The organism is Collinsella sp. AM38-1BH (genome assembly GCF_003467545.1).
In the GTDB taxonomy this organism is placed as follows: Bacteria; Actinomycetota; Coriobacteriia; order Coriobacteriales; family Coriobacteriaceae; genus Collinsella.
This window is the reverse complement of sequence record NZ_QSHC01000001.1, coordinates 115344-173014: the sequence shown is the minus strand read 5'-3', so window position 1 is coordinate 173014 and position 57671 is coordinate 115344. Positions and strand designations below refer to the sequence as shown.

Annotated in this window: 57 protein-coding genes (2 of these 57 cut by a window edge); 46 read left to right on the top strand and 11 right to left on the bottom strand. The window is 60.2% G+C overall.

Going from position 1 to position 57671, the window contains the following annotated elements:
- Positions 1-1634 carry the 3' portion of a type I restriction endonuclease subunit R gene (locus tag DW870_RS00685; protein WP_117769405.1) on the top strand. The gene continues 1459 nt to the left of window position 1, outside the view, so 1634 of the gene's 3093 nt are visible here — the last part of the coding sequence; its start codon lies off the left edge, out of view; it ends in the stop codon at positions 1632-1634.
- 39 nt (positions 1635-1673) lie between these two features.
- Entirely contained in the window at positions 1674-3791 is a 2118-nt protein-coding gene (locus tag DW870_RS00680; protein WP_117769407.1) for a DUF262 domain-containing protein, read from the top strand.
- A 73-nt stretch (positions 3792-3864) separates the two neighbouring features.
- Here the strand turns inward: DW870_RS00680 and DW870_RS00675 are convergent, their stop codons facing one another.
- The 3 genes from DW870_RS00675 to DW870_RS00665 all read right to left on the bottom strand — a co-directional run bounded on the left by DW870_RS00675 (position 3865) and on the right by DW870_RS00665 (position 6062).
- Positions 3865-4146, bottom strand: coding sequence for a hypothetical protein (locus DW870_RS00675; RefSeq protein WP_147332627.1), 282 nt, complete (start codon positions 4144-4146; stop codon positions 3865-3867).
- Between the two features lie 149 nt (positions 4147-4295).
- Complete coding sequence (locus DW870_RS09345; protein WP_117769409.1) at positions 4296-5285, bottom strand: hypothetical protein; 990 nt, start codon at positions 5283-5285, stop codon at positions 4296-4298.
- Between the two features lie 123 nt (positions 5286-5408).
- Entirely contained in the window at positions 5409-6062 is a 654-nt protein-coding gene (locus tag DW870_RS00665) for a transcriptional regulator (protein ID WP_022094290.1), read from the bottom strand.
- 277 nt (positions 6063-6339) lie between these two features.
- Between DW870_RS00665 and dpaL the strand changes: the two genes are divergently transcribed.
- The 5 genes from dpaL to hydA all read left to right on the top strand — a co-directional run bounded on the left by dpaL (position 6340) and on the right by hydA (position 12560).
- On the top strand, positions 6340-7554 hold the full coding sequence (dpaL, locus tag DW870_RS00660) for a diaminopropionate ammonia-lyase (RefSeq protein WP_117769413.1): 1215 nt from the start codon (positions 6340-6342) through the stop codon (positions 7552-7554).
- Between the two features lie 74 nt (positions 7555-7628).
- A complete protein-coding gene (locus tag DW870_RS00655) occupies positions 7629-9014 on the top strand; it encodes a YgeY family selenium metabolism-linked hydrolase (protein ID WP_117769415.1) in 1386 nt (461 codons plus the stop codon).
- Between the two features lie 201 nt (positions 9015-9215).
- Positions 9216-10418: a knotted carbamoyltransferase YgeW gene (gene ygeW / locus DW870_RS00650; protein ID WP_055287465.1), complete on the top strand. Its 1203-nt coding sequence runs from the start codon at positions 9216-9218 to the stop codon at positions 10416-10418.
- A 150-nt stretch (positions 10419-10568) separates the two neighbouring features.
- On the top strand, positions 10569-11183 hold the full coding sequence (locus tag DW870_RS00645) for a nucleotidyltransferase family protein (protein WP_117769417.1): 615 nt from the start codon (positions 10569-10571) through the stop codon (positions 11181-11183).
- Positions 11184-11192: 9 nt separating this feature from the next.
- Entirely contained in the window at positions 11193-12560 is a 1368-nt protein-coding gene (hydA, locus tag DW870_RS00640) for a dihydropyrimidinase (RefSeq protein ID WP_117769419.1), read from the top strand.
- 119 nt (positions 12561-12679) lie between these two features.
- On the opposite strand, the gene yqeC is transcribed toward hydA, so the two are convergent.
- Complete coding sequence (yqeC, locus tag DW870_RS00635; protein ID WP_117769421.1) at positions 12680-13414, bottom strand: selenium cofactor biosynthesis protein YqeC; 735 nt, start codon at positions 13412-13414, stop codon at positions 12680-12682.
- A 102-nt stretch (positions 13415-13516) separates the two neighbouring features.
- On the opposite strand from yqeC, the gene yqeB reads away from it, so the two are divergent.
- The 23 genes from yqeB to DW870_RS00520 all read left to right on the top strand — a co-directional run bounded on the left by yqeB (position 13517) and on the right by DW870_RS00520 (position 28089).
- Positions 13517-14311, top strand: coding sequence for a selenium-dependent molybdenum cofactor biosynthesis protein YqeB (gene yqeB, locus DW870_RS00630; protein WP_117769423.1), 795 nt, complete (start codon positions 13517-13519; stop codon positions 14309-14311).
- A 9-nt stretch (positions 14312-14320) separates the two neighbouring features.
- The gene (locus tag DW870_RS00625) at positions 14321-15364 is read left to right on the top strand and encodes an XdhC family protein (protein ID WP_117769425.1); all 1044 of its coding nucleotides are present in this window, start codon (positions 14321-14323) and stop codon (positions 15362-15364) included.
- A gap of 311 nt (positions 15365-15675) precedes the next feature.
- Positions 15676-16233: a 50S ribosomal protein L5 gene (gene rplE, locus DW870_RS00620; RefSeq protein ID WP_006235260.1), complete on the top strand. Its 558-nt coding sequence runs from the start codon at positions 15676-15678 to the stop codon at positions 16231-16233.
- Between the two features lie 79 nt (positions 16234-16312).
- Complete coding sequence (locus DW870_RS00615; RefSeq protein ID WP_022094280.1) at positions 16313-16498, top strand: type Z 30S ribosomal protein S14; 186 nt, start codon at positions 16313-16315, stop codon at positions 16496-16498.
- 119 nt (positions 16499-16617) lie between these two features.
- On the top strand, positions 16618-17016 hold the full coding sequence (gene rpsH, locus DW870_RS00610; RefSeq protein WP_006235262.1) for a 30S ribosomal protein S8: 399 nt from the start codon (positions 16618-16620) through the stop codon (positions 17014-17016).
- A 33-nt stretch (positions 17017-17049) separates the two neighbouring features.
- Positions 17050-17586, top strand: coding sequence for a 50S ribosomal protein L6 (gene rplF, locus DW870_RS00605; protein ID WP_006235263.1), 537 nt, complete (start codon positions 17050-17052; stop codon positions 17584-17586).
- A 75-nt stretch (positions 17587-17661) separates the two neighbouring features.
- Positions 17662-18030, top strand: a complete 369-nt coding sequence (rplR, locus tag DW870_RS00600) for a 50S ribosomal protein L18 (RefSeq protein WP_006235264.1) — start codon at positions 17662-17664, stop codon at positions 18028-18030.
- 14 nt (positions 18031-18044) lie between these two features.
- Positions 18045-18569 (top strand): 30S ribosomal protein S5, encoded by a 525-nt coding sequence (gene rpsE, locus DW870_RS00595; protein WP_022094279.1) that lies wholly within the window; start codon positions 18045-18047, stop codon positions 18567-18569.
- 2 nt (positions 18570-18571) lie between these two features.
- Entirely contained in the window at positions 18572-18754 is a 183-nt protein-coding gene (gene rpmD, locus DW870_RS00590; RefSeq protein ID WP_006235266.1) for a 50S ribosomal protein L30, read from the top strand.
- A gap of 3 nt (positions 18755-18757) precedes the next feature.
- Positions 18758-19207, top strand: a complete 450-nt coding sequence (gene rplO, locus DW870_RS00585) for a 50S ribosomal protein L15 (protein WP_006235267.1) — start codon at positions 18758-18760, stop codon at positions 19205-19207.
- Positions 19201-20487 (top strand): preprotein translocase subunit SecY, encoded by a 1287-nt coding sequence (secY, locus tag DW870_RS00580; protein WP_035137447.1) that lies wholly within the window; start codon positions 19201-19203, stop codon positions 20485-20487. Before rplO ends, secY begins: the two co-directional genes overlap by 7 nt.
- Before the next feature lie 18 nt (positions 20488-20505).
- Positions 20506-21132, top strand: coding sequence for an adenylate kinase (locus tag DW870_RS00575; RefSeq protein ID WP_117876608.1), 627 nt, complete (start codon positions 20506-20508; stop codon positions 21130-21132).
- The gene (gene map, locus DW870_RS00570; protein ID WP_006235270.1) at positions 21129-21917 is read left to right on the top strand and encodes a type I methionyl aminopeptidase; all 789 of its coding nucleotides are present in this window, start codon (positions 21129-21131) and stop codon (positions 21915-21917) included. The genes DW870_RS00575 and map overlap by 4 nt, the downstream gene beginning before the upstream one ends.
- A gap of 104 nt (positions 21918-22021) precedes the next feature.
- Positions 22022-22240: a translation initiation factor IF-1 gene (infA, locus tag DW870_RS00565; RefSeq protein WP_035137443.1), complete on the top strand. Its 219-nt coding sequence runs from the start codon at positions 22022-22024 to the stop codon at positions 22238-22240.
- A 150-nt stretch (positions 22241-22390) separates the two neighbouring features.
- Complete coding sequence (gene rpmJ / locus DW870_RS00560; RefSeq protein ID WP_006363204.1) at positions 22391-22504, top strand: 50S ribosomal protein L36; 114 nt, start codon at positions 22391-22393, stop codon at positions 22502-22504.
- A gap of 14 nt (positions 22505-22518) precedes the next feature.
- Positions 22519-22893 (top strand): 30S ribosomal protein S13, encoded by a 375-nt coding sequence (gene rpsM / locus DW870_RS00555; RefSeq protein WP_022094275.1) that lies wholly within the window; start codon positions 22519-22521, stop codon positions 22891-22893.
- Between the two features lie 14 nt (positions 22894-22907).
- Complete coding sequence (rpsK, locus tag DW870_RS00550; RefSeq protein WP_006235274.1) at positions 22908-23312, top strand: 30S ribosomal protein S11; 405 nt, start codon at positions 22908-22910, stop codon at positions 23310-23312.
- A gap of 19 nt (positions 23313-23331) precedes the next feature.
- Entirely contained in the window at positions 23332-23928 is a 597-nt protein-coding gene (gene rpsD / locus DW870_RS00545) for a 30S ribosomal protein S4 (protein ID WP_006235275.1), read from the top strand.
- A gap of 32 nt (positions 23929-23960) precedes the next feature.
- Positions 23961-24902 (top strand): DNA-directed RNA polymerase subunit alpha, encoded by a 942-nt coding sequence (locus tag DW870_RS00540; RefSeq protein WP_117876606.1) that lies wholly within the window; start codon positions 23961-23963, stop codon positions 24900-24902.
- Positions 24903-24932: 30 nt separating this feature from the next.
- Positions 24933-25400 (top strand): 50S ribosomal protein L17, encoded by a 468-nt coding sequence (gene rplQ, locus DW870_RS00535; RefSeq protein ID WP_055287451.1) that lies wholly within the window; start codon positions 24933-24935, stop codon positions 25398-25400.
- A 92-nt stretch (positions 25401-25492) separates the two neighbouring features.
- Positions 25493-26317, top strand: a complete 825-nt coding sequence (gene truA / locus DW870_RS00530; protein WP_117769427.1) for a tRNA pseudouridine(38-40) synthase TruA — start codon at positions 25493-25495, stop codon at positions 26315-26317.
- Positions 26318-26520: 203 nt separating this feature from the next.
- A complete protein-coding gene (locus DW870_RS00525) occupies positions 26521-27519 on the top strand; it encodes a glycosyltransferase (protein ID WP_147332628.1) in 999 nt (332 codons plus the stop codon).
- Between the two features lie 132 nt (positions 27520-27651).
- Positions 27652-28089 carry an arginine repressor gene (locus DW870_RS00520; protein WP_006235280.1) on the top strand — a complete coding sequence of 146 codons (438 nt, stop codon included), beginning with the start codon at positions 27652-27654 and terminating at the stop codon, positions 28087-28089.
- A gap of 187 nt (positions 28090-28276) precedes the next feature.
- Here DW870_RS00520 and DW870_RS00515 read toward each other — a convergent pair whose 3' ends face one another.
- Complete coding sequence (locus tag DW870_RS00515) at positions 28277-30493, bottom strand: transglycosylase domain-containing protein (RefSeq protein WP_117876604.1); 2217 nt, start codon at positions 30491-30493, stop codon at positions 28277-28279.
- Between the two features lie 162 nt (positions 30494-30655).
- Between DW870_RS00515 and DW870_RS00510 the strand changes: the two genes are divergently transcribed.
- From DW870_RS00510 to DW870_RS00495, 4 genes are all read left to right on the top strand, one after another.
- A complete protein-coding gene (locus DW870_RS00510) occupies positions 30656-32614 on the top strand; it encodes a U32 family peptidase (RefSeq protein WP_158556875.1) in 1959 nt (652 codons plus the stop codon).
- 96 nt (positions 32615-32710) lie between these two features.
- On the top strand, positions 32711-33922 hold the full coding sequence (gene tyrS, locus DW870_RS00505) for a tyrosine--tRNA ligase (RefSeq protein ID WP_117769435.1): 1212 nt from the start codon (positions 32711-32713) through the stop codon (positions 33920-33922).
- Positions 33923-34306: 384 nt separating this feature from the next.
- Positions 34307-36127: an adenine deaminase gene (locus DW870_RS00500; RefSeq protein ID WP_117769437.1), complete on the top strand. Its 1821-nt coding sequence runs from the start codon at positions 34307-34309 to the stop codon at positions 36125-36127.
- A gap of 198 nt (positions 36128-36325) precedes the next feature.
- Positions 36326-37120 carry a Cof-type HAD-IIB family hydrolase gene (locus DW870_RS00495; protein WP_117769439.1) on the top strand — a complete coding sequence of 265 codons (795 nt, stop codon included), beginning with the start codon at positions 36326-36328 and terminating at the stop codon, positions 37118-37120.
- A gap of 119 nt (positions 37121-37239) precedes the next feature.
- Here the strand turns inward: DW870_RS00495 and DW870_RS00490 are convergent, their stop codons facing one another.
- From DW870_RS00490 to DW870_RS00465, 6 genes are all read right to left on the bottom strand, one after another.
- Positions 37240-38082 carry a Cof-type HAD-IIB family hydrolase gene (locus DW870_RS00490; protein WP_117769441.1) on the bottom strand — a complete coding sequence of 281 codons (843 nt, stop codon included), beginning with the start codon at positions 38080-38082 and terminating at the stop codon, positions 37240-37242.
- Positions 38083-38168: 86 nt separating this feature from the next.
- Positions 38169-39587, bottom strand: a complete 1419-nt coding sequence (locus tag DW870_RS00485) for a citrate synthase (RefSeq protein ID WP_117769443.1) — start codon at positions 39585-39587, stop codon at positions 38169-38171.
- Positions 39588-39664: 77 nt separating this feature from the next.
- The gene (locus DW870_RS00480; protein ID WP_006235289.1) at positions 39665-39952 is read right to left on the bottom strand and encodes an ACT domain-containing protein; all 288 of its coding nucleotides are present in this window, start codon (positions 39950-39952) and stop codon (positions 39665-39667) included.
- A gap of 396 nt (positions 39953-40348) precedes the next feature.
- Complete coding sequence (locus DW870_RS00475) at positions 40349-41056, bottom strand: site-specific integrase (protein WP_255413485.1); 708 nt, start codon at positions 41054-41056, stop codon at positions 40349-40351.
- 18 nt (positions 41057-41074) lie between these two features.
- Entirely contained in the window at positions 41075-41326 is a 252-nt protein-coding gene (locus DW870_RS00470) for a helix-turn-helix transcriptional regulator (RefSeq protein ID WP_006235292.1), read from the bottom strand.
- Positions 41327-41335: 9 nt separating this feature from the next.
- On the bottom strand, positions 41336-41848 hold the full coding sequence (locus DW870_RS00465) for a DUF2975 domain-containing protein (RefSeq protein ID WP_006235293.1): 513 nt from the start codon (positions 41846-41848) through the stop codon (positions 41336-41338).
- Positions 41849-41983: 135 nt separating this feature from the next.
- Here DW870_RS00465 and DW870_RS00460 point away from each other — a divergent pair, with 135 nt between their 5' ends.
- The 12 genes from DW870_RS00460 to ftsX all read left to right on the top strand — a co-directional run.
- Positions 41984-44215: a hypothetical protein gene (locus DW870_RS00460; RefSeq protein ID WP_117769447.1), complete on the top strand. Its 2232-nt coding sequence runs from the start codon at positions 41984-41986 to the stop codon at positions 44213-44215.
- Entirely contained in the window at positions 44212-44952 is a 741-nt protein-coding gene (locus tag DW870_RS00455; protein ID WP_117769450.1) for an ATP-binding cassette domain-containing protein, read from the top strand. Before DW870_RS00460 ends, DW870_RS00455 begins: the two co-directional genes overlap by 4 nt.
- 279 nt (positions 44953-45231) lie before the next feature.
- On the top strand, positions 45232-46920 hold the full coding sequence (locus tag DW870_RS00450; RefSeq protein WP_158565174.1) for an ATP-binding cassette domain-containing protein: 1689 nt from the start codon (positions 45232-45234) through the stop codon (positions 46918-46920).
- 1 nt (position 46921) lies between these two features.
- On the top strand, positions 46922-47266 hold the full coding sequence (locus DW870_RS00445) for a hypothetical protein (RefSeq protein WP_006235302.1): 345 nt from the start codon (positions 46922-46924) through the stop codon (positions 47264-47266).
- Positions 47267-47633: 367 nt separating this feature from the next.
- Entirely contained in the window at positions 47634-48059 is a 426-nt protein-coding gene (gene rpmE / locus DW870_RS00440) for a 50S ribosomal protein L31 (RefSeq protein WP_006235303.1), read from the top strand.
- A 339-nt stretch (positions 48060-48398) separates the two neighbouring features.
- Positions 48399-51206, top strand: coding sequence for a preprotein translocase subunit SecA (gene secA / locus DW870_RS00435; RefSeq protein ID WP_117769454.1), 2808 nt, complete (start codon positions 48399-48401; stop codon positions 51204-51206).
- Positions 51206-52354 (top strand): peptide chain release factor 2, encoded by a 1149-nt coding sequence (prfB, locus tag DW870_RS00430; protein ID WP_117769456.1) that lies wholly within the window; start codon positions 51206-51208, stop codon positions 52352-52354. The genes secA and prfB overlap by 1 nt, the downstream gene beginning before the upstream one ends.
- A 165-nt stretch (positions 52355-52519) precedes the next feature.
- Positions 52520-53410, top strand: coding sequence for a YitT family protein (locus tag DW870_RS00425; protein ID WP_006235307.1), 891 nt, complete (start codon positions 52520-52522; stop codon positions 53408-53410).
- 207 nt (positions 53411-53617) lie between these two features.
- Positions 53618-54448: a transketolase gene (locus tag DW870_RS00420; RefSeq protein ID WP_117769458.1), complete on the top strand. Its 831-nt coding sequence runs from the start codon at positions 53618-53620 to the stop codon at positions 54446-54448.
- Position 54449: 1 nt separating this feature from the next.
- Entirely contained in the window at positions 54450-55391 is a 942-nt protein-coding gene (locus DW870_RS00415; protein WP_117769460.1) for a transketolase family protein, read from the top strand.
- A 504-nt stretch (positions 55392-55895) separates the two neighbouring features.
- Positions 55896-57116, top strand: a complete 1221-nt coding sequence (gene ftsE, locus DW870_RS00410; RefSeq protein ID WP_022094244.1) for a cell division ATP-binding protein FtsE — start codon at positions 55896-55898, stop codon at positions 57114-57116.
- Positions 57103-57671 carry the 5' portion of a permease-like cell division protein FtsX gene (gene ftsX / locus DW870_RS00405; RefSeq protein ID WP_117769462.1) on the top strand. 352 nt of this gene lie beyond the right edge of the window, so only the first 569 of its 921 coding nucleotides appear in the window; its start codon is at positions 57103-57105; its stop codon lies beyond the right edge, outside the window. Before ftsE ends, ftsX begins: the two co-directional genes overlap by 14 nt.

Genomic DNA, 57671 nt, shown 5'->3' with positions numbered 1-57671 from the left:
CCGACGAGCTCGCGAGCCACGGCCGTCACAAGAACCTGACCTTCGTTGCCTTTACCGCCACGCCAAAGGAACAGACGCTCGAGATCTTCGGCGATGAGTGGCCTGACGGGTCCTTCCACCCGTTCCACGTCTACTCGATGCGCCAGGCGATAGAGGAGGGCTTCATTATGGACCCCCTCGCCAACTACGTGAGTTATTCGGAGGCCGTCGAGCTCGCACGCACGGTCCCCGACAATCCCGACGTACCGAGCAGCCCCACGCTCAAGCTGCTCCGCAAGTATAAGGAGCTGCACCCCTATGCCCTCGGCCAGAAAGCCGAGATCATCGTGGAGACATTCCGCAATGTGACACGCACCAAAATCCGCGGCAAGGGCAAGATGATGGTGGTCACGGCCTCGCGCCTCGCGACGGTTCGCTACTACCACGAGATCAAGCGCTACATGCAGAAGAAGGGCTACGATGATATCGAGGTGCTGGTGGCGTTCTCGGGCGCCATTAGCGACCCGGCTGACGGCCCCGACGGTCCCGAGTACACCGAGCCGGTCATCAACGTCGGCCACGATGGACAACGCGTCGCCGAGAGCCAAACGAAGGCCGAGTTCCACAACTATGGGGACGTGCTTGTTGTTGCCGAGAAGTACCAGACGGGCTTTGACGAGCCGCTGCTGCACACGCTGGTGGTGGACAAGAAGCTCAAGGACGTGAAGGCCGTCCAGACGCTCTGCCGCGTCAACCGCATCCACCCGGACAAGGAGGACACCTACATCCTCGACTTCGTGAACAAGCCCGAGGACATCCAGAAGGCTTTCGAACGCTTCTACACCGAGACGTCGCTTTCCGAGCAGATTAACACCGACCTCCTCTATCAGGTGCAGACCGATATTCGCGGTTACGGGCTCTATGACGAGTCTGACATTGAGGCCGCTGCCGAGATAGTCTTCACCGATGGCAAGGGTAAATCGCAGAGCAACGTGCAGGGTAAGCTCGCGGCCGTTTTGAAGCCGGCGGTCGCGCGTTATAACGAGTTGAACGACGATGAACGCTATCAGGTTCGTCGCAAGGTGCGTAGCTTCTGCAAGTGGTACACCTACATCACCCAGATCGTGCGCATGTTTGACCGAGACCTGCATAAGGAATACGTGTATTTAAGCTATCTGCGCCACCTCCTCAAGGTCGAGAAGATCCCCGTCGAGGCTGTGGACGACAAGGTCGAGATGCGCTTCTACAAGCTCAAGCAGGAGTTCGAGGGCAGCATTTCGCTTGAGCCTGGCGGCGGCGTGCTCGATCCCGGTGGCGCGGCCAAGACCGTGACGCCCGATAAGAAGCGCGACCCGCTGCAGGTGCTCGTGGATAAGTTCAACGAGCAGTGGGCTGGCAACTTCACCGAGGGAGATCGTGTGGTTATCGACACGCTGTGGAAGCGTATCGCCGAAAACCCGCAGGTCGCCGACACCATCCGTCGCGACGGCAGACAGGTCTTCGAATCAAGCCTGCTGCCCAAGGTGTTCGATGAGGAGGCTCGCCGCGCCTATGTGGAGAACACGGACTCCTTTACCAGCCTCTTTGAGGACAGTGAGAAGTATCGCGCCATGATGAGCGCCATCGGGCAGCTGCTGGTTGAGAAATTCAAGTAGGATTCCTGAGATTGATGTTGGAAAAAGGGGCAACCGCAAATGAAAGCAACCGAGGCAAATCTACTCGACCTTATGGGCGTGGCGAAGATGCAGTTTGTCATTCCCGTGTACCAGCGAGTTTACTCGTGGAGTGTAAAAGAGTGCGAGGTGCTTTGGGATGACGTCATGCGAGCGGGTCGTGATGGCGTATCGCACTTCGTGGGGTCAATGCTTTATATCCCCGAGTCCGAGAGCTCTGCCACGAGCATTTCGCGCGTGCTTCTGATTGACGGACAGCAGCGCATGACGACGTTTTCGTTGATGATTGCAGCTTTGGCTGACTATTTGGAGAGCAACCCCGACAAGGCTGGCTTCCTTGGCGACCTCAAAATCTCGGCGCTGAGGAAAAATTACCTCTTTAACGATGACGACTACAACGGTCTGGCACGCTACAAGCTGGTGCTCTCGCAGGACGATAAAGAGACGCTGTTCTCCATCGTGTCTGGGGCTCCCGTGCCAGATGAAAAATCGGATCGGATTGTCGAGAACCATGCGTTCTTCCGCGAGAAGATGCGTGGTAAATCATTTGACCCGGCAAGGCTTTGGGCGGGGCTAAACCGCGTGCAGGTCATCGACACTAAGCTCACCGCTGGCGTTGATAATGCCCAGCTCATATTTGAGTCCATGAACTCCAAGGGCAAGCCGCTCACGCCCATTGACCTCATCCGTAACTACGTTCTAATGTCGCTTCCCAACGACGAACAGACCAAGCTTTATGAGGGTTATTGGCATCCACTCGAGTGCTTGTTCGGAAAAGGCGGCGAGGACGAGTTCAATGCATTTATCTGGTACTGGCTGTGGCTTAAAGTTCCCAATAGGATGCCGAAGGAGAACGAGGCCTACTACGAGTTTAAGCGCTATTTCGCCGACGACTACGATGGTGACACCGAGGGCCTGCTTAAGGAGCTGCGCGGGTATGCACATAGATACGCCAGTCTGTTCCTTGGTAAGGAGAAGGACGACGGACTGCGCCGAGTGTTCGGCAGAATCGTAAGCCTCGACGTGAAGCAGATAAGGCCCCTCTTAATGTTGCTTTATTCGGTTTACGAGGGGAATGGACTAGACCGCAATGCGTTTTTACGTATCTGCGAGACTATCGAGTCGTTTCTGTTCAGGCGAGCGGTTTGCGGCAGACTTACCACGGGCCTAAATAATTTCTTTGCCGGCATGTATCGCAATCTCGAGCAGCAGGACGATATCGAGGAGTACGTTACGGCGATGCTCCTTATCCACAGCAGCGGTATGACCGCATACTTTCCGACAGACGAGCATTTTGTCGAGGAGTTTAAGGCGCGTGACTGCTACAACCGCTTCTCTAAAAAGCGCTATTACCTGGAACGCATGGAGAACTGGCACCACCCGAAGGAGTCCATCTCAGCCGACGATTACCAGATCGAGCACATCATGCCCCAGACGATTGATGATGAGCACGGCTGGAAGGAATCGCTTGGTGAGAACTGGGAAGACGTCCACGACAGGCTGTGCAACAACTTGGGAAATCTTACGCTGACGGGCTACAACCAGGAGTACTCAAACCGGTCGTTCTCGGACAAGCTCAATCTGCCTGACGTCGGATTTAAGTGCAGCCCGCTCTACCTAAACAAATCGATTGTCTCGCATGAAAAATGGGGTGAGGAAGAGATTGGGCAGCGCGCGGACGAGCTGGCGAAAGAAGCGTGCGAGATATGGAAGTATCCCGACCTTCCGGCAGACGTCGTCGACAAGTACCGTCCTTCTCGTGGGGAGCCTGACGAGGCTCCTGTCTGGACTCTGCATGAGAACCACCCCACCTTTGCCGAAGGTGGGCTCAACCAGAAGCTTTTCGATGAGGTGCGCGAGTCCGTTCTGAGTGGTAACCCTTCGTGGGAGTCCTACATAGCCAAGTACTATGTAGGCTTCAGGTCGGGCAAGCGAAAACTGCATGCCGTGTTAGAAGGTAGGACCAGCAACGGTGGCTGGATTGCCGTCGGCCTGGCAAAGAGCGTGGATGACCTAATTGATCCAGAGGACATGTGCCAGGACAAACGTACGCAGGGTGGATTTGGCCCAGGCCTACCGACCTATGTTGCTCTTCGTAATGCCGATGACATTCCCGCGGTGCTCGATCTTATAAAGTAGTGCTAGGTTAAAGGCCGGGAATCTAATTCCCGGCCCTTGCCATCTCGGAATTGCCGATGGCTTATCTGCCCACCTACACCCCCGCAATCCCGCGCGCCGCGCTCAGCAGCTCGTACTCCCTCTGGCTCCACTGGTGCAGCTCGGCCGCGTGCACGGCGTCGCGACACAGGTCCAGGAACACCTCGGCGCCCTCGCAGAAGCACTCGCGGGCAAAGGCGCCGGATCCGTCCGCAACGCACGCACCGTCGGCAAAAAGCTTCCAGCTGGACGGCTCGCGCGAGCCGTCTCCGAGCAGCTTGATCTGCAGAACATGTGGGCCGCCAGCGGCACATGGCCCTTCTTCCAACGCCTGCACCGTAAAGCGCATCTGGAGGGACAGAGTATAAAATCCGGAAAAGTGTCGAAATAGGCACCTTAAAACTTCGGAAAAGTGTAGCTGGATGACAAAACAGCACTAAGAAGCTGGTGCTGGATGCGGGATCCTGTGGCCGCCTTCAGCCCTCGCTACTCGTCGTCCCCGTCGTTGGGGTCGCCCTTGAGGGTGTTGATGTCCAGGTACTGGTTATCGTCCTCTTTTTGCTGGGTCTCCGACTCCGCTTGGGTGGGGCCGCGGAACAGCTGGAATCCCTCAAATGCAATGACACCGAGCAGGGCAATGATAATGGCGATAAAGGCAACCTTGACTGCCTGCGGAAATTCCGAGAAACGCAGTGCCTTTTCCTCGGCGTAATAATCGGCGAAGCGCTCTTCGCCCGTGCTTTTGGTATACGCCGGCGCGGACGCGGCCTCCGGGTCATATTCCGGTGCGGGCGTGGCAGCGTACGGATCGTTGGGATAATCGCTCGACGCGGTGCCATAGTCCTCGGTCTCGATGCGACTGTTGCCAGCATAGCCATCGGAATAATCGGAATATGCCGTACCGCCCTCATAGTCTGCGGCGCTCGTGTTGGCGGCAAAAAGCGGGTTAACTGGAACGTCGAGCGCCGGCATGCCGGTAGAGGTCTCATCCAGATCGGTTGCAGCCCAGGAATCGTAGGCAACCTGATGGGCAACGGGCTCATCGAGCCTTGCGACCGGAGGCTTGCGTGCCGCAGGAACAGGCAACTGCTGGGCGCTGTACATAACAGTGCTGTCGGCCGATTTGCCCTGCGTCGCTGCTGCGAGAAATGCCGCCGTCTCGGATGGGTCACTTGCGGGGCGGGGAGCGGGCGTGGGCGCCGAAGTGGGTGCGGGTGTAGGCGCGGGCGTCGAAACAGCCGACTGCGCAGGAGTCGGCGCAGATGCGGTCTTAGGCGCAAGTGCGGGATTGGGGCTTGACGGGCGAGCCGCGCCGCCGCCCATGAGTTCGTCGGCGGTCCACGGGCGATCATCCATCACATCGTCAAGGCTCAGCGAAAACAGGTCGTCTTCACCCTCATCGAACATGCGGTGCACATGTCCACCAATTGCCGGAATCAATCCGCGACCGGTGCATGATGCCTTGCTCAACGCCATTCTGTTCCATCCTTTCGAAATACTAATGACATCGATTATATGGAACTTCCCAAGTGGCTCGGTCTTGGATTCGTGCTTTCCAGAACTCGCGCCCAAAAGGGGAGGGGCAATCCAGGCGAGCGCCTACTTGTCGCCGGCCGCCGCCTTGGCCTCATTGAGGTAGCTATAAAAACTGTACTTGGAGATGCCAAAGAACTCGCAGGCGCGCTCGCTCGACTTGGAAATGAGGAAGGCGCCGCGACGGTCGAGGTAGCCAATGGCACGAATGCGCTCGTCTTTGGTCATGAGTGCCGCGGGCTTGCCCACAAACTGCTCGCACTCGTGCAGCAGGTCCTCGAGCAGGTCGCCGATGTTCTTGGTAATGGGCTCGGGCTCGGTATAGCCCGTGCCGCCGGTGCCGGTAAAGGCGTCGAGCGAACGCTCAAAAGCCTTCATGAGCGTAATGTCAAAGTTAATGCCCAAAATGCCGACGGGCTTGCCTTCGTCGTTGCGGATAAAGATCGTCGACGATTTGAGCAGCTTGCCATCGGTGGTTTTGGTGAGGTATGGCTCGCGGTCGTGCACGTCGGTGGTGCCCTCGTGCATGGACTCAAACACGATATGGCTGGGGCCGTCACCCAGTTTGCGCCCGCTGACGTGGCCGTTTTCGATCACTACGATGGAGTGGTCCACGTCCTCGGTTTCCAGATCGTGGACGACGACTTCGCAGTTGGGGCCAAATTGGAGCGCCAGGCCGTGTGCTAGGCGCTTGTAAAACTCAATCTGTGCGGGGGTCATGGGTGCCTTCCTAAAAATTAGTTTGGGCACACTTTGCCATAAACCACACTTGACCGCAAACAAATCCATCAACAAGGCAATTCATGACCGTTCGGCGGCGAAAAAGTACCGATTACGGCAACAAACAATTCGTTAGGTACGCCAATCAAAAAGTGTGATAGAACATTACTAACAAACTTTTTGTTTGGCATCCACATAAAAGTTCAGCCGTGTGAATGGGATCGGGCTGAAACGCGTATGCGGGGGCCGGCAAGAGAGGACTTAAGGAGTTCACCGTATGGCCGATAAGATCCAGTGGGCGGGCAACACGATGCCCAAGAGCGATGACAAGCACTTGGGAATCATGAGCCTCGACCACGTGAAGAAGGCCCGTGCCTTCCACCAGTCGTTCCCTCAATATACCGTCACTCCGCTTGCCCGTCTGGACGGTCAGGCTGCGCGCCTGGGCCTGTCCAACCTGTGCGTTAAGGACGAGAGCTATCGCTTTGGCCTCAACGCCTTTAAGGTTCTGGGCGGCTCGTTTGCCATGGCCAACTACATTGCCGATGAGACCGGCAAGGACGTTGCCGACTGCACCTTCGATTACCTGACTTCCGATCAGCTTGCCAAGGACTTTGGCCAGGCCACCTTCTTTACCGCCACCGACGGCAACCATGGCCGCGGCGTGGCATGGGCTGCCAACAAGCTGGGTCAGAAGGCCGTCGTGCACATGCCCAAGGGTTCCACCAAGCCCCGCTTCGACAACATCGCCGCTGAGGGCGCCACGGTGACCATCGAAGAGGTCAACTACGACGAGTGCGTGCGCATGGCCGCCGCCGAGGCCGACGCCTGCGAGCGCGGCGTCATCGTTCAGGACACCGCCTGGGAGGGCTACGAGAAGATCCCGTCTTGGATTATGGAGGGCTACGGCACCATGGCTTCCGAGGCTGCCGAGCAGCTGCGCGAGATGGCCATCAACCGCCCGACGCACGTCTTTGTCCAGGCCGGTGTAGGCTCGCTCGCCGGCGCCGTGGTGGGCTACTTCACCAACCTGTATCCCGATAACCCGCCCACCTTCGTCGTGGTTGAGTGCGCGCCTGCCGCCTGCCTGTACAAGGGCGCTGCCGCCGGCGACGGTGACCCGCGCATCGTGGACGGCGACATGCCCTCCATCATGGCCGGTCTGTGCTGCGGTGAGCCCAACATCCTGGGCTGGGATATCCTGCGCAACCACGCCACCGCCTTCGTGTCCTGCCCCGACTGGGTCACCGCTCGCGGCATGCGCACCCTGGGCGCTCCCGAGAAGGGCGACCCGCGCGTCATCTCCGGCGAGTCCGGCGCTGTGACCACCGGTCTGGTCGAGACTCTCATGCTCGATCCCGAGTACGCCGAGCTCAAGGAACTCATCGGCCTGGACAAGACGAGCTCCGTGCTCTGCTTCTCCACCGAGGGCGATACGGATCCCGACCAGTATCGCCGCATTGTTTGGGAAGGCGAATATCCCACTTGCTAATCGTTGGGGCGGAGTAAATAGGTATCGCTCCGCCACCTCAAAGGTAGATTCCTTCGTTTGAAAGGTTATGAACAATGGCTAAAGAACTCGATTTCGACGCTATCAAGGCTGCTGCTGAGTCTCATCGTGCTGATATGACTCGCTTCCTGCGCGCTATGATCTCCCATCCCTCTGAGTCCTGCGAGGAGGGTGAGGTTGTTGCTTGCATCAAGGCCGAGATGGAGAACCTTGGCTATGACGAGGTCAAGGTCGACGGCCTGGGCAACGTTATGGGCTTTATGGGCGAGGGCGACAAGATCATCGCCATCGACTCCCACATCGACACCGTCGGCATCGGCAACATCGAGAACTGGGATGCCGATCCCTACGAGGGCTACGAGACCGATGAGATCATCTACGGCCGCGGCGGCTCCGACCAGGAGGGCGGCATGGCTTCTGCTACCTACGCTGCCAAGATGATGAAGGACATGGGCCTCATCCCCGAGGGCTACAAGATCATGGTCGTCGGCACCGTCCAGGAAGAGGACTGCGACGGCATGTGCTGGCAGTACATCTACAACAAGGACGGCATTAAGCCCGAGTTCGTCATTTCCACCGAGCCCACCGACGGCGGCATCTACCGCGGTCACCGCGGCCGCATGGAGATCCGCGTCGACGTTCACGGCACCTCCTGCCACGGCTCCGCTCCCGACCGCGGCGACAACGCCATCTACAAGATGGCCGACATCATCGCCGACGTCCGCGCCCTCAACAACAACGGCTGCGACGAGTCGACCGACATCAAGGGTCTCGTCAAGATGCTCGACCCCAAGTACAATCCCGAGCACTTCGAGGATGCCCGCTTCCTGGGCCGCGGCACCTGCACCGTCAGCCAGATCTTCTACACCAGCCCCAGCCGTTGCGCCGTGGCCGACTCCTGCGCCATCTCCATCGACCGTCGCATGACCGCCGGTGAAACCTGGGAGTCCTGCCTGGACGAGATCCGCAACCTGCCGGCTGCCAAGAAGTACGGCGACGACGTGAAGGTCTCCATGTACATGTACGACCGTCCGTCCTGGACCGGCGAGGTCTACGAGACCGAGGCTTACTTCCCCACGTGGATCAACAAGGAGACCGCTCCGCACGTCAAGGCTCTCGTCGACGCCCACAAGGCCATGTTCGGTGACGAGCGCATCGGCTGCGAGCCCAGCATGGACAAGCGCACCGGTCGCCCGCTGTGCGACAAGTGGACCTTTTCCACGAACTGCGTTTCCATCCAGGGCCGCTACGGCATCCCCTGCGTGGGCTTTGGCCCGGGTGCCGAGTCTCAGGCTCACGCTCCCAACGAGGTCACCTACAAGGACGACCTGGTCACCGCTGCTGCCATGTACGTGGCTGCCCTGAACCTCTACGATCCGAGCAAGGCCGATGGCGACGCCACCGTGTTCCGCGCCGGTCTGACCAACAACAAGATTGATTAGTCCCATTCCTCGATTTTGTTGAGCCGGGGGCTGCTCGTGTCCCCGGCACCCCCTGTTGACTTGGGGCCCGCGGTCGTTATCTCCCATGCTTCCTCAACGGTGGCGGGTCCTCGTCATGGTGCTCTGCATGTTCTAGCCACACGCGCATGCCGGAGCACATCTACTCATTGCGATCGTTTCATCTTTAGAAAGGACATTTCCATGGACGCTAAGTTTACCGAGCTCGTCGAGCAGCTGAACGGCCTCGATTTTAAGGGTATGTACGGCAGCGACTTCCTGCACACCTGGGACAAGACTACCGATGAGCTCAAGGCTCTCTACATCGTCGCCGACGCCCTGCGCGAGCTGCGCGAGAACAACGTCTCGTCCAAGATCTTCGACTCGGGTCTGGCCGTCTCCCTGTTCCGCGACAACTCCACCCGTACGCGCTTCTCCTTCTCTAAGGCCGCCAACCTGCTCGGCCTTGAGCTGCAGGACCTGGACGAGAAGAAGTCCCAGATCGCTCACGGCGAGACCGTCCGCGAGACCGCTACCATGATCTCCTTCATGGCCGACGTCATCGGCATCCGCGACGACATGTACATCGGCAAGGGCGACGCCTACATGGCCGAGGTCTCCGAGTCTGTCCAGCAGGCTTACGAGGACGGCGTTCTGGATCACCGTCCCACGCTCATCTCCCTGCAGTCCGATTCCGACCACCCCACGCAGTCCTCTGCCGACATGCTTTACCTCATCAACGAGTTTGGCGGCCTTGAGAACCTCAAGGGCAAGAAGGTTGCCGTCACCTGGGCTTATTCGCCCTCTTACGGCAAGCCGCTGTCCTGCCCGCAGTCGCTGATCAGCCTGCTGCCCCGCTTTGGCATGGACGTCACCCTGGCCCACCCCGAGGGCTACGACCTCATGCCCGAGGTCGTCGAGCGCGCCAAGGGCTATGCCGCCGAGTCCGGCACTACCTTTAAGCAGGTCAACACCATGGCCGAGGCCTTCGAGGGCGCCGACATCGTGATCCCCAAGAGCTGGGCTCCGTTTGCCGCCATGGAGAAGCGCACCAACCTGTACGCCGAGGGCGACGACGCCGGCATCGCCGCGCTCGAGAAGGAGCTGCTCGCCCAGAACGCCACCCATCAGGACTGGTGCTCTACGACCGAGCTCATGGAGAAGACTGCCAACGGCCAGGACACCATCTTTATGCACCCGCTGCCCGCCGACATCTCCGGTGTCTCTTGCGAGCACGGCGAGGTTAACGCCGACGTCTTCGACATGCACCGCGTGGGCATGTACAAGGAGGCCAGCTACAAGCCGTACGCCATCGCTGCCATGATGTTCCTGCAGAAGGTTGCCGATCCCGCCGCTACCCTCAAGGCCCTCGACGAGCGTAACACCGCCCGTTGGCTCCAGGCCTAAAGCCGGGCTGAGGTAAGCCATGTAAAGGGGGCGCTCTGCCAACCGGCGGGGTGCCCCCTTTTTGCATCGTGGGCGTGCGGGATAAGCGCTTTCGATGTGGATGCCCGCGGCGCGAGTTATGGGTACGATGGTTTCAGGGGAGGTATCACCATGAAACTTGGATGCGTCATTATGGCTTCGGGCGAGGGCAAGCGGTTTGGCTCTAACAAGATGCTTGCCGATATCTATGGCGAGCCGCTGATTGCCCGGACCATCGATTCGGTTCCCCGGGGCTTTGACGTCGTGGTTTCGACGCGTTGGCCCGAGGTCGCCCAGATTTGCGAGGACAAGCATTGCCCGTGCGTGCTGCACGATGGCGAGCTGCGCAGCGAAAGCGTCCGTGCGGGCCTTTCATGGGGAGTCGAACGCAACTGGAAAGGTTGCCTCTTTTTGCCGGGCGACCAGCCGCTCGTGAGTTCGGGTTCTTTTGAGGCTATGGTTCGTGCGTTTGACGAGTGTGGCCGCAAGCATCCGGTGCGTCTTGCGTGCAACGGTGAGCCTTCGAGCCCGATGCTCTTTCCGGCGGAACTGTTCGATGCACTCATGTGTCTTGAGGGCAAGGACGGCGGCGGTTCGATCCTCAAGGACCGTACCGACGTGGTGCTGGTCGAGGCGCGTGCATACGAGCTGTGGGACGTCGATACCGCCAAGGGACAGCAACGCATAACGGAGCATATCGCCGCCTGCTCGTATTTTGATCGCGTGGCCAACTGCAACAATCAATAAGGAGCAATTATGATCATCATCAAAAACGGCGCGCTCGTGACGCCCCAGGGGCTTCGCCGCGCCGATCTTGCCATGGATGGCGATAAGATCGTGCGGATCGCCGCGGCGATTGAGCCGGGCGAGGGCGATACCGTCCAGGACGCCACCGACTGTTGGGTGTTCCCCGGCTTTATCGACGGCCACACGCACATGCAGTGCTGGACCGGCATGGATTGGACAGCCGATAGCTTTGAGACCGGCACGCGCGCGGCTGCCTGCGGCGGCACGACGACCATCGTGGACTACGCGACGGCCGATCGCGGCGTGACTATGCCCGATGCCTTGGCCGAGTGGCATCGCCGCGCCGACGGAACCTGCACGGCCAACTACGCCTTTCATATGGCACTCGCCGAGTGGAACGAGCGCAACCGCGCCGACCTTTCGGCCATGCGCGAGGCGGGCGTATCGTCGTTCAAGACCTACTTTGCCTATGACCACCTGCGCTTGGACGATGCCGAGACGCTCGAGGTACTGGAGGAGCTCAAGCGCGTGGGCGGTATCCTGTGCGTGCATTGCGAGAACGGCACGCTCGTGAACGAGCTGCAGAAGCGCGTGTACGAGCAGGGGATTCATGGGCCCGAGGGGCATGCGCTCAGCCGTCCGGACGTGTGTGAGGCCGAGGCCGTGAGCCGCCTGCTGTATCTGGCGCACTTGGCCGGGGACGCTCCGGTCAACGTGGTGCACCTTTCGACCAAGCTGGGGCTCGAGGCCATCCGTGCCGCCAAGGCGCGCGGGCAGAAGAACATTTATGTCGAAACCTGCCCTCAGTATCTGATGCTCGACGATACTTGCTACCTGGAGCAGGGCGAGGACGGCTTTGCGGGCGCCAAGTACGTGATGAGCCCGCCGCTGCGCCATGCCGGTGACCGTGCCGCGCTGCGCGAGGCGCTTGTGGCCGGCGAGATCGATACTATTGCGACCGATCATTGCAGCTTTAACCTGCACGGTCAAAAGGACCGCGGACGCGACGATTTCCGCGCGATTCCCAACGGCGGGCCCGGCGTGGAGCATCGTCCCGTCGCGATTGCCACGAGCTTTGAGGGACAGCTGGGTCCCGAGGATCTGTGCCGCTTGATGAGCGAGAACCCGGCGCGCGTCTTTGGCATGTATCCGCGCAAGGGCTGTCTTGCCGAGGGCGCCGATGCCGACGTGTGCGTGTGGGATCCCAAGGCGCGCTGGACCATTAGCGCGGCGACGCAACATCAGGCTGTGGACTACACGCCGCTCGAGGGCTTTGAGGCACATGGCCGCGCCAAGGCCGTGTTTGTGAACGGCGTGCTGGCGGCACGCGATGGCGAGCCCACCGGAGCCCAACCCGGCCGCTACGTGCCCCGCTAACAGGAAGATCGCCGGATTCCCCTCCGCAGTTGCGGTAGAATAGTTCCTGTTTAGCCGACAAATAGGCCGTTTCAGGAACTATTCCACCGCAACTTATAGGTCTTCTGGGGCAGCGCCGGCTATTTGAGGCTGGTGGCGACGACGGGGCGGCCGAGGGCTGCCTCGAAGCGGTCGGCCATTGTGGGGTCGCTGAGCGTGTCGACTTGGTTGAGCATGACGCGTGCGGTGCTGAGTTTCAGCGCCTGCATCTCGGCATTGAGCACCTGGGCGACGCGCTCGGGCGTGGCGATGTCGGTGAGCTTGCAGCCGCAACGCTCGCAAAAGAGCTCGGGGCGGTGGACAACCTCGGTGACGGGCTTGCCCAGCCCCGAGGCGCCGACGACCCAGACAACGTTTGCCGCGGCGGCGGGAATTACCGGCTCCCAGGCGGCATGCGCCTTGAGCGGGAGTCGCTTGCTGCCATCTGCCTCTGCCAACACATAGTCAAAGCGCTGCGCCAGCTCGTTGAGCGGCTCGGCGGGGGCGGAGAGCTTGCCTGTCTCCGGGTCCAAGACACCCGCCTGGCAGATGCCTCCGCGGCTCATGCCCGCGCATGCCTCGCAGGTGCAGCCGGGAACATGCAGGGCCCCCGGCTTCCAAGGCACGGCGTCCAAGCGACGGCTCGACCCGTCCCATGGCACGCCGGCGACGGGAAACATGTGCGTGGTGGTACAGAGAAGCACCCTGCCGCCAGCGCGCATGAGCTCGAGACCCAGCGCCTTCAGCAAGGTCGACTTGCCGCCGCTGCCGATGATCGCGGTAATCCCCGGCTCGATCTTGAGCGCGGAGGCAAGGTTTCCGCTCGTCGTTTCCATCTGTTCACCGCCGTATAATACTGTGATAATAAATAATCATCAGAGTAGCGGTCGAGCCGCTTTTGCTCTGTTCAAACCGTAGCACAGGGAGGTGCCCCGGGAATGCTCGTTTATGTTCGCGGCGCCGGCGATATCGCCACGGGTGTCGCTGCCCGTTTGGTGCGCGCCGGCGTGTTGGTCGTCATGGCCGATATCGCGGTTCCCACGTGCATCCGTCGCACAATCAGTTTTTGCGAGGCCATTCGCCTGGGCGAGGTCGAGGTCGAAGGCATTCGCGCTCGCTTGGCACAGACGCCGGCTGAGGCGCTCGAGGTTACCCAAGCGGGGGATGTTGCCGTCGTGGTGGACCCTCAGGCCAAGATGCTCGATGAGTTTAAACCCGCGGCTGTGGTCGACGCGATTCTGGCCAAGCGCAACCTGGGTACCACGCGTGACATGGCGCCTGCTGTTATCGCCGTGGGGCCGGGCTTTACCGCGCCGGTTGACTGCGACGCTGTGGTCGAGACCATGCGCGGGCATTTTCTCGGCCGTGTCATTACCCAAGGTTCGCCCCAGCCCAACACGGGCGTGCCGGGTATTATCGCCGGCTATGGCAAAGAACGCGTTATCCACAGCCCCGCCGCCGGCGTGTTTCGGTCCGACCGCGCAATCGGCGACATCGTGAGCGCCGGAGACGTGATTGGCTACGTGGGCGATACGCCCATGTGCACGCAGATCGATGGCTGTCTGCGCGGGCTTTTGGCGAACGGCGTGCAGGTGACTGAGGGCTTTAAATGCGCCGATGTCGATCCGCGCGGCGATGCCAGCTATATCAACTACATTTCGGACAAGGCGACGTCGGTCGGCGGCGGCGTGCTCGAGGCACTCGCTATGCTCACCGATGTCTTTAGAGGATAGAAGGCGGCAATGGAAAAGCTCGATGTTGTGAATGCGGCGCTTGCCGCCCTGCGTGCTGGCGAGACGTGCGAGCTGGTGGTCGTGGCCGGCACGGCGGGGTCGTCGCCGCGCGGCGTGGGCGCCTGGATGGCCGTCTTTGCCGACGGTAGCCAGGCGGGCACCATCGGCGGCGGTAAGATCGAGCTCTTTGCGCTGGACGAGGCACGCGAGCTCCTGAGCGCGGGACAGTCGCGTCTGGTCCGCTACACCATGGGCGGCGAGAACTCCGATACCGGCATGATCTGCGGCGGAGCCATCTGCCTGTGCTATTTGCACCTGGACGCGACCAAGGCACCGTTGTTCCAGTCGGTTGCCGACGTCTTGGCATATCGACGCATCGGCGACTTCGTCATCGACTTTGAACCGTTTATCGCAAACGCGCTCGAAGGCGATGTTGCCGAGTATCATGGCGAGGAATCGCGCCGCACCATTGCGGGCTGCCCCGGGCTTTCGCTGGTGGAGGAGGGGAGTAAGGCCACCTACACCAACGCCGCCTCCGAGATTCCTCCCGCGCACATCGAGACGCTCTGCCCCGAGGGCCTGACCTATATCTTTGGCTGCGGCCACGTGGGTGCTGCGACGGCGCGGGTGCTCACGGCGGCGGGCTTTGCCGTCGTGGCGTGCGACGACCGCCCCGGCACGCTGACCCCCGATTGGGTACCCGGTGTCTACGACCGTCGTCTGGTCGACTACAAGAACCTGGGCGAGCAGTGCCCCATCGGTCCGCGCGACTTGGTGGTCGTGGCCACAGCAGGCCACAAGTCCGATATCGACGTGGTGATTCAGGCCATGCGCGCCAAGCCCGCCTATCTGGGTTGCCTTGGCTCGCGCCGCAAGACGGCCTTTGTGCGGGCTCGCTTGGAGCAGGAGGGCTTTACGCAGGACCAGATCGACGGGCTGCACCTGCCGATCGGCGTTGCCATCGAGGCAGAGGATCCCGAGGAGATCGCTATCTCCATCGCCGCCGAGATGATCCACCTGCGCCGCACCAAACTCGTCCCCCGCAAGCGCTAATCGCATCCCCAACAAGCAGTTGCGGTGAAATAAGGATTGTTTAAGCCTGTTAGGCCGCCAAACAGTCCCTATTTCACCGCAACTGCTTTTTGGGACCCATTTGTGCGGGGGAGTTGTGGAGTTGTGCAGGCAGACGAGGTTTTTCTGGAAATACGCTCCCGATGCGCGTATAGTACCGATTGTTTTGTCGGCTCCTGCTGCGTCGAGTCCAAACCGCGAAATGCCACGAGCGGCGCGGATGCAGCCAGGAGGCACGAGGACAACCCATCGTGGCCACGCCCCGTGCTTAAAACCCCAAGAAGGAGTGAACAATGGCAGAAGAGAAGTATGTGCCGCGTCTGAAGACCAAGTACAACAACGAGGTCAAGCAGCAGCTTCAGGACAAGTTCCAGTACGAGAACGTCATGATGATCCCCAAGTTTGAGAAGATCGTCGTGAACATGGGTGTCGGCGAGGCCGCTACCGATTCCAAGGCCATCGACGGTGCCGTGCGCGACCTGCGCGCCATCACCGGCCAGCAGCCGATGATCACCCGTGCCCGCAAGTCCATCGCTACCTTCCGCCTGCGCGCTGGTATGCCGATCGGCTGCAAGGTTACCCTGCGTGGCGACCGTATGTGGGAGTTCTTCGATCGTCTGACCTCCGTCGCGATTCCCCGTATCCGTGACTTCCGCGGCATCTCCGCCAAGAGCTTCGACGGCCGTGGTAACTTCTCCATGGGCGTCACCGAGCAGCTCATCTTCCCCGAGATCGACTTCGACTCCGTCGATCACCAGCGTGGTATGGACATCACTTTCGTGACCACCGCCAACACCGATGAGGAGGCCAAGGCCCTTCTGGACGCCTTCGGTTTCCCGTTCAAGAAATAGGTTCACCTGCCCTATAAGCGCCGTTCCCACAAGGGGGCGGCGCTTGGGGCGAACAATACTCTATGTGAGGAGGATATAAGTGGCTAAGACATCGATGATCGTCAAGTGCAATCGCAAGCAGAAGTTCTCTACTCGTGAGTACACGCGCTGCCAGCGCTGCGGCCGTCCGCACTCTGTGTACCGCAAGTTCGGCCTGTGCCGTGTCTGCTTCCGCGAGCTTGCACTCAAGGGCGAGCTTCCCGGCGTTAAGAAGGCCAGCTGGTAAGTCACTACCAGCGTTTCAAGCATCAGTTTGGAACAGGGAAAACGCGCTAAAAAGGCTTTGCCGTTAAGGGCGGCGAAGAACCAAGAGCACGTGTTCATCAAGAACGAAGGAGAATCTGTATGAACCTTACAGACCCGATCGCAGATATGCTTACGCGCATCCGTAACGCTAACTCTGTGAACAAGGCCACGGTCTCCATGCCGAGCAGCAAGAAGCTCGTCGAGATCGCTCGTGTTCTGCACGAGGAGGGCTACATCGAGGGCTACGATGTCGAGGACACCGTTCCCCAGAAGACTCTGCACATCACGCTTAAGTATGGTCCCAAGAAGGCTAAGGTCATCAACGGCATCCGCCGCATTTCCAAGCCGGGCCTGCGTAAGTACACCGGCGTTGCCGACATGCCCCGCGTCCGCGGTGGCCTTGGTACCGCCATTATTTCCACCAGCCATGGCGTCATGACCGACCGCGATGCTCGCAAGCACAACGTCGGCGGCGAGATCATCGCTTACGTCTGGTAATTCGCTCGGTAGGTAGAAGGAAAGGAGATCACCGTGTCTCGTATCGGTAATAAGCCTGTCCAGATTCCCGCCGGAGTCGAAGTGGCAGTCAACGGCAACAACGTTGTCGTCAAGGGCCCCAAGGGCCAGCTCGAGCTCGATGTCTTTGAGAAGCTCGCTATCAACGTCGAGGACAACGTCCTCACCGTTTCCCGTCCCGACGACGAGCGTGAGACCCGTGCCCGCCACGGCCTCACCCGCGCTCTCATCCACAACATGGTTGTTGGCGTTTCCGAGGGCTTCGAGAAGAAGCTCGAGCTCGCCGGCGTCGGTTACCGCGTGCAGCAGAAGGGCAAGAACCTCGAGTTCTCCCTGGGCTTCTCGCACCCCGTGATCGTCGAGGCTCCCGAGGGCATCACCTTCGAGGTTCCCGACAACACCCACGTGAACGTCAAGGGTATCAACAAGCAGCAGGTCGGTCAGATCGCCGCTGAGATCCGCGGCCATCGTCCTCCCGAGCCTTACAAGGGCAAGGGTATCCACTACGTTGGCGAGCACATCCGCCGCAAGCTGGGTAAGGCCGCCAAGTAGTCGTAACCGACTCACTCGCATAAGACCAGCACCCCGTCAGGTGCTGGCAAGATCAACCTTTTTAGGAGTTTACGTATGAACAAGCATAAGGCGAAGCTGGAAGGCCTCAAGCGTCGTCAGCGTCGTGTTCGCGGCAAGGTCTCGGGTACTTCCGAGCGTCCGCGTCTTCGCGTGACCCGTACTAACGCCAACATCTATGCCCAGATCATCGACGACAGCAAGGGCTCCAGCCTGACGCTCGTCTCTGCCTCGACCCTCGAGGCCGAGTTCAAGGGCACCCACACCTCGAACAAGGAGGCTGCGGAGAAGGTCGGTCAGCTCGTTGGCAAGCGCGCCATCGAGGCCGGCATCACCAAGGTCGCCTTCGATCGCGGTGGCCGTATCTACCATGGCCGCGTCAAGGCCCTCGCCGACGGTGCTCGTGCCGCCGGTCTCGAGTTCTAGGAGGTATGTAGCACATGGCTCGTAATCAGAAGCAGCAGCGCGAGGCCTCCGAGTTCGAGGAGCGCGTCGTTTACATCAACCGCGTGTCGAAGACCGTCAAGGGTGGTCGTCGCATGAGCCTCGTCGCTCTCGTCGTCGTTGGCGACGGCAAGGGCAACGTCGGCGTTGGCATGGGCAAGTCCGCTGAGGTGCCCATGGCCATCTCCAAGGCGTCTCTCGATGCCAAGAAGAACATGTTCCACGTGCCGGTGACCGATCAGGGCACCATTCCGCACGAGGTTCTCGGTCACTTTGGTGCCGGCCGCATCATCATCAAGCCCGCTGTCGAGGGTACCGGCGTTATCGCCGGCGGCGCTGTGCGTCCCCTCTTCGAGCTTGCTGGCATCAAGAACGTCCTGTCCAAGTCCCTCGGTACCGACAACGGCCTCAACATCATCAAGGCTGCCGTCGAGGGCCTCAAGGAGCTCTCCAGCCCTGAGGACGTCGCGGCTCGCCGTGGCCTGACGGTCTCCGAGATGTTCGTCGGTAAGGAGAACTAAGCATGGCTGACACCATCAAGATCAAGCAGGTCCGCAGCACCAACGGTTGCAAGCAGGACCAGGTCCGTACTGTCCGTGCCCTCGGTCTCCACAGGATCCGCGAGGTTCGCGAGATTGCTGACAACGAGTCCGTCCGCGGCATGATCTTCAAGGTCAAGCACCTTGTCGAGATTGTAGAGGAGTAGCAAATGCAGCTTCACGATCTTACTCCCGCGCCCGGTTCCACCAAGAACCGCAAGCGCGTCGGCCGTGGCAATTCTTCGGGTCACGGCACCACTTCTGGCCGCGGTCAGAAGGGCCAGGGTTCCCGCTCTGGCGGCACCAAGGGTGCCGGCTTCGAGGGTGGCCAGACTCCGCTGGCTATGCGCCTGCCCAAGCTTCCGGGCTTCCGCAACCCCCGTCGTATCGAGTACACCGCTGTTAACGTTGAGCGTCTCGAGCGCAAGTTCGAGGACGGCGCTGTGATCGACGGTGCCGCTCTTAAGGCCGCTCGCATCACCAAGAGCGAGTTCGAGCCCGTCAAGGTGCTCGGCAATGGTGAGCTCACCAAGAAGTTCACGGTCAAGGTCGACAAGGTCAGCGCTTCTGCGCAGGCCAAGATCGAGGCCGCCGGCGGAAAGGTCGAGCTGCCGTGCTAAATGGTCTTAAGAATGCTTTCCGCATCAAAGAATTGCGCGAAAAGATTCTTTTTACCATAGCTATGCTCGTCGTGTACCGCATTGGTGCGCACGTTCCTGTGCCCGGCATTCCCTTCCAGGGGATGCTGGGCCTTTTCTCGACCGATAACAATTCGGTCGCCGCAGGTGCTATGGCCCTCCTGAATCTTTTCTCTGGCGGCGCTTTGAGCTATGTGTCGGTGTTTTCGCTTGGCATCATGCCTTACATCACCAGCTCGATCATCCTCCAGATGCTCCAGGCCGTCGTGCCTTCCCTGCATGAGCTTGCCCGCGAGGGCGAGGTCGGTCAGACCAAGATTACGCAGTATTCGCGTTACCTCACCCTGGCTCTGGCAATCCTCAACTCCGTGGGTTACCTCTTCCTCTTTAAGAGCTTCGGCATCAGCTTTAATGGCGCCGGCGCTCCCGAGATCATCTTCGACCTCATGATCGTTGGTACGCTCACTGCGGGCGCCATGCTGATCATGTGGATTGGTGAGCTCATCACCCAGCGCGGTATCGGCAATGGCATGTCGCTGATCATCTTCGCGAACATCATGGCCGGTCTGCCGCAGGCTATCTTCTCCAGCACCGAGGGCAATGCCGGCGGCATCATCACCATGGTGATCATCTGCGCCATCATCCTGCTGGTTATCCCGCTGATTGTTTTCCTTGAGCGCGGCCAGCGCCGCATTCCGGTCTCCTACGCTAAGCGCGTCGTGGGCCGTCGCATGATGGGTGGCCAGACCACCTACCTGCCCATCAAGGTCAACACCGCGGGTGTTGTGCCGATCATCTTCGCTTCGGCGCTGCTGTACTTCCCGGCTCAGATTGCCGTGTTCTTCCCCGGCATCGGCTGGATTCAGGCAGTCGCTTCTGCGCTTTCGACCGGTTGGCTCAACTGGGTGCTTAACGTTGTCCTCATCGTGTTCTTCGCGTACTTCTACACCTCCATGGTGTTCAACCCCGATGACACGGCCGACAACCTTAAGAAGCAGGGCGGCTTTATTCCGGGCGTCCGTCCGGGTAGGGCTACCGCGGCCTACATCAAGAACGCGCTCAACAAGATTACGCTTCCCAGCGCTGTCTTTTTGGCGCTCATCGCCATCGTGCCTTCGATCATCTTTTCCTTCACGGGTAACCATCTGATCCAGGCATTTGGCGGCACGTCCATCCTCATCATGGTCGGCGTCGTGCTCGACACGGTCGATAAGCTCGAAGGCCAGATCAAGATGTATGATTACGATGGATTCTTTAAATAGGCTAGAGGAGGATTGCTCATGAACCTCGTATTGCTCGGAGCTCCGGGTGCCGGTAAGGGCACCGTCGCACAGGAGCTCGTCGCCGAGTTTGGCGTCGCCCATATTTCCACGGGCGACCTGCTGCGTGCTGCCGTCAAGGGTGGCACCGAGCTTGGTATTCAGGCTAAGAAGTACATGGACGCTGGCGAGCTCGTTCCCGACCAGCTCGTGATCGACCTTGTCAAGGAGCGCCTTGTCGCCGATGACGCCCAGCAGGGCTTCATCCTCGACGGCTTCCCGCGCAACACCGCCCAGGCCGTAACGCTCGATTCCGAGCTCTCCGCTATGGGTCGCGAGATCGACTGCGCCCTTCTGGTCGATGTGGCCCCCGAGGTCATCATCGATCGCCTGTCTTCTCGTCGCACCTGCCGCGCCTGCGGTTACACCGGCACCGCTGCCGATGCCACCTGCCCCAAGTGCGGCGGCGAGATGTATCAGCGCGACGACGACAAGCCGGAGACCATCAAGAACCGTCTCGACGTCTACGAGAAGTCCACGAGCCCGCTCGTCGACTACTATCGTGGCCAGGGTCTGCTCAAGTCGGTCAACGGTGACCAGGCTCGCGAGACCGTGTACGGGGATGTCAAAGAGGCTCTCGGTCTATGATCAAGATTAAGTCTGCAACGCAAATTGAGCAGATGAAGAAGGCAGGAGCGCTATCTAAGATGGCGCTCCGCCACGTTGGAGCCATGGTTCGCCCCGGCGTGTCGACTTTCGAACTCGATCAGCTTGCGGAGCAGATTATCCGCATGCATGGCGGCACCCCTGCCTTTAAGGGTTACGGCGGGTTCCCGGGGACCATTTGCGCATCGATCAACGATGCCGTGGTTCACGGTATTCCCAACCCTGACATGATCCTGCGCGATGGCGATATCATCTCCATCGATACGGGAGCCGTCGTTGACGGTTGGGTTGGCGATAATGCTTGGACGTTTTTCGTCGGCACCCCCACGCCCGAGGCCAAGGCCCTGTGCGAGGTTACGCGCGATTGCCTAAAGGCCGCCATCGAGCAGGCTGTTCCCGGTAACCATATCGGGGACGTCGGCTATGCCGTTCAGTCCCTCGCCGAGTCTCACGGATACGGCGTGCTTCGTGATTATGTGGGCCATGGCATTGGCCGCGTGATGCACGAGGACCCCAACGTTCCTAACTATGGAAAGAAGGGGAGGGGCGTTCGCCTCCAGGCCGGCATGGTCATTGCCATCGAGCCGATGGTTACGATGGGTTCCAACCATGTGAGCACGGGCTCCGACGGTTGGATCGTCACGACCAACGACCACCTGCCCGCTGCGCACTACGAGAACACCGTCGCCATTACCAATGACGGTCCGGTGATTCTCACCACGGATGCGCAAGGTGCTTGGTGTTCGCTCCAAGGCGGAGAAATGTAACAAGTTCCACTTAGTTGTGGAGCCATTACGAAGTTATTACGATGCGTGCATACGTGTTGTAGAATACTCAATCGCTGTCGTTTTCTAGAGAAAGATGATTGCTTGTGAAGAAGGAAGACGCAATTGAGCTCGAGGGTACGGTAAAGGAACCGCTGCCCAATGCCATGTTTAAGGTCGAGCTCGAGAACGGTCATTCGGTTCTGTGCAACATTTCTGGCAAGATCCGAATGAATTACATCCGTATTCTCCCCGGTGACAGGGTTGTCGTGGAGCTTTCCCCGTACGACCTGACCCGCGGCCGCATCACCTATCGCTACAAATAGCGGCACGCATACACGCACTCCATTTCCGACTGCAGGCTTAGCTCAACCTACGGTCGGATTGTGTGTGAAGACCAGCCATAGTTTTAAACGCCTGCGGCTGGGCGAGTAGATAGTAGGGAAGTAGTTTGAGCGCTACCGAAAGGAAGAACGATGAAGGTACGTCCTTCGGTCAAGAAGATGTGCGATAAGTGCAAAATCATTAGGCGCCATGGCAAGGTCCTCGTCATTTGCGAGAACCCCCGTCATAAGCAGCGTCAGGGTTAAGAGAGGAGACTACGTTGGCCCGTATTAATGGTGTCGACCTCCCGCGTGAGAAGCGCGTTGAGATCGGTCTGACCTACATTTACGGCATCGGCCGCACCACTGCGACGAAGATTTGCGTCGAGTGCAACGTTAACGTGGATACGCGCGTTAAGGACCTCACCGAGGATGAGGTTAACGCCATCCGCGATTATATCGATAAGAACCAGATCATGGTTGAGGGCGACCTCCGCCGTGAGCGCAACCAGAACGTCAAGCGCCTTATGGACATCGGCTGCAACCGCGGCCTTCGTCACCGCAAGGGCCTCCCTGTCCGCGGCCAGCGCACCCACACTAACGCTCGTACCCGCAAGGGCCCGAAGCGTCAGATCGGTGCTAAGAAGAAGAAATAAGGAGCGCTAGATAGATGGCTACTGCTAAGAAGAACGTTCGCGCTGCCCGTCTGAAGCGCGCGGACCGTAAGAACATTTCCGTGGGCCAGGCTCACATTCGTTCTACGTTCAACAACACGATCGTTTCGATCACCGATCCCCAGGGCAACGTCATTTCCTGGAAGTCGGCTGGCCAGGTGGGCTTCAAGGGCTCCCGTAAGTCCACGCCGTTCGCTGCCCAGATGGCTGCCGAGGCTGCTGCCAAGCAGGCCATGGAGCACGGTATGAAGAAGGTTTCCGTCTTCGTCAAGGGCCCCGGCTCCGGTCGTGAGACCGCCATCCGCTCCCTCCAGGCTGCTGGCCTCGAGGTCTCGAGCATCCAGGACAAGACCCCCATTCCGCACAACGGCTGCCGCCCCAAGAAGCGTCGCCGCGTGTAACTGAAAGGATCGTATCAATATGGCAATCGACAGGACTCCTGTTCTTAAGCGCTGCCGTCAGCTCGGGATCGATCCCGCTGAGCTCGGTTACAGCAGCAAGAAGGAATCTATCCGTCAGCCCAAGCGCCGTCGCAAGGAATCTGAGTACGGCATGCAGCTGCGCGAGAAGCAGAAGGTCAAGTTCATCTATGGCGTTCTGGAGAAGCAGTTCCACGGCTACTTCAACAAGGCCCGTAAGATGAACGGCGTCACCGGTGAGAACCTCATGATCATTCTTGAGTCTCGCCTCGACAACGTCGTCTTCCGTCTTGGCTTCGCCCGCACCCGCAAAGAGGCTCGTCAGTCCGTCCGTCACGGTCACTTCACCGTGAACGGCAAGCGCGTGGACATCCCGTCCTACCGCGTCAAGGCCGGCGACGTCGTCGCTGTCGGCGAGAAGTTCCGTGACCTCCTCCCCATCAAGGAGGCCCTGATTTCCTCCGAGCGCTTTGAGGTTCCTGGCTGGCTCGAGGTCGATATCGAGAAGCTGTCTGGTAACGTGCTCGCTCTGCCGACGCGTGAGCAGATCAGCGGTGATATCAACGAGCAGCTCATCGTCGAGCTCTACTCTAAGTAGTCCATCCGGGCTGCTGAGGCTGGAGGTAATACATGTCAGAATTCATTAGGCCTCAGGTTCAGGTCGAAGAGATCAACGAGACGTCTGCTCGTGTCTCCGTCGAGCCGCTCGAGCGTGGCTACGGCGATACGCTGGGTAACTCCCTCCGTCGCGTACTTCTGTCCTCGCTCGAGGGTGCCGCCGTCGAGGCTATTCAGATCGATGGTGCGCAGCACGAGTTCATGACCATCCCTAACATGGTCGAGGATGTCACCGACATCGTCCTGAATGTCAAGGGTCTTGTCTTCAGGGCTCTCGGCACGACCGACGAGGCGACCGCCACCATCTCGGTTGACGGCCCCTGCGAGGTCACCGGTGCGGACTTCTTTATTCCGTCCGAGTTTGAGCTGGTCAACCCCGAGCAGCACATCGCTACGCTCACCGAGGGTGGCCATCTCACCATGAGCATGCGCATCGGCTATGGCCGCGGCTATGTTTCTGGCGAGGCCAACAAGCGCGACATCGATCCCATCGGTGTGATCCACGTCGACTCGCTGTACTCGCCGGTTTCCCGTTGCGCCAAGCTCGTTGAGGCTTGCCGTGTCGGTCAGCACACCGACTACGACCGCCTTGTCCTCGAGATCGAGACCAACGGCTCCATCGCCCCGCGCGACGCCGTGGTCCAGGCTGCCAATATCATCAACCAGCATATGGCCGCCTTTATGAACCTTGCCGAGACCCCCGAGGTCGAGGAGGAGGCTTCGATCTTCGCTCCCGAGGTCACCAACGACAACGCCGAACTGGACAAGCAGATCGAGGATCTGGACCTTTCCGTCCGTTCCTACAACTGCCTTAAGCGCGCCAGCATTCACTCGGTCCGTCAGCTCGTTGAGTTCTCGGAGAACGATCTGCTCAACATCCGTAACTTCGGTGTTAAGTCGATCGAGGAAGTGAAGGACAAGCTTGAGTCCATGGGCCTGAGCCTGAAGGCTTAATGCTTCGCATATTTGAGGAGAAACTAGACCATGCGTCACAACGTTAAGAAGGGCCTGAAGCTCGGCACCGATGCGAGCCACACCAAGGCCATGAAGAAGAGCCTTGCTAAGGCCCTCTTCGAGAACGACCGCATCAAGACCACCGAGACCCGCGCTAAGGCGCTGCGTTCGGTCGTCGACCCGATCATCACCTGGGCCAAGAAGGGCGACCTGCACTCTCGTCGTCTGGCTATCGCCAAGCTCGGCGATAAGCAGCTCGTTGCCGAGATCTTCGACAAGGCTGCTCAGGGCATGTGGCAGGACCGCAACGGCGGTTACACCCGCATCATGAAGCTCGGTAACCGCAAGGGCGACAACGCTCCCATCGTTATCATGGAGCTCGTCACCGAGCCTTGCACGCCTAAGGCTAAGAAGGCTGCTCCGGCCCCCAAGAAGGCCGCTGCTCCCAAGAAGGTCGAGGCTGCCGAGGAGGCTCCTGCTGAGGAGACCGCTGAGTAGACAATCCGTCTGCATAGGCTATATTCGAGGGGTACGTTCGCGTACCCCTCTTTTTTTGTCGCGATACCGTTGCTTGTTTGTTGGGAGCGCCCATGACTGCGCCGTCTGATTTCAATTCGATTTCCGAGCTTGACGCCACGCTCGTATTTCGCGTGGCCTATGATGGCTCGTCGTATAGCGGATTTGCCGTGCAGCCGGGACAGACGACGGTTGCGGGTGAGCTACGTCGAGCTATTGAGACGCTCCTGCGCCGTCCGATCGACCTGACGTGTGCGGGACGTACCGATGCCGGCGTGCATGCGGTGGCACAGTTTATCAGCGTGCCCGTAACGGACGCTGAGTTGGCTTTGACGCGCCGTAGGTGGCTGAGGGCTATGGATGCCCTCCTGCCCAAAGATATCGCCATAAACGAGGTCTACAAGGCCCGTAAAGGCTTTTCTGCACGCTTTGATGCGCGTTCCCGTACGTATACGTACCGTATTGCCGATCGCGACGCGCGCCCTGTGCTTTCGCGCGGTGCGGTGTGGTGGCATCGCTACCCATTGGATGTTGAGGCGATGTCTGCGGCCTGTCCCGCGCTGCTGGGCGAGCAGGACTTCAAGAGCTTTTGCAAGGTGGCGTCTGCCGTGGGCAAGCCCACGCACCGCTGCGTGATGCGTGCCGAGTTTGGCCATGAGGTTGCGTTTGGCGAGGACATCCTGACGTTTACCATCGAGGGCAATGCGTTTCTGCATTCGATGGTCCGCACGATCGTGGGCACGCTTGTCGAGATTGGCATGCATCGCCGTGAACCCGAGTGGATGCGCGAGGTCATCGATGCTTGCGACCGTACCGCTGCGGGCCCCACGGCTCCTGCCTGCGGCCTTACGTTTATGGGCGTGGATTACGATCCCGCCGAGCTTGTCGTGCTCGACTAGGGGAGGGCTCGGCGCGTCGTGCGTCGGCACCTGTCATCTGTGGGCTGCGCGTGTGCAACATCTGTTCTTGGCGTGCAATACAACCGGTGTCTCATTGCTTTTATTGCCGGGGTGTACCATGAACGACAGTTTGATTCACTGCTGTCGAGAGGACGGATAACTTGGTTCGACGTGGCTCGCATCCGCGACTTTCGGTGATCCTTGTGGTAGAAGGTTCGCCCAGCTATGCGATGCGTGCGCTCGAGAGTATCCAGAACCAAGACCTCTACGATTTGCAGATTGTCGTTGTCTGCCGCGATGCTGCGCCCGGTGTGCGCCATTCGCTTCAAGTTGCTGCCGACAGGGACATCCATATTGATTTGATTGACGTCGAGGACGCGAAGCGCGGCGCTTGTCTTCGTGCCGGTTTTGCTGCCTCGCGCGGCTCTCAAATCATCGCCATGAACGCCGATGAGTGGTTTGCTCCGCAGTCTCTTTCCAAGATGGTCGATATCGCGTGCGATACTACGGCAGACATAGTGCTCCCCACGGTGTCGCTCGACCGCTATGATGCACATCGAGAGCGCCATTCGCGCGTCTTGGATGCTGCTCATATTTCCATTGATAGCAAATCTTCGATGGTGACCGGGCTGTCCCAGTTGATTTTAGGCGGCCTAGTCGTTCAGACCTCTGGCGTGATGTATAGCCGTCCGCTGTTTGAGGCATGCCTTTTGTACGACAAGGCGTTTCGCACAGTTGGGTTTATGGCGTGCTCGCTCTCGCGGGCGCAGCGCGTCTCCGGATGCGGCGACGCTTGTTTCCACGCGGCGGCACCTAAGCTTACAGATGCCTTTGATCCCACCATGTATGCCAAGGTATCCGATGACACCCGGGCGCTCGACGAGCTTACGGACTCACTCTCGGAAGCAGATAGCGGTGGTCGGCTCAAGCTGGCAACCCAAAAGTTCTACTTTGCCGGACTGGTCGCCTGCATCGAGAATTTGTGTCTGAGCCCGCATGGGGTGTCGTCAATCGAGCGTTCCGCCCGTATGCGTGATATGCTCGAGGCGCCTCGAACCCGTCAGATGGTCGCCGCGCTCAAGGATAACCATCGGGGGCTCGGTCTGTTGTTTGGGCCGATCGCCAGCGCCAAGCCCGCGCGCTGCGTGATGTGTACGCATCTGGCGGCTTTTCTTAACCGGACGGGCGCAAAAACCGCCTAAACGGCTCATCTCGAAACAAATTTGCATAGAATTGTTTCGAAATGCGTTCTTATACACAAAAGCCTTCAAATAGCGTTAAACTATTCAATCACTGATTGATTGTCTCCGCCATCTTTTGGAGAGAGGGTTTGTATGGCTAAAAAACGCAATGGGCGCCAGGATGCCATTAGAGATATTGTGCGCAATAAGGACGTCCGCACGCAGCGCGTGCTGGTCGATGAGCTCCGCGCTATGGGCTTTGATTGCACGCAGGCGACTGTCTCTCGCGATATTGCCGATATGGGGCTGCGTAAGCTCCCTGAGGGCATCTATGTTCTGGCAGAGGACCTGCACCTGCAGCGTATGGTTTCCGAGCTCGTAACGGGCGTTCTGCGCACCGATAATCTGGTTATGATCAAGGCTCAGCCTGGCACGGCTTCCGGCATCGCCGCCGCCGTTGATGCGGCAGAGCTGCCCGATGTGCTTGGCTCGCTTGCCGGCAACGATACGATTTTGGTTATTGCCCAGACGGCCGAGGACGGCGAGCGTCTTGAGGCGCTGATCAATAAGCTGAGCAATTCTCGCAAGTAGGCGTGCGGGTCGTGCGCTCGGCACTGTGTGCGTGACATAGTGGCTTGTAAGGGGTATCGACGTTGGTCGGTACCCCCTTTTTTGTTTGCCGGTATAAAGACCGCCCACCAGGTCGCTTTAAACTAAAAGGCCCCCGAGCAGTTTAATAAGCTGCTCGGGGGCCTTGTTGCTTATGGCCGGATGATTTCTAGCCGACCGTATCGTCAGGCGTGGGCGAGGGGTCGGGAGTGGGCGTAGGCGTAGGCGTAGGCGTAGGCGTAGGCGTAGGCGTGCCGCCATCGCCGCCGGTCGAACCACCAGTTGAGCCGCCCGTCGAGCCACCGGTCGTACCGGTGCCGCCGGTGGTGTCGCCACCCGTGGTCTCGGTGGTCGTGGTCGTCGTGGTAGTCGTTGTGGTAGTTTCCTCTTCGTCCTCGTTCTCGTCCTTGTCGTCGTTCTCCGTCTTCTTGGCGTTGTTGGTGCCGTAGAACTTCCAGACGCTGTTGTTCTTGTAGGTGGGCGCCGTTCCGGTCGCAAACTCCTCGCGCTCGGTACCGGTCAGAACGGTGTTCATAAACCGCTTAAAGACAGGCAGGTTGGTGCTGTCGCCCAGCAGGTCTGTGCCGTATTTTTGGATGGGAATCTCGCCCGCGGAATAGCCGGTCCACAGGGCGCACGCCAGCTGCGGGGTATAGCCGCAGAACCACAGGTTGGTGGTGTTGTCGGTGGTGCCCGTCTTGCCGGCATAGGGCTGGTTGACGCTCAGGGCGCCGGCAGCACCCGTACCGCCGCCCTTCATGACGCCGGACAGAACATCGGTGACCGCGGCGGCCTCGCCCTCGGTAAGTACCTGTGAGGGATTGTCGGTGTGCTGGTACAGCACCGAACCGGTACGAGAGTCAATCTCGGTGATGGCGATCGGCTGGCGATAGTAGCCGCCGTTGGCAAACGTCGCGTAGGCGGCGGCCATCTCGAGCGGCGAGATCGAGCCGGTGCCGAGCGTCATGACGGGAACGTCCTCGATGTTGTCCTTGGCGGGATCGATGCCGAGCTTTTTGACGAGCGAGATGATCTTGCTGTTGCCGACGGCTTCCGCCACCTGGATGTAGCCGGTGTTGGAGGAGTATGCCGTCGCCTGCTTAAGCGTGATGTTGCCATAGCTATGGTTGGCGTAGTTTTGGACCTCGGTCGTGGTGCCCTTGGCCTTGAGCGGCGAGTTGCAGTTGAGGGTGACGTTGGGGTTCATGCCGTTTTGGATGGCAGTTGCCAGTGTAAAGGCCTTGAAGGTGGAGCCGACGGGACGCTTGGCCGTGGCATGGTTTACGTGGTTCTCGTCGGCGTTGTAGTCGTAGCCGCCCACCATGCACTTGATGTAGCCGGTCTTGGGGTCGACGACGACCATGCCCATGTCCAGGCCGTCGAGTGAAAGCGTGTCGAGCTGCTCGCGGACGGCATTCTCTGCCACCTGCTGCATCGTGGGGTCGATGGTGGTCTTGACGGTCAGGCCGCCCTTAAATAGCACGTCGGTCGAGAACTCCTGCTCCAGCAGCTGCTTAACATAGGCGACAAAGTAGGGCTGTGAGTATACGTCGACGCCGCTGCCCGAAATCTCGGTCACGTTGAGGGTGATGGGCTCGGCCTGTGCGGCATCGTGCTCCTCCTGGGTGATGTGGCCCAGGCGCAGCATGTTGTCGAGGACCTTGTTGCGGCGAGACAGCGCCAGGTCGGGATTGACCGTGGGGTCGTACTGCGAAGGCGAGTTGGGAAGGCCGATGAGCAGCGCGGCTTCGCTCAGGGTGAGGTCGGCGGCGCTCTTGGACAGGTAGGTCTCGGCTGCGGCCTCGATGCCGTAGGCGCCGTGGCCGTAATAGATGGTGTTGAGGTACATCATGAGGATCTCGTCTTTGGAGTACATGTCCTCCATCTTGATGGCGATGTAGGCCTCGCGCACCTTACGCTCGATGGTCGAGTCGAACTGCTCCTCCTGCAGGATGGTGTTGCGCACCAGCTGCTGGGTGATAGTCGAGGCGCCTTCGTGCCCGCCGCCGAGGGTTGCCACCGCAGCACGCGCGATACCCCACAGGTCGATACCGCCGTGCTCGTAGAAGCGCTCGTCCTCGACGTCAACGGTGCCCTGCAGCACGTAGGGGGAGACCTCGTCCTTGGTGATGGACTTGCGGTTTTGCGTGTAGAAGCTCGCGATCTTGTTGCCGTTGCAGTCGACGATCTCGGTGGGCTCGCTCACCAGATACGCGTTGGCGTCGGTGTAGTCGGGCAGATCGGACAGCCAGCGGTTGACGTTGCCGACCATGCCGATGCCAAATGCCACGCCCGCGATAAGCAAAAAGCCCAAAAACGAGAGCAGGATTATGGGCAGGGCATGCGTCTTTGAACGGCTGCGTCCCTGTCGTTGGCGAGGACCCATATATTGACCTCCAGGTATGTCGTGCCGGACGGCGGATGTGCCGTCGGGGCAGGATGGACATAAGTTATTACACGATAAACCAAACGGGGCGCGCGAGGCCTCGTGTATGCTGGAAGACGGCATTTTTCAGAGTGAATGCATACCTTGGTAAGGAGTTTGTCGATGGCGATTCGGACGATGGGGCCGAGCGGACAACACAAGACTGGATTGGATGCTGCCGGTGCGGCGCTGCCCGAGCTGCTGGCGCCGGCGGGCGGGCTCGACCAGATGCTTGCGGCCATCGCCGCGGGCGCCGATGCCATCTATGCGGGGTTGGGCGGCTTTAACGCCCGTGTGAGCGCTCATGGCTTTACGGATGACGAGTTTGCGCGCGGTTGTGCCGTGGCGCATGCTCATGGCGTGCGTGTGTACGTAACGCTCAACGTGTTCGTGTTTGACGATGAGTTGTCCGACGCGGTGGCGTTGGGAGCTCATGCACTGGAGCTGGGCGCCGATGCTCTGATTGTCGCCGATGCCGGGTTGGCCTGCGCGCTGCGCGCGGCGATTCCCGGGGTCGAGATTCACCTGTCCACGCAGGCGGGCGTTCATAGCGAAGGCGCCGTGCGGCTTGCCGCCGATGAGCTGGGAGTCGAGCGCGTGACGACGGCACGCGAGCTGGCGGTCGACGAGATTGCGGCGCTATGTGCCACGGGCGTGCCCATCGAGGTATTCTGCCACGGTGCGATTTGCATCGGCTATTCGGGGGCGTGCGAGTTTTCGGCCCTGCGGCGTGGGCGCTCGGCGATGCGCGGCGACTGCACGCAGCCGTGCCGTCTGGCGTACGACCTGGTGGACGAGGCGGGACAGAGCGTTGTCGCCGTCGAGGGAGATCGCCTGCTGTGCCCGCGCGACTATCTGGGTATTGCACATCTGCCCGAGCTTGTAGATGCCGGCGTGGCGTCGCTCAAGATCGAGGGGCGCATGAAGAACCCCGATTACGTATTCAACGTGGTGCGGGTGTGGCGCCGGGCACTCGATATGCTGCGCGACGGCGCGTGGGACCCCGACGCCGTGGAAGAGCTTGAACGCGAGCTGGGGAGGTCGTTTAACCGTGGGTTTACCGATACGTACCTGCGAGGGCGTTCGGGTGCCGAGCTGATGAGCTTTGAGCGCGCAATTAACCAGGGCGTGCGCGTGGGGCGTTTGGTCGCTGTGGGCCACGAAGAGGTGACCGTTGAGCTCGACGCCGCCGTGGCGGCGGGTGACACGCTCGAGATTCGGTTCTATCCGGGTGTCGACGCGCGTCCCGATGTGCCCAAGCGCTGGCCGCAGGTGCCCTGCCCGGTGGATGCCGCAGCGGGGAAGCGCGTCGTCGTGCATTGCAAGCGTAAGGTGGACGCGGGCTGCGAGGTATACCTGATTCGCAGCGCCGGCGTGTTGGATCAGACGGCGGCGGTGTTGGAGCGCATGCGGGCCGAGGCGGATGCGATTGCGCCCGTTGCGCGTGCCGTTGAGGTGCTGCCCTTTGAGGGCGTTGCGGTGGATGGCGGTGCGTCGACGGAGTTGGTGGAGTGCGCGGTTCCCGCTCGCATGGTTTTTGCTTGGCAGCTGATGGATGCCGACCCGCGCGGAGAACTCGATTTGTCCGACGCCGTTGTGGTGCTTGACGAAGTGTGCCGCACGGGTGACGCTGACTGGACCCGCTCACTGATGCAGCGTGCCAGGCGTGTCGTCTGCCGCAGCCTGGGACAGGTGGTGATCGCTCGCGAGCTGGGCGTGACGTTTGACGTGGCGGCGCCGGTGTTCTGCGCGAATCGGGCCACGCTTACCTGGCTGCGCGGACTCGGTGCGGGGCGGGTGTACTTGCCGGCCGAGTTGCTCGGCAATGATGCGGAGCGTATTGCCGAACTGGCCGCTGAACCCGGCGTCTTGGGTCCGGTCGACGCCGCCCGTCCCGAGCTTATGGTGTGCGAGCACTGCCTGCTGACCGCCGAGGGCGTCTGTGCCACCGATGCGACGGGACAGGTCCGTTGCCGCGACTGCTTGCGTCGTCGGCAGGTGCGCTATCTGGTCGAGCGTGACGGTACACGTCTGCCAGTTGCCATCGACGCATGCGGCAGGACGAGGATTTTCCTGTCGTAGGTGCTGCGTCGCGTCAGTTTGTTATCATATGAGAGTTTATGGACTTCCAGCACCGCCGTTTTCGGCGAGGGTGCTATAGCAAAAGGAGGATACCCAATGCTGTCTGTTGACGAGCAAATGCGTATCATCACCTCGGGCGCTGCGAAGATCGTCCCCGAGGCCGACCTTCGCAAGAAGCTTGAGAAGGGCGAGCCCCTCAACATCAAGCTCGGCGTCGATCCCACCAGCCCCGACCTGCACCTGGGCCACGCCGTGCCGCTGCGCAAGATGCGTCAGTTCCAGGACCTGGGCCACAACGTCACCCTCATCATCGGCAACGGTACCGCACTGATCGGCGACCCCTCGGGCAAGAATTCCACCCGCCCGCAGCTTTCTCAGGAGCAGATCGAGGCTAACGCCGAGACCTACGTGAGCCAGGCCATGAAGATCCTGGACCCCGAGAAGACCACCATCGTGCACAACGGCGACTGGATCTTGTCGATGGATCTGGCCGGTCTGCTGCAGGTGTGCTCCAAGTTCACCGTCGCCCGCATTCTTGAGCGCGATGACTTTACCAAGCGCTACCAGTCCCAGACGCCGATCGCCCTGCACGAGTTCCTGTATCCCGTGATGCAGGCATACGATTCGGTCATGATTAAGGCTGACGTGGAGATGGGCGGTACCGACCAGCTTTTCAACCTGCTCGCCGGCCGTGAGCTCATGGAGAAGATGGGCATGGAGCCGCAGATCGCGCTCACCATGCCGCTGCTCGAGGGCACCGATGGCGTACGTAAGATGTCCAAGTCCTATGGCAACTACATCGGTCTGACCGACGCGCCCAAGGATATGTTCGGCAAGACCATGTCCATCCCCGACGAGATGATCGGCAAGTACTACCGCCTGGCGAGCTCGCTCACTCCGGCCGAGGTCGACAAGATCGACGCTGCCCTGGCCGATGGCTCTGCCGACCCCTACGAGCTCAAGCGCGCTCTGGGCCGTGACCTGTGTGACACCTACCACGGCGCCGGTGCCGGCGACGAGGCTCAGGCCGAGTTCGACCGCGTGTTCAAGGAGGGCCAGCTCGCCGACTTCCCCGAGAAGCACGTTGAGCTGACTGTTAACGACGAGGGCCAGATCTACCTCGCCGGCCTGCTCAAGGACTTGGGTCTTTCGGCGAGCGCCGGCCAGGCCCGTCGCGATATCGACGGCGGCGGTGTCAAGATCAACGGCAAGGCCGTGGCTCCCAAGAGCTATAACATCGATCCCAGCGCCCTCAAGCTGGGCGACACCCTCTCCGTAGGCAAGCGCAAGGGCTTTAAGTTGATTTAGTTCCGCCGTTCTAACGAACGGCGGACCGGCCGACGCTGCGCGGGCCGCATTTGGACAATCTGACGTTCAACTTCAAGGGCGCGACCAGAAGGTCAGCGCCCTTTCGTTTCACGTCACCTTGTCTCAAATGCGGCCCGCTCGCTGGCGTTGCCAAAACATCGGCGCTTCCGTTGTTGGCACTTGGGGACGTTCCTTTTGTGCCGGCACTTTGGGACACTCCTTGTCATTGGTGCAAAGCAACCTGTCCCCATTGCACCAAGTGGCGGATGCCGTTAAACGGAGGGCCGTATTGCTGACCCATCGTTTGGGCATACAATGGCTGTTGGCTTGCTGCGGTGAAGGCTCGTCCGCTCCGCAGTTATTTCTACAGTTAAAGGAGTATGTATGTCCGTTGAGGTCATGAGGTCTGTGATCGATGCTGCCGAGGGGCGCGTGCCCGTCGACACGCTGTTTACCAATGCACAGATTGTCGACGTGTATGGCCAGCGTGTGGCGCCCGGCAGCGTTGCCGTCAAGGACGGTGTGATCGTCGGCGTGCTCTACGATGGTCGCGACGATGCCGCCGGCACCTACGAGGCTGCCGAGGTCATTGACTGCCAGGGCCGCTATCTCGCCCCCGGCTTTATCGACGGACATCTGCACATTGAGTCCTCGAACATCCGTCCCGCCGAGTATGCGCGCATGGCGGCGACGCGCGGTACCACCACCGCCATTGCCGACAGCCACGAGATCGCCAACGTGGCGGGGCTCGACGGCCTGCGCTTTATGATCGAGGACGGTCGCCGCGCGCCCATTTCCATCAAGTACATGATGCCCTCATGCGTGCCCGCGCTGCCCGATGAGCAAGCGGGCGCTGTGATTACCGCTGCTGACATGCAGGCGTTTTTTGCCGAGCATCCGGGCGACGTTTTTGGCCTGGGCGAGATGATGAACCTGCCGGGCGTCTTTATGGCCGATCCCGAGACCTGCGCTCGCATCGATGCTGCCAACCAGACGCCGTCCAAGCAGGTCGACGGCCATGCGCCGCTCGTTGCCGGCAAGGACCTCAATGCCTATGCCGCGGCGGGTATTATTGCCGACCACGAGTCGACGATTCCCGAGGAGGCGCTCGACAAGCTGTCTCGCGGCATGTACGTGATGCTGCGCGAGGGTACGTGCAGCCATGATCTGGCCAACCTGTCGCCGATGCTGCTGGAGAATCCCGCGCGCGCCCGCCGCTGCTGCTTTGCGACTGACGACCGCGCTCCTTCCGATGCGCTTGCAACCGGCATGATCGACAATGCCTGCCGCGTGGCTATCGAGGCCGGTATTGACCCCGTGGTTGCCATCTCTATGGCGTCCCTGTCCACGGCCGAGGCGTTTGGCCTGGACCACGGTTGCCGCGACCCGCACGAGCTGCGTGGCGCCATCGCCCCGGGCAAGCGTGCCGACCTGCTGGTGCTCAACGACCTGACGTTTGTCACGGCTCCGCATCGCGTGTATGCCGCTGGTGCTCTGGTGGCGCAGGACGGCACCTTTGTGGGCGAGATCGCACCCGAGATGGCCGAGGTTGCGGCCCTTGCCGATGAGCTGCGCGCCTCCGTTAAGCTGCCGAAGCTTTCGCTCGACGTATTCGACTATGCCTTTAAGCCGGGCGAGGCCGTGATTGACGTGGTGCCGGGCAAGGCCATCACGGGCATGGTTCGTCCCGAGAGCGCCGAGGGCCTGCGCCGTATTATGCTGATCGAGCGTCACGGCCGCGGCGTGTCGCTGCAGGCCGAGGGCGCCGACGGTGACGGCCCCGCTGGCCTGGGACTCGTTGGCAAGCATATCGGCCGCGGCTGGGTGCGCGGCTTTACCATCACGGGTGGTGCCATCGCCTCGACGATCGGACACGACTCGCACAACGTGTGCGTCGTGGGCGACAACGCCGCCGATATGATGGCCGCCGTTGATGCCGTGGGCCAGGGCGGTCACGTGCTGGTGCGCAACGGCGAGGTCGTGGCGCGCATTCCGCTGGCGCTCGGTGGCCTGATGAGCGAGGGCACGGCCGAGGATGTCGCCGCGCAGCACGACGACTTTATGGTCAAGGCGCGTGCCATGGGCATCGAGCCGCCGCTCGACCCCATCATGGGCATCATTTTCCTGCCCCTGCCGGTGATCCCGACGCTCCGCATCCGCCCCGAGGGCATGTTCGACGTCACGACCTTCACCTACGCCGACTAGTCATCGGGGACGTTCTTAAACGACTAGTCGTCGGGGTGGCGTGTCACCTGACGCCGCGACCGTGAGACCTCTGGCATGTGTGAGCTATTTGCTAGGTCCTTGTAACGTTTACGCCCGCAGAGTCTTATTTGAGCTCCCTTTGGGTACGTTGGAATTGGATATACGTCCGATTCCATCAAGCCCGAAGGGAGCTTTTCTATGTTTAAACTGATTGCATCCGATATGGACGGCACGTTGCTTGACGAAAACGGCCAGGTGCCTCCCGAGACCTACGAACTGATTCTGGCGCTACACGAGCATGGCGTGCATTTCGCCGCATCGTCAGGCCGTCGTTACGACCGCCTGTGCGAGTTCTTTGCACCTGTTCGCGACAAGATGGACTTTGTCGCCGCTAACGGCGCCCAGGTCTACGCCGACGGTAAGATGGTAGACCGCGAGGTGTATTCGCACCTGGCGATTCGAAGGCTCGCCCAGGCCGTCGCGACGTTTCCCAATCTGCATCTTGCACTTTTTGACCGAACCAAGTCCTTCTTGCTCGATGACGAGTGCAAGTTCGTGCGTGAGGTCGATAAGGACCTTCCCAATGCCGAGCGCATTTGGGAGCTGCCTGATCCCAGCGTAAATATCATCAAGGCGAGTATCTTTTGCGATGACGGTGCCGTTATGGACAGCGCTTACGTACTACAGCGCGAACTCGGTCAGCTCTTTACTTTTGCGCCTTCGGGCAACGCGTGGATCGATGCCATGCAGCCCGGCGTGTCGAAGGCCTCGGGCATCGCACAGCTCATGGAGCACTATGGAGTCGAACGCGACGAGGTTATGGCGTTTGGCGACTCGATGAACGACTACGAGATCATTCGCTTTGTCGGTACGGGCTGCGCGATGGAAAACGCGCGCCCCGCGCTCAAGGCAGTGGCCGATCGCGTGGTGGGGCGCAACCGCGACCACGCCGTCCAGCAGGAGCTCCGCCACGTTTTGGAGAGCCTCGCCTGATCCGGCAGTTGGGGACGTTCCTTTTCCGCCGGCAGTGGGGGACAGTCCTTGCAACTTTTTTGCGAAGAGTGTCCCCAACGACTAGTCGTTTAAGAACGTCCCCAATGACTGACCAATGACTAGGCAAGGGCGGCCATGATGGTGCGGGCGACGCCGTCGTGGTCGTTGTCGTATTCGGTGATGGCGTCGGCGGCCTCGCGGTCTTCGGACTCGGCGTTGATCATGGCCATGCCGTGGCCCGCTGCCTGCAGCATGGGGATGTCGTTGATGTTGTCGCCGAACGCCCAGGCGTCGGCGAGACGCTTGCCCAGGTATTCGCATAGCCACGTGAGGGCCGTCCCCTTGGTGGCGCCCTCGCCCATGACCTCGATATTCATGGCGTACGAACGCGTGACCTCAATGCCTCCGAGCGTGTCGAGCGCCGTCGCGATGGCGTCGCGATCGGCCGGGTTGTGCCAGTACATGGCGATACGTTCGAGCGTCTCGACCTCGTCGATCTTGCTGTCGATATCCATGTCGATCGGCGTTCGTGTGCGCTTGAGTGAAGCCGCGATGTGGGGGTCACCGCCGCAGAACTCATCCAGGCGCCCGTATAGCGAGCGGGGGAGGAAGCACTGTCCATCCGCGAAGATATCGAAGGTCACATCGTGGCCGGCGGCAATGCGATGGATGCGGTGGGCAATGCCGCAATCGAGCGGTCGGCTCAAAATGCGCGTAGCACGTGAGGTGTCGGTGGGCGTATCTTCGTCGAGCCGCCAGACGCTGGCGCCGTTGGCGCAGACCGCGTAGTGCACGGCGGGATGGGCGAGAATGGGCTCAAAGATGCCCGACAGCGGGCGCCCCGTGCAGGGAACAAACTCGATGCCACGACGTGCGAGCTCGTCGAGCATTGCCCAAGTGGCGTCGCTCATCTGCTTATCGCTCGTCAGCAGCGTCCCATCCATATCGGAAAACACAATCATTCGTTGCGATCCTTTCTACTGGCATAAAAAGTGTGGCCAAGGGCTTGGGTCCCTGGCCACGCTCGAGTTCTATAACGGTCCGCGTCCTAGCGGTCAGCGAGCGGCTTGTACTCCAGCGGCTCGATCACCGGACGATAGGCCGGGCGAATAATACGGTGCGCGCAGAAGAGCTCTTCCATGCGGTGCGCAGACCAGCCGGCCATGCGGGCGACGGCGAACAGCGGCGTAAAGAGCGTCTCGGGCACGCCGAGCATCTTGTAGATAAAGCCCGTGTACAGGTCGATGTTGGCACAGATGGGCTTGGTCATGCCGTGATCGCGCATCACTTGCGGGGCCAGGCGCTCGATGCGCTCGATGAGCGCGAACTCCTCGCCCAGGTCCTTCTTGGCGGCAAGCGTGCGCGCGTAACGACGGCACACCTCGGCACGCGGGTCGCTCAGCGTGTAGACGGCGTGGCCCATACCGTAGATGAGACCCGTGCCGTCGAAGGCCTGCTTGTCGAGGATCTTGCCCAGGTAGGCTGCGACCTCGTCCTCGTCCTCCCAATTGGAGACATGCGCGCGGATGTCCTCGTGCATGGAGACAACCTTGGCGTTGGCGCCACCGTGGCGCGGGCCCTTGAGTGAGCCGATAGCCGCGGCGTAGGCGGAATACGGGTCGGTGGCCGAGGAGGACAGCACGCGGCAGGCAAACGTGGAGTTGTTGCCGCCTCCGTGTTCGGCATGCAGCATGAGCATCACGTCGAGCAGCATGGCTTCGTCGCGGGTGAATGCCATGCCGCCGCGCAACACCTGCAGGATGGTCTCGGCGGTGGAGAGACCGGGTGTGGGGTGCGGTACATGAACCTCGGAGCCGCGGCGCTTGGCGACCGAGGCCATATGCGCGAAGGCGGCGATGCGGGGGAGACGGGCGAGCATGGAGATGGCGACGTCGATTTCGTGCTCGGGCGTAATGGCGTCGGGCTCGGCGTCGAAGGCGTAGAGCAGCAGCACGGCGCGCTGAAGCACATTCATGATGCTCGACGACACCGTGGTCATGGGGAACTCTTTGACGTACTCATCGCTCAGGTGCCTAAAAGCGCCCAGACGTCCGCAAAAACCGTCGAGCTCCTCTTTGTTGGGCAGCGAGCCCGTGATGAGCAGGTAGGCGACCTCTTCGTAGCCATAGCGATTCTCGGCCTGGGCGTTGTTGACCAGGTCCTCGATGCTGTAGCCGCGCAGCGTAAGCTTGCCCTGGTCGGGCACGACTTTGCCGTCGACCTTGTTGTAGCCGTGCACGTCCGAGATGCGGGTAAGGCCCGCGACCACGCCCGAGCCATCGGCATTGCGCAGGCCGCGCTTGACGTTATGCTCTACGAACAGGCCCTCGTCGTACGGGGCGGTCGGCAGGCCGTGGTAGAGGCTTTCACTCTCAGACGAAATCTGACGGCTCGCCTCGTAATCCAGAACCAGGCGGCTCAGGTGATCGTCGAAGCGGTAGTAGATTTTCTTGGCGTCGTAGGCCATGCGCGCTCCTCTCCGGTCCGCTTTGGGGCCGCGCGCTTGGACGATATGACGTCAAGCTGCCCCGAGCGGCTTGTTCACTACAGGCGGTACATAAAGTTAAAGACGTCCTCGCGCTGGATGGACACGTTGACGCCCGAAAGCTCGCCGGCCTCGGCCAGGGCCTTCTGCAGCTCGGCGAAGTCGAGCTTGGACTCGGCGGTGTCGGCCAGCATGGTCATGGTGAAGATGTCCTCGATAATGGACTGCGTGATGTCGCGGATGTCGACGTTGGCCTCGCCCAGAACGCGGGTGACGCCGGCGACGATGCCGGGGCGGTTCTTGCCAAGGACGGTGATGACGATACGGGAGGACGAGATCTCGGCCATGGGAAACCCTTTCGCGTGGTTGCGGCGCGCGCGGGGCGCTCCGCTACGGTACAGTGTTCATCATTGTACCTGTCTGGCGCAAAAAAGGCGCGCTCGCTGCGGCGTTACATGCCTGCAACATGAGCGTAAGGGGGAAGGCCGTACGGGGAAGAGCCGTCTGGCGCGTGTCCGGCTCGTGTTGGGTTGATTTCCGATCTCAGCCGAACACATTGAGCGGACAGGCCGTTCCCGCAGTCAGCCGAACGCCTCCGACGGCTGATTCCGAACTGGAAGCGGAGGGCATCCCCGCCCTTCGGTAGGGGATACCGCTCCGCGGCGCATGCCGCGGGCGGCGCCCCTATCGGACCACCGTGACCTCAGTTGGGATGGGCCCAGCACTGCCGCGTACTCGGTGAGCTAGAGCCAACTGTTCATCTTCACGTCGCGTATGGCGATATTTCGGTCGTCCGGCTCGGTGATGCCGTAGCCGAACGCCTGGAGCGTCTCGATGGACTCCTGGATCCTCTGTTGGAACATGGGACCCGGATCGACCCTCGGCCCGAGGTGCCCGCGCCAAAGGCACGGCGTGGCGCGCAGCATGTTATGGATTTTGGAGATGGGCTCGATGTCGGCGTAGACGTTGAGCGTCGCCATGGCGTCCTTGTGGCCGAGGATCGATTGGAGCGCCTTGATATCGCCGCCTTGGCGGATCCACTGCGTTGCGAACGTGTGGCGAAGGCCGTGGAACGTGATCAGCTCGTCGTTGGTGCCCATGAGGCCGTTGGTCTCCGAGAACGTCTTGAGCGCCCTGCGGATATAGCTTGTCGTCGCGAAGGTCGCGCCCGGCTCCGACAGGATGTAGCAGTCCCCGATCTCGACCGCCCCGGTAAGGCCGCGCAAGCGCAGCTTTCCGCAGTCGATCTCGTGGGTCTCCTTCAGGAAGGGGAGTAGGCCGACCGGGTCGATGGGGATACCCCTGGCGTCATGGGTCTTGGTGTCCTTGATGAACGAACCCATTCCCTTCGCGTACGCCACCGAGTGTCTGATCGAGATCAGGCCCGTCTCGAAATCCACATCGCACCACCGAAGGCCGCAGACCTCGCCGATTCGCATCCCCGTGTGCAGGGCGAGTACGACCGCCCTCTAATCCTCGGCGGACCAATCGAGTCCGAACTCCTTTCGGGCATCCTCTTCGCTCATGACTTCGAGAAGGTCTCCGGGTTGGCAACGAAGGGCGAGGCATAGCTGTTCGAGTGTGTTGAAGCGAATGCCGCGAATATGCCCTTTTTTAATACGGGACAGGTTCACGGGCGTGGTTCCAATCCTTTCGGCAAGTTCGTTCGAGGAAATCTTTCGCTCGGCCATGATCTTGTCGAGGCGAACAATTACGGGCATGGCGTTTCCTTACGCAATCTCGTCGGAGTCGAGGTACAGCTCTCGGGCGTACAAGAAGAGCTGGGAAAGCATGAACAGGACGATGCCGAGAACCAGAGAGGTCCAATCGAATGATGAAGCGATCTCTTGGGCGCCGACGGCCCCCTCGCCGCCAAACATCGAAACGGAGGTTTTGAGTGAGCCGGCGTAGAGGCTGGTGGCAGCTTGAACAACGAAGAGAATGCCGAGCACCTTCAAGCATGTCGCAGACCCTTTCTTGAAGGGGTCTCCGCTCTTGATCGTCCACACGAGAACGGCGCTGAGGATGGTCGTAGCGATACCGATGACGGCAGGGACCAATGTCGAGATCGCAAGGGCTGGATACGCGGGGGAGTCTGCAATTACAGGGTTGTCGAGCACTTCGATTGCTGGCTTTAAGGAGAACGCCACTTGTGCGATGGCGGTGGCGCAAAGGGTCGCAGAGGCTATCGCACATGCGATGCGGAAGGAATGAAGCCGGGGAGTGCGATTGTCGGAACTCATAATAACCTCCGAAGAATTTAAAAAACTCAGGTTACTTTTTAACAGTTTATGTTAAATTGACTTTGCCGGCAAGTAATAAGGGCCGAGCATTTTGTTCGGCCCCTCTGTTCCGACTGGATGAGGTTAAGGTTGGCGATGAATATGCTCAAAATCTCGAAGGCGATCTTTAGGTCGCTTCTCTCCTCCAGGTCGCTCTGTGTTGTCGTTGTTGCGTTGATGGCTCTTTGTGCTCTGCCCGTCTTCAGGAGCGCGGCTGGCATCGACGGACGGGTCGAATACCTCGAGTCGGGAATAACCCGTGTTGAGCAGGAATTGTCAGCATCCTATGCGGATGCGCTTGTGAATGCGGGGGAGGACGGTGTCTATACCTCTTCATCAAGCATGCCCGCGCTTCTGTACCCTCTTGCCGCGGGACGTCTTATCTTGGCACCGCTCTCTCCCCTACTTCCGTTTCTGCAGATATCGGATGGAGAGTACACCTATTATGACGGATCGAAGGAGTACTTGCTATGGGTCGCAACGGCCGTTGCCGTCTCGTTCCTTGCCGCGCGTCTTAACAAACGTGAAAAGCTCATCATCCAGGCACCGATGGGCGAGCTGGGTAGACTTGTTGCATCGAGCGTATGGGCGAGTGTTTTTGCAATGCTTGCCGTCCTCGCCATCAATCTTCCAGGGATAATCGCCGCGCTTGTGAAGAATGGCCCGGGCTCGCCGTTCTATCCGATAGGCTACATTCAATATGCGACTCCGGTTATCAAACCGGCTTGGCTGGTGTTCGCGCAGACGGCCATCTTGCAATTCTTGGTGGCAGCGTTCATCTCGCTTGTCGTTCACCTTGCCGTGAAGATTGCCAATAACCCTACGCTTGGAATCGTGTTCGTATGTGCCCTGATGGGGGTGACGATGGTTCCCGGGTATTACGGAAGATCCATCGCTTTACGTGAGTTCGCCCTGTTGAATCCCCTTACGTATGCGAACACTGAGTTGACCGTCGGCGCCTATAGCCCGTACCCGACAACGCAGATAGTGAATCTGCCTGGACTTTGCTTCGAGCGTGGCGCGATTGCCCTCGTATGTGCAATCGGGATCGAGGTGCTGGCAATTAGCCTGCTTTGCGTTGCTGGAAAGAGCGGCTGCGCGTGCCCGATATCCCCGATTTGTCTTGAGAGAGGTTCCTTCACTGCATCGAGAACGGCAACTCGTTCGAGCGCTTGTGCCTCCGCCGTTGCATACGTAAGAACGATGGGGAAACTGCTCCTGCGTTCTCCTACCCTCGCCGTATGCGCGATTGCAATGTCGACGACGATGCTGGCCCCGGCTCTGGTCGAGATGTTTCCTGACGCTGATAACGTTTCCGCTGTTCGGTATAGGGATGGGGAGCTCCGTTCAATAGATCGGTATCTAGAGCAGAACGCTGCGAATATGGACGTCGAGGGCAAAGCGGCCCTGGAAGACATGCGGGATGCTCTTTCGGGTTTCGTGTATGCGCCTATGCCTGCGGAGGGGTTTCGAAGCCTTGCGACGTACGAGCGCGCTCGAGGTGAGCTGGGCGCGGCAGATGCGACTCTCCTGCAATCGATCGGAATCGAGCCGGAGACTCCTTCTCGTGCGGAGGCGCGCGCCCTTCTGCTTGAGTCGATCGCGAGCTTGCCGGACCCCAAGGTTTACGAGTTAAGTACGAAGATGCCCCCATTAATCCTCCTTTCGTATCTCCAGGCAGCGCTTCCCTCCTTATTTTTGCTGTTGCCCGTGGTTGTCACATCGCTCGCGTGCACCCACCTGCAGTGTCGTTCCCTTCTGGTTCTCCAGATCCCCGCAACAGCGCATGTGCGTTTTCTGACGGCTGTTGCGCTGGCTCTCCTGCTTGGCTTGGTGCTGCTTTTGGTGTCGATGGTTCCCGCTGTCGTTGTGTCCGTGATTAAGAACGGTGCGGGTGGATCGGAGTATCCCGTCGCTCTCATTCGGGCGGGAGCTTCGACAACGTCCATGGTGGGGAAGGCGGTGTTGTGCAGTATTCCGTTGCTGGTCATGGCATACGGCGTGATTTCCGTCGTCGCTGCGTTGACAGCAGCGATTAGCCGCAACCCCGTTGTCACCGGAATGGTTTGCGCGGTTCTCTTGGTGTTGGGTTCGTTGAGCGCTCATGTTGAAAGCGTGGGCATGGGCGTCGCGCTGCTGGCTCCATTCGCCTCGTTTGATCCCGCTTCCCAGGTGGGGACGATTGGGTTCCTTGGGCGAGGGACGAACGCGATGCCTTTTGGAGAGGTCGCCGGCGCATCGGGCGCTCTGCTGGTGGTCTTGGGCGCCGTATCTCCGTTGATGGTGCGCCTGAGTGTTCCAAAGATCGAAAGGGGACGATCTCGATGATTGACCTTCAAACGCTGACGATCTCTTATGGAAAGAAGGTGCTCGTAGATTCGGTGAACGCTGAGTTTGCCCCGGGTACGGTCTACGGTCTCGTCGCTCCGAACGGGCATGGAAAGACGACGTTGCTGCGTGCGATGGCAGGTTTGCCGGGTCCTCGCGTGGACGGGAGCATCGTTCTGGATGAGGTGCAGGGTACGGGTGCGAGAGAGGTCCGTTCTATGATCTTCTATGCACCTGGTGAGGGGACGCTGCTGTATCCCGGATTGCGTGCGGAAGATCACCTCAAGATGGTTTGCGATATGTGGCCGCATGCTCGCGATATCGAAGAGATAGTGGAACAAACGCAGATAGGCGAGTTCGCGAAGATGAGGATCCGCACTCTGAGCCAGGGCATGAAGCAGCAGCTTACCCTGGCGATTGCGTATGCGACGGGCGCGCGGTACCTTCTATTAGATGAGCCCATGAACGCGCTCGACCCCAGCAGGGTGGACTTGCATTCCGAGATTCTCAGGAAGCTGGCCGATTCTGGTACGTGCATCATCATGTCATCCCACATCTTGGATTCGGTCGATAGGCTGTGCGATGAGATTCTGTTTTTGAAGGATGGGAGGCTCATTAGAAGCATTCCGCAAGATGATGCTGCGCCGAAGTCTCCTGGATCCCATTTCGCAAAGCCTGCCGGACGCGCCGAGGGTGCGCTAAGCACGTATCGGCGACTCTACGAAAAGGGCGGGTAGAAATGCAAGTTAAAAATCTATGTGGTCAATATAATACCGTTGAACCCGCGTATCGATACCGCTCAGCCATCCGCCTCGCCCCCGTCGCACGTATCTTCATCCGGTCTGTCATTATTAATCTAACGATGCTTTGGGAAATGTGGGTGCTTCCAAATGTACTGTCGACTTCTTCTCAAACTAATCCTAAGAGACAAGGCCGTATGGATCTCTACGCTCGTTCTCGCCGCAGCCTTCTCCATCCCCATTGCGTTCAATTCACCCATCTACGGGCCCTTCTTTATGAAACAGGGCATGCAGAGCTTTGTCGACGCATTCAATACGCGCGCGCCCCAGGCCGGCGGCACAGACCTATCTCCAGAGCAGCAAAATGACGCGGAGCTTGCAAGATACGCGAACGCCGCCCTTGCCGCTCAAACCGACGCCGCCTTTCTCGATTCTGCCGAGAGCTACTACGCGCTCATGGGCGAAGGCTTCCAATCCGGGTCCATCGTGGGAGACCGAGAGACCAATGACGCAGACCTCGCGTATTGCCGCGCCCTGAGCAGCTCCGGCATCACGGATATCCCGGCCTCCGCAAACGACCTGCCATTCCTTTCCTTCCTGCCTTACGCCATTGCCACGGCGCCGTCTTTCCTCCCCTTCATCCCCTTCCTTCTCTCGTCGATACTCGTGCTCGGCGCCACAAGGCCCGGGACCCTGGCGGCGAAGGCGCCCGTGCCCAAATTCCGGCGCCTTATCCAGATCGTGTTTTCGATAATCGTCGCGGGGACCGCGATGCTCCTCGCCGGCCTCGCACCCGGGGGCATTTACGCCTTGGCCCTAAACGGCTTCGGGCAAATTGGGTACCCGATCGCCTTCTTCCATGACGGCGCGCTTACCACCACGACCGCGGGAAACGTCTTCACGACCCTGCTTCTCGCGCTGCTTGCGGGCGGAACCTTGATATCCGTTTGCTCCGCCGTCCTATCGACCGCAACGAGGCGCGTCCTCGCGGGCCCCCTTACCTCCGCGCTGCTTGTCGCGGCTCCGGTATTCCCGTTACTGTCCGATTCGGCACTGGGGCATAGCGCCGCGCTCAATCTCCTGCCGCTGGCCGTGTTCTCGCCTATCGAGGCAACGGGTTACGTAGGATGCTTCCCGACAGAATTCATTGGCTCCGGTTCAGGCAGCGCATCGATGCTTGCCGTGGCCCTGGCATACGTCGCGGTCCTTTTTGCGGTCGGCGCCGTTGCGACACGTTCGCCCAAACAGGCTGGACCCGCTAAAAAGCACCATGGGCTCGAGCTTCTGGACGCGAGCGTGGGATACGGGAGCACGACGATACTTTCAATCGGATCGCTTTTCCTGAGCCCGGGAACGGCGGTGGGCCTCGTTGCTCCCAACGGCTCGGGGAAAACCACCCTTCTTGAAGCGCTGTCGGGCCAATTTCCCACCCGCATCCGCTCGGGAAGCCTGTTGGCAGACGGAATCTGCCAGCGTCGATCAGCCGAATTTGCAGAACTCGTCTACCTGAGCTCTTCGGGCAGCGCGGATCTCTATCCCACGCTATCGGCCATCGAGCACCTTGCTTTCGTTAGGGAGGCGTGGAAATCGGCCGCCGACATCGACTCGCTCTGCGACTCCCTCGGAATCTCCCCATATCTCGACAAGCCGACCCGTAAACTCTCGACAGGAATGAAGCAGCAGGTAAAGCTTGCCATGGCGATAGCGACCGATTGCCCGTACCTCATCCTCGATGAACCGCTGAACGGCCTCGATCCGGGAAAACGGAAAACCTCCTGCGACGCGATGCGCAGCGAAGTGGCGCGGGGACGAAGCGTGCTCATTTCAAGCCATCTACTCGACGACCTGGCAGACCTCACCAACTCGTTCTACTTCATCGAGGCCGGCACGCTCGTGGAAAAGATCGAGTCGTCCTCGCAGACGCTCAAGCAGGAATACCTCGATACATACGAGCGAGGTGAATGACATGAAACTATTTGAACAGTTGAAGTCCAATGCGTCGCGCATGGCTGTCTACGCCATCCTCGTGGCAACGGCTTTATGCGGAATCGCGGCACCTGTCTATGCGCTCAACGGGGAGAAAGGCGATGTCGAACCCGCGTACATGGCTTCGACGGTTAAGGACCGGTACAAAGCCTTCTCTGGAGACACGTTTTACGTAGCAGAGTACGACACGACCTACCGTCAGCTTCGCTACAACAAGGGCTACGACTATCTAGGCGCAGAGGCAATCAGCTATACGTCGGGTTGGTACCGCTCCAACTATGGACACATAACCCAGTTCAAGTGTAACTACCGTGTGTACAACTAAAGCAACCGGCCGGGACGAGGGGTGACGCAAAAGCGTCGCCCCTCGTTTTTAACCATGTCAACTGAACCTAGTTCAGTTTGGTTGATTTCCGATCTCAGCCGAACACATTGAGCGGAAAGGCCGTTCCCGCAGTCAGTCGAACGTCCCCGGGGCCCTTCTCAGGCCCCGGGGACGGCATTTTCCCAGTTGAAGGAACGGTGGAGATGTGTTTCGATGGGTCAGATTCGTGTCGTTCCGAAAAGACCGTGAACCTTTTGTGTGACACGCGGCGCCGTGGTACCATAGCCGAGTTTGTTGTCTTGGTCGGAAACCAAGACGCCTTATGCGCTGATCGGTAACCAGCGCCTGACCAATAAGGAGTCCTACCATGAAGCAGGGTATCCATCCCCAGTATGTCGAGTGCACGGTGACGTGCTCCTGCGGCAACACCTTCAAGACGCACGCTACCGTGTCCGAGATGAAGGTCGAGCTTTGCAACGAGTGCCACCCGTTCTACACCGGCCAGCAGAAGTTCGTCGACACCGGTGGACGCGTCCAGCGCTTCGCCGACAAGTTCGGTGGCGCCGCTGCCGCTCAGCTCAAGAAGGCCGAGGAGGCCAAGGCCGCCAAGGCCGCCAAGGCTGCTGAGGCCGAGGCTGCTCGCAAGGCCGCCGCTGAGGCTAAGGCTGCCGAGAAGGCTAAGCGTGCCGCTAAGTTCGCCGAGGAGGCTGCTAAGCAGGCCGCCGAGGCTCCCGCAGAGGCTCCCGTCGAGGAGGCCGCTGCTGAGGCCGAGACCACCGAGGCTGCTGAGTAAATAGCTCGCCGCGGAATTGCTCGCATTCATGGCATAAGGGCCGCGCATCCGTTTGGGTGCGTGGCCCTTTTCTTTTTATTGGTGCAAGCTAACCCGTCCCCATTGCACCGGGTTGGTGCGAAGGGGCAGATTGGTTTGCGCCAAATGGCAAAGAGACAGCGTTTTCCCAGATAAAAGCTGACAAAATAAACCGGTCCCTTTTTGGCAGGCTGTCGTAGTTATTACGTGGTCGAGTGTGTCGACCGCATAGGCGGCGCCTTGTTTGGCTAAAGTACATTTATCTGTGTTTAACTCGTCCAAGGTTTCATGCCGCGGGCGATGGCCAAAAAGGAAAACCACATGGGATTCATGTCAAAGCTGCTGTCCTTTGGATCCGATAAGGACCTGAAGCGCTACTACAAGATCGTCGACAAGATCAACGGTCTTGAGCCCCAGTTTGAGAAGATGACCGAGGAGGAGCTCCGCGCCCAGACCGATAAGTTCCGTGAGCGCTACGCCAACGGTGAGTCGCTCGACGACATGCTCCCCGAGGCCTTTGCCACCGTGCGCGAAGCTTCCAAGCGCACTATGGGCATGCGTCACTTTGATGTACAGCTCATCGGCGCCATGGCGCTGCACGAGGGCCACATTGCCGAGATGAAGACCGGCGAAGGCAAGACCCTCGTCTCCACGCTGGCCGGCTATCTCAACGCTATCGCCGGTAAGGGCGTGCACGTCGTCACCGTCAACGACTACCTGGCCAAGCGTGACTCCGAGTGGATGGGTCGTATCTATAAGTACTTGGGTATGACCGTCGGTCTGCTGCAGAACAACATGCCGCTCGAGCTTAAGCGCCCGGCCTACCAGGCCGATGTCACGTACGGCACCAACTCCGAGTTCGGTTTCGATTACCTGCGCGATAACATGGTCACCCGCCCCGAGCAGCGTGTGCAGCGCGGTCACAACTACGCCATCGTCGACGAGGTTGACTCCATCCTGATCGACGAGGCCAGAACGCCGCTCATCATCTCGGGCGCCGGCACCAAGTCCGCCAGCACCTACAAGGACTTCGCGCGCGCCGTGCGCGGCCTCGAGCGCGGCGAGGACGTCTCGCACGACATGCTCACCGCCACCGAGGACGTGGAGCCCACGGGCGACTATGTCATGGACGAGGCCAAGCACACCATCGCCGCCACCGAACGCGGCCTTAAGAAGATTGAACGCCGCCTGGGTATCGATGACATCTATGCCGATCTCTCCGGCCAGCTGGTCAACCACCTGCAGCAGGCGCTGAAGGCCCAGTACATGTTCCACCGCGATAAGCAGTACGTGGTCACCAACGGCGAAGTCAAGATCGTCGACGAGTTCACCGGCCGCATCATGGAAGGCCGTCGCTATTCCGAGGGCCTGCACCAGGCCATCGAAGCCAAAGAGGGCGTGCTCGTGCGCGAGGAGAACCAGACGCTGGCAACCATCACCCTGCAGAACTACTTCCGTCTGTATGACAAGCTCTCCGGCATGACCGGTACGGCGCTCACCGAGGACGCCGAGTTCCGCGAGATCTACAAGCTGCCCGTCGAGGTCATTCCCCCCAACAGGCCCGTGCAGCGTGTTGACCACGAAGACCTGGTGTACCGCACCATCCAGGCCAAGTACAACGCCGTCGCCGACGATGTTGAGCAGCGTCACGCCAAGGGCCAGCCGGTCCTGGTGGGCACCGTCTCTATCGAGAGCTCCGAGAAGCTGTCCGCCGCCCTCACTAAGCGCGGTATCGCGCATGAGGTCCTTAACGCCAAGCACCACGAGCGCGAGGCCCATATCGTTGCCCAGGCCGGCCGCTACGGCGCCGTGACCATCGCCACCAACATGGCCGGTCGTGGTACCGACATCTTGCTGGGCGGCAACCCCGACGAGCTGGTGCGCGAGCGCCTGGAGTACGAGGGCCTGACCATGGAGGACGTGACGCCCGAGCAGCTCGAGCAGTTTAACGCCGAGGCCAAGGAGACCTGCAAGGCCGAGCGCGAGCGCGTGCTTGCCGCCGGCGGCTTGACCGTTATCGGCACCGAGCGCCATGAGTCCCGTCGTATCGACAACCAGTTGCGTGGCCGTTCCGGCCGTCAGGGCGATCCGGGCGAGACCCAGTTCTACCTGTCGCTCGAGGACGATCTGATGCGCCTGTTTGGCGGCGACAAGATGGACCGTGTCTCCAAGATGATGGTCACGGCCGATATGGGCGACGACATGCCCATCCAGCACAAGATCATCTCCAAGGCCGTCGAGAGCGCCCAGCACAAGGTCGAGAGCATCAACTTCTCCATGCGTAAGAGCGTCCTTGAGTACGACGACGTCATGAACAAGCAGCGCCAGGTCATTTACGCCGAGCGCAACAAGATTCTGGACGGCAAGGACCTGACCGACCACATCACCGAGGTCATGCACGACACTGTGTACCGCTGTGTTCAGGAGTTCTGCACCAAGGACAGCCACGAGGGCGAGCGCGATCTTGAGGGCCTGCGTAAGTGGGTCGTCGAGCTGACCGGGCATATCGATACCCCTCAGTTCCCCGACGAGGACTTTGAGGCCCTGGCCGCCGATGTCCTGGCCTATGTTGAGAAGTGCTACAACATGAAGGCCGAGCGCCTGGGCGAGGACCTGATGCGCGAGCTCAATACCCAGGTTATGCTGCGCGTCATCGATACGCGTTGGATGAACTACCTGCAGGAAATGGACTACCTCAAGACCGGTATCGGCCTGCGCGGCTTTGGCCAGCGCGACCCGCTGGTTGAGTATAAGACCGAGGCCTACGGCGCGTTCCAGATGCTCGTCGATACCATGTACGAGGATTACCTGCGCACTGTTCTGCGCATTGAGCTCAAAGCTGCCCCGCAGGCTGTGGAGCACAAGGAGGACCCCGCCCTTAAGGGTGCGCACTTCTCTGGTCCCGCCGAGGTCGATGGCGACAACAGCGATTCGGTACTGCGCAAGCAGGCTCAGGTGCAGGCCCGCACCGCCGTCCAGGGTGGTCCGGCTGCCGTTAACAACGGTGGCAAGGTGACGACCTACCGCAAGTCCGAGAGCGATGACCCTTATGTCAACGTGGGCCGCAACGACCTGTGCCCTTGCGGTAGCGGTAAGAAGTTCAAGTACTGCCACGGCAGGAATCGTTAATGGCCGAGACTCTAGAGGTAACGCCTGCCGAGTTGGACGCATTTGCGGACCGACTCGGCGAGGTCGAGTCGTACCTCCATTTGGACGAGAAGCGCACCCGCGTAACGGAGCTCGAGGCCAAAAGCGTCGCCCCGGGCTTTTGGGACGATGCCGATGCCGCTCGCGCCACGATGGAGGAGATTGCGCGCGCCAAGGAGGACATCGCCGCCGTGGATACCGCGCGTGGTGAGCTTTCCGATGCTCGCGCCGCGTTGGAGCTTGCCGAGGAAATGGGCGATGACCCCGATGCCGCTGCGCTGCGTGAGGAGGCTGCCGCTACGGCGGAGCGCCTATCCCGCGCTATCGACGAGCTTGAGCTTGCGAGCTGGTTTACCGGGGAGTTCGACCATGGCGACGCGATTGTGACCATCAAACCCGGACAGGGTGGCTTGGAGGCCCAGGACTGGACCTTCATGCTCTTTAAGATGTACATGAAGTACTGCCAGCGCCGCGGTTGGAAGGTCACCATCAACGATTGCCCCGCGGCCGAGGTCATCGGCATCGATCGTGCGACCTTTACCGTCGAAGGCAAGGATGCCTTTGGCATGCTTCGTGCCGAGGCCGGTGTTCACCGCCTGGTGCGCATTAGCCCCACCGACGACAAGAAGCGCCGCCAGACTACGTTTGCCGGCGTCGAGGTCATTCCGGTACTACCCGACGATATCGATATCGAGATTAGTCCCGATGACATTCGCGTCGACGTGTACCATGCAAGCGGCCCGGGCGGTCAGGGCGTCAACACCACCGACTCCGCCGTGCGCGTGACGCATTTCCCCAGCGGTATCGTGGTCACGTGTCAAAACGAGCGCAGCCAGATTCAAAACAAGGCCGCTTGCATGCAGATCCTCAAGGCTCGTCTGTACGAGATTGAGCTCGAAAAGCGCGCTGAGGCCCTGGATGAGATTCGCGGGCCCAAGACCACTATCGGCTTTGGCAACCAGATCCGCAGCTATGTGCTCTACCCGTACCAGATGGTTAAGGACCTGCGCACGGGCGTGGAGACCAGCAACGTCGAGGCCGTTCTTGACGACGGCGATCTGGATCCGTTTGTGATTGGCTATCACCGTTGGGCTACCGGCAACGCTGATGCAGAAGGCTCGGAGGTCTAAAACATCGGGCGGCTTCAAGCCGATGCCAAGCCTAACGGTTGGACGGGTTTGTATCCAGAACAAACCCTGCGCAGGGGTGGTTTTTGTTCGGCGAATCGGTAGAATCGAATACAGCAAGAAGTTCAAAGCGCATCCGTTTGGGTGCGCTTTTTTGAGGGAGGCAGCATGGCATATCGTCTGGACATCAAGCGCATTCTTTCGATGAACTTCTTTCACGACCTGCCCCAGATCATGTTGGGGTGTGCCTTGGCCGCCATCGCGACCGACTTGTTTTTGATTCCCAACGGTCTTGCCGCCGGTGGCGTTACGGGCCTTGCGACTATTATCCAGGCTGTCGGCGCGGCGCGAGGCGTGTCGCTTCCCGTCGGTATCCAGACCATCGTGATGAACGCCTTGCTGTTGTTGGTCGTTATGCGCGAGGGTGGCATGTTCTACGTGGTGCAGACCGCGACGGGCTTTGTGCTGCTGGGCTTCTTTACCGATCTGTTCGCCCCGTTTGTAGCACCTCTGGCGGATGCGGACCTGATGCTCCCTGCCATGTGGGGCGGCATTATTACGGGCATCGGTTACGGCATGGTGTTGCGCGCCGGCGCCAACACCGGCGGCTCGGACACGATTGGCCAAATCATCTCGCGTAACACCTCGCTGCCGGTGGGCTCGACCGTCATGGCGATCGATGTTGCCGTATGCGCGCTGTCGGCTCCGGTCTTTTCAATCGAAAACGCACTATATGCAGGCCTTTCGATGGTCATTAGCGGCTACGTGATCGATGCCGTGGTCGATGGTGGCAACAAACGCCGTATGGTACTCATCATCTCGGACAAGTTCCCTGATATCGCTGCCGATATCATGTATGGCCTGGGTCGTGGTTGTACCAAGTTTAAGGCGACTGGCATGTATTCGGGTGCCGAGAAGCCGGTGATTATGGTCATCGTGAGCCGTCGAGAGCTCAATACCCTCAAGACGATCGTGCGCGAGCGCGATCCTCACGCCATTGTGACGGTCGCTGACGTTACGGAAGCCTTCGGCGAGGGATTCAAGGACATTAGCGCGTAGGGTCGACTGCGTTCCATCCAAAAGACGTTCACATTGATAAACCGTTTCATCAGCGGTTCTGCCTGCTCAATTGTTCAAATAATGATAAATACTCTGGTAAAGCTTCCAGTTTCCAGCATAATGAATGACGTACGTGCATTGCGGCTGTGTTGGGATTACCTTCGGTGCCGTGCGCATCTTGTCTTAAGAGGATGAAAGGAAGGCACAATGAGCGACGAAGAGCTCAAAAAGGTTGCCAACGAGGTAAGGAAGGGCATCGTCACCGGCGTGCACGCTGCCAAGTCCGGCCATCCGGGCGGTTCGCTCGGCGCCGCCGACATCATGACCTATCTGTACTTTGAGGAAATGAACGTCGACCCAGCTAATCCCCGCAAGGCCGATCGCGACCGCTTTGTGCTCTCCAAGGGCCATTGCGCTCCGGGCCTGTACGCCGTGCTCGCCGAGCGTGGGTTCTTCCCCAAGGAGGACCTCGAGACGCTGCGCCATATCGGCAGCCACCTGCAGGGTCACCCCAACATGAACGACACCCCGGGCGTCGACATGTCCACCGGCTCGCTCGGCCAGGGCATCTCCACCGCTGTGGGCATGGCCGTTGCCGCCAAGCACTGGGGCGATACTTACCGCACGTACGCCCTGCTGGGCGATGGCGAGAGCGAGGAGGGCCAGGTCTGGGAGGCCGCCATGTTTGCCGGCAACCAGCAGCTCGACAACCTCTGCGTGATCGTCGACCACAACGGCCTGCAGATCGACGGCCCCGTCGAGGAGGTCAACGACCCCATGCCGCTGGCAGACAAGTTCCGCGCCTTCAAGTTCCATGTGGTGGAGCTCGCCGACGGCAACGACTTTGACCAGATCCGCGCCGCCTTTGCCGAGGCCCGCGCCACCAAGGGTCAGCCTACCGCCATTATCGCCGAGACCACAAAGGGCAAGGGCGTCTCCTTTATGGAGAACCAGGTGGGTTGGCACGGTAAGGCCCCCAACGATGAACAGTTTGAGCAGGCCATGGCAGAGCTCACGGCCGCCGGAGAGGAGCTCTAGGATGGCAGATGTCAAGAAAATCGCCACGCGCGTAAGCTACGGCGAGGCCCTCGTCGAGCTCGCCAACGAGCACGATGACTTTGTGGTCCTCGACGCCGACCTGGCTGCCGCCACGCAGACCGGCAAGTTCAAGGCAGCCTGCCCCGACCGCTTCTTCGATGTGGGCATTGCCGAGAGCAACCTGATGGGCGTCGCCGCCGGTATCGCGACCACCGGCCGCGTTGCCTTCGCGAGCACCTTTGCCATGTTCGCTGCCGGTCGCGCCTTTGAGCAGGTCCGCAACTCCATCGGCTACCCGCACCTCAACGTTAAGATCGGTGCCACGCATGCCGGTATCTCGGTGGGCGAGGATGGCGCCACGCACCAGTGCTGCGAGGATATTGCCCTCATGCGCGTCATCCCCGGCATGACTGTGATCGTTCCTGCCGACGACGTCGAGGCCCGCGCCGTAACGCGCGCCGCCTACGAGTGCGACGGTCCGGTGTACATGCGCTTCGCTCGTTTGGCCTCGCCGGTTATCAACGACCCCGAGACCTACAACTTCGAGTTGGGTAAGGGCATTGTCATGCGCGAGGGCGCCGACGTCACCATCATCGCCTGCGGCCTGATGGTCGGCGAGGCTCTCGAGGCCGCCGAGCAGCTCGCTGCCGAGGGCATCGACGCCGAGGTCATCAACATGCACACCATCAAGCCCATCGATGCCGACCTGATCGTCAAGAGCGCCACCAAGACCGGCCACGTCGTGACCGTCGAGGAGCATTCTGTAATCGGTGGCCTGGGCAGCGCCGTTGCCGACGTCCTGTGCGAGCAGTGCCCGACGCCCCTCAAGAAGATCGGCGTCAACGACACCTTTGGCGAGTCCGGCCCGGGTGCCGAGCTCTTGCACAAGTATGGCCTGGACGCCGCCAACATCGTGGCGACCACCAAGGAGTTCTTGGCATAAGGCAAGGCGGATCTCAAGGACTGCTTCGCCAGAACTATGGAAACCCGGCAGGGGCGCTCTCTTGGAGAGCGCCCCTGTTTCAGTTGCGGTGAAATAGGGACTGATTAGACCTTTTAACTGGTAAAACAGTCCCTATTTCACCGCAACTCATGAAGACGCCCCTCAAGCACGGTCCCATCAGGAAAAAGGGCATATATCGACAAAGCGCAATTCAGACCCTTCCAGCTTTGTATATGCAGCACCTCAAGATAAACGCAGCGACCCCTTAGTTATCGCAGGCCGGACACAGGGTTACTCTCCAAATCTTTCCGCAGGACGGAGGAGCCCCCGCCGCACGTAGTGCGCAGCGGGGGCTCCGACATGTCCGAGGACGATTTGGAGAGTAACCCTGTGCACGGCCGACGGGATCCCTAAGCACGCCATGCTTCTTATGTGCAGCAAAGCTAATGCTGCTAAAATACAAAGCGCTCATGTAGTTTAAACGCACGACGATAAGGAGCACCAGTGGGTAACCACTTCCGTACCTCCGGTGCGGGCGATGATGCCCCCAAGACGCAGGCAGGCGTCCAGGGCAGTCGTTTCGCCACTCCGGATTCAGAGGGCCAGCCTGTTGCTCAGGCCCCCGCTCAGCCGGCAGATCAGGCACAGCCGGCATCCGATCCCTTTGCCTACAATCCAACCAGCGATGTCGCGCTTTCCGGCACGGCGGGTTTTGAGCCCGTTCAGGCCGTGACCGCTCGCGTGGAGCAGCCTCAGGCTGGTGCCGCCACGCCGCAGCCTACCATGGCCGGCATTCCCGACCCCTTGGCCCCTGCGACGCCGGCTCCTCAGCCTGCGCAGTCCGGTCTCTTTGCCGCTATTCCCGACCCCACGCAGCCTGCTGCCCCGGTGGTCGAGAGCGATCAGGCAGCCGAGGTCGCAAGCCTCGATAACGCGCTCAACAACCCCGATTTTACGTCGGTGTTTGCGCCCATCGATCCGCAGGCCAGCCGCAAGAAGATGGCCAAGCAGGCCGGTGTCGAGCCCGTCATCCTTATGGAGCATGTCACCAAGATCTATCCGGCACAGCCTAACAAGCCTGCACTCGACGACATCAACATCGAGATCTATCCGGGCGAGTTCGTCTTCCTGGTCGGTCACTCCGGCTCGGGTAAGACCACGCTGCTGTCGACGCTCAACCGCGACGTCAAGCCGACGAGCGGCCGCATCCTGGTTGCCGGTCAGGACCTCATGAAGATCAAGAACCGTAAGGTTCCGTTCCTGCGCCGCCAGATTGGCGCCGTGTTCCAGGACTTTAAGCTTCTGCCGCAAAAGACCGCCTACGAAAACGTGGCGTTTGCCCTGCAGTGCATCGGCAAGCCCAAGGGCGTCATTCGCAGCCAGGTGCCCGAGGTGCTGCGTCTGGTCGGTCTGGCCGATCAGATGGACTCGCTGCCCGACCAGCTTTCCGGTGGCGAGCAGCAGCGCGTTGCCGTCGCCCGTGCTATGGTCAACCGTCCGCCGCTGCTGATCTGCGACGAGCCCACGGGCAACCTCGACCCGGCGATCTCGCTGGGCATCATGAAGCTGCTTGAGCGTATTAACCGCACCGGCACCACCGTGATCGTCGCCACGCACGACCGCGAGATGGTCGATAGCATGCACCGTCGCGTGATCGCCCTCGAGGGCGGCCACGTCATCCGCGACCAGGAGAGGGGAGGTTACGGCAACTATGGCACCAACTAACGTGGGCTACTCCTTCAAAGAGGCAATCAGCCACTTCTTCCGTAACTGGACTACCTCGCTCGGCGCCGTCATCACGATCTTCCTTTCGCTGTTTATCATCGGCCTGTTCATCATGGGCTCTGCGATGCTGAACTCCGTGATCGGCACCGTCGAGGATCAGGTTGTCATCAACGCGTTCATTAGTGATGACGCCGATCAGGCCGATGTTCAGGCTTTTGAGGCCGAGCTTAAGACGTGGAATAACGTCAAGTCCGTGACCTATAAGGACAAGGACGACGCGCTGGCCGAGTATACGAGCAAGATGTCGGGCAACGCCGACGCCACCATGAGCGCGCTCGATGGCCAGAACCCGCTGCCGGCTTCCTTCGCTATTGAGATGGACGATCCGTCCAAGGTCGAGAGCACGGCAAAGAAGCTCAAGAAGGATGCCGATTTCCAGAAGATCGCGGATGACGGCGACGTCAACGCGAGCGTGCTGTACGGCCAGGAGGAAGTGAGCCGCCTGTTCCAGGTGACCAACTACATCCGCATCGCCGCCGTGGTGCTCGTTGGTCT

Excerpts from the sequence above, each read along its gene's own strand:
- DW870_RS00665 (WP_022094290.1), bottom strand. The coding sequence starts at position 6,062 with ATGACCCCCGCACAGATTGAGTTTTACAAGCGCCTAGCACACGGCCTG.
- hydA (WP_117769419.1), top strand. The coding sequence starts at position 11,193 with ATGATCATCATCAAAAACGGCGCGCTCGTGACGCCCCAGGGGCTTCGC.
- DW870_RS00455 (WP_117769450.1), top strand. The coding sequence starts at position 44,212 with ATGATTGACCTTCAAACGCTGACGATCTCTTATGGAAAGAAGGTGCTC.
- DW870_RS00510 (WP_158556875.1), top strand. The coding sequence starts at position 30,656 with ATGGCGATTCGGACGATGGGGCCGAGCGGACAACACAAGACTGGATTG.
- DW870_RS00680 (WP_117769407.1), top strand. The coding sequence starts at position 1,674 with ATGAAAGCAACCGAGGCAAATCTACTCGACCTTATGGGCGTGGCGAAG.
- DW870_RS00470 (WP_006235292.1), bottom strand. The coding sequence starts at position 41,326 with ATGCCCGTAATTGTTCGCCTCGACAAGATCATGGCCGAGCGAAAGATT.
- DW870_RS00420 (WP_117769458.1), top strand. The coding sequence starts at position 53,618 with ATGAGCGACGAAGAGCTCAAAAAGGTTGCCAACGAGGTAAGGAAGGGC.
- yqeB (WP_117769423.1), top strand. The coding sequence starts at position 13,517 with ATGCTCGTTTATGTTCGCGGCGCCGGCGATATCGCCACGGGTGTCGCT.
- rpsD (WP_006235275.1), top strand. The coding sequence starts at position 23,332 with ATGGCAATCGACAGGACTCCTGTTCTTAAGCGCTGCCGTCAGCTCGGG.
- DW870_RS00425 (WP_006235307.1), top strand. The coding sequence starts at position 52,520 with ATGGCATATCGTCTGGACATCAAGCGCATTCTTTCGATGAACTTCTTT.
- rplO (WP_006235267.1), top strand. The coding sequence starts at position 18,758 with ATGCAGCTTCACGATCTTACTCCCGCGCCCGGTTCCACCAAGAACCGC.
- DW870_RS00645 (WP_117769417.1), top strand. The coding sequence starts at position 10,569 with ATGAAACTTGGATGCGTCATTATGGCTTCGGGCGAGGGCAAGCGGTTT.
- DW870_RS00500 (WP_117769437.1), top strand. The coding sequence starts at position 34,307 with ATGTCCGTTGAGGTCATGAGGTCTGTGATCGATGCTGCCGAGGGGCGC.
- dpaL (WP_117769413.1), top strand. The coding sequence starts at position 6,340 with ATGGCCGATAAGATCCAGTGGGCGGGCAACACGATGCCCAAGAGCGAT.
- rplR (WP_006235264.1), top strand. The coding sequence starts at position 17,662 with ATGAACAAGCATAAGGCGAAGCTGGAAGGCCTCAAGCGTCGTCAGCGT.
- ygeW (WP_055287465.1), top strand. The coding sequence starts at position 9,216 with ATGGACGCTAAGTTTACCGAGCTCGTCGAGCAGCTGAACGGCCTCGAT.
- rpsH (WP_006235262.1), top strand. The coding sequence starts at position 16,618 with ATGAACCTTACAGACCCGATCGCAGATATGCTTACGCGCATCCGTAAC.
- DW870_RS00495 (WP_117769439.1), top strand. The coding sequence starts at position 36,326 with ATGTTTAAACTGATTGCATCCGATATGGACGGCACGTTGCTTGACGAA.
- map (WP_006235270.1), top strand. The coding sequence starts at position 21,129 with ATGATCAAGATTAAGTCTGCAACGCAAATTGAGCAGATGAAGAAGGCA.
- DW870_RS00445 (WP_006235302.1), top strand. The coding sequence starts at position 46,922 with ATGAAACTATTTGAACAGTTGAAGTCCAATGCGTCGCGCATGGCTGTC.
- rpmE (WP_006235303.1), top strand. The coding sequence starts at position 47,634 with ATGAAGCAGGGTATCCATCCCCAGTATGTCGAGTGCACGGTGACGTGC.
- DW870_RS00485 (WP_117769443.1), bottom strand. The coding sequence starts at position 39,587 with ATGGCCTACGACGCCAAGAAAATCTACTACCGCTTCGACGATCACCTG.
- prfB (WP_117769456.1), top strand. The coding sequence starts at position 51,206 with ATGGCCGAGACTCTAGAGGTAACGCCTGCCGAGTTGGACGCATTTGCG.
- yqeC (WP_117769421.1), bottom strand. The coding sequence starts at position 13,414 with ATGGAAACGACGAGCGGAAACCTTGCCTCCGCGCTCAAGATCGAGCCG.
- DW870_RS00490 (WP_117769441.1), bottom strand. The coding sequence starts at position 38,082 with ATGATTGTGTTTTCCGATATGGATGGGACGCTGCTGACGAGCGATAAG.
- tyrS (WP_117769435.1), top strand. The coding sequence starts at position 32,711 with ATGCTGTCTGTTGACGAGCAAATGCGTATCATCACCTCGGGCGCTGCG.
- rpmJ (WP_006363204.1), top strand. The coding sequence starts at position 22,391 with ATGAAGGTACGTCCTTCGGTCAAGAAGATGTGCGATAAGTGCAAAATC.
- DW870_RS00540 (WP_117876606.1), top strand. The coding sequence starts at position 23,961 with ATGTCAGAATTCATTAGGCCTCAGGTTCAGGTCGAAGAGATCAACGAG.
- DW870_RS00655 (WP_117769415.1), top strand. The coding sequence starts at position 7,629 with ATGGCTAAAGAACTCGATTTCGACGCTATCAAGGCTGCTGCTGAGTCT.
- rplE (WP_006235260.1), top strand. The coding sequence starts at position 15,676 with ATGGCAGAAGAGAAGTATGTGCCGCGTCTGAAGACCAAGTACAACAAC.
- DW870_RS00460 (WP_117769447.1), top strand. The coding sequence starts at position 41,984 with ATGAATATGCTCAAAATCTCGAAGGCGATCTTTAGGTCGCTTCTCTCC.
- rpsK (WP_006235274.1), top strand. The coding sequence starts at position 22,908 with ATGGCTACTGCTAAGAAGAACGTTCGCGCTGCCCGTCTGAAGCGCGCG.
- truA (WP_117769427.1), top strand. The coding sequence starts at position 25,493 with ATGACTGCGCCGTCTGATTTCAATTCGATTTCCGAGCTTGACGCCACG.
- rpsE (WP_022094279.1), top strand. The coding sequence starts at position 18,045 with ATGGCTCGTAATCAGAAGCAGCAGCGCGAGGCCTCCGAGTTCGAGGAG.
- rplQ (WP_055287451.1), top strand. The coding sequence starts at position 24,933 with ATGCGTCACAACGTTAAGAAGGGCCTGAAGCTCGGCACCGATGCGAGC.
- DW870_RS00450 (WP_158565174.1), top strand. The coding sequence starts at position 45,232 with ATGAAACAGGGCATGCAGAGCTTTGTCGACGCATTCAATACGCGCGCG.
- DW870_RS00625 (WP_117769425.1), top strand. The coding sequence starts at position 14,321 with ATGGAAAAGCTCGATGTTGTGAATGCGGCGCTTGCCGCCCTGCGTGCT.
- secA (WP_117769454.1), top strand. The coding sequence starts at position 48,399 with ATGGGATTCATGTCAAAGCTGCTGTCCTTTGGATCCGATAAGGACCTG.
- DW870_RS00515 (WP_117876604.1), bottom strand. The coding sequence starts at position 30,493 with ATGGGTCCTCGCCAACGACAGGGACGCAGCCGTTCAAAGACGCATGCC.
- DW870_RS00465 (WP_006235293.1), bottom strand. The coding sequence starts at position 41,848 with ATGAGTTCCGACAATCGCACTCCCCGGCTTCATTCCTTCCGCATCGCA.
- DW870_RS09345 (WP_117769409.1), bottom strand. The coding sequence starts at position 5,285 with ATGGCGTTGAGCAAGGCATCATGCACCGGTCGCGGATTGATTCCGGCA.
- DW870_RS00575 (WP_117876608.1), top strand. The coding sequence starts at position 20,506 with ATGAACCTCGTATTGCTCGGAGCTCCGGGTGCCGGTAAGGGCACCGTC.
- rpmD (WP_006235266.1), top strand. The coding sequence starts at position 18,572 with ATGGCTGACACCATCAAGATCAAGCAGGTCCGCAGCACCAACGGTTGC.
- DW870_RS00520 (WP_006235280.1), top strand. The coding sequence starts at position 27,652 with ATGGCTAAAAAACGCAATGGGCGCCAGGATGCCATTAGAGATATTGTG.
- DW870_RS00415 (WP_117769460.1), top strand. The coding sequence starts at position 54,450 with ATGGCAGATGTCAAGAAAATCGCCACGCGCGTAAGCTACGGCGAGGCC.
- DW870_RS00480 (WP_006235289.1), bottom strand. The coding sequence starts at position 39,952 with ATGGCCGAGATCTCGTCCTCCCGTATCGTCATCACCGTCCTTGGCAAG.